The sequence below is a fragment of the Terriglobales bacterium genome (assembly GCA_035651655.1).
GTDB lineage: Bacteria > Acidobacteriota > Terriglobia > Terriglobales > Acidobacteriaceae > DASRFG01.
The window spans coordinates 1-57671 of the sequence record DASRFG010000032.1 but is presented as its reverse complement, the minus strand read 5'-3'; the positions used below and the strand labels follow the sequence as shown (position 1 = coordinate 57671).

Sequence of the window (57671 nt, the reverse complement as noted above, 5' to 3'; positions counted from 1 at the left end):
CTTGTTCTCTGTAATATCCCGAAAAATACCGTAGATTGCGATCTGACCGCCACCCACGCTCACCGGCATTCCAAGAATTGATACATCCACCAGGCTGCCGTCCTTGCGCCGGCGTTTGCTATCGAGGGAGACCTTCTGTCCCTTGGTGATGGCCCCAAAAATAAAGTTGGTTTCACGCGTGCGATCCGGTGGAACGATCAGGTCATGCAGCTTTTTGCCCCTGACTTCTTCTTGTGTATAGCCAAAAAGCCGTGTGAACTCTGGATTGATGTGGGAAACGGTATTGTCCATCTTCAGGATGGCAATAGCTTCCGGGGAACTTTCAAACAGTTGTTCCAGGTAGGCCTTCTGGATCTGCAGGTCCTGAGACTGATGCGCTTCTCCGGCGTGCGGAATGCCCGGGTAGGAAAGGCCGGCGGCCGTGGCGCCATTCTCGTCCAGAGCAGCCTTGCCGTTTTTCCGGACACTTCTAGTTTGTTTGGTGGTGTGGGTGACCTTCTCACCCATGAGTGCCCTCCGCGGGCCAGATCCCGCAGTAATGTTAGGGCCTCAGGCACTTAGTCAAAAGTTACGGTCGTAATTGAAGGATTCTGAGGTGGCGCTCAGATATCGCCGGGCAGCAGATGGAGGGCGCGCTGGATCTTCTCCCGCTGGCCATCTTTAAGGGTAAGGAACTCAAAACCGTGCCGAAACCCGCTGCGATATCTCACCACGGCGCGCAACTTCATAGGCTCGGTGCTTACCGGAAGGGTGAATTCCATGGATACCACTTCTCCCGGCACCAGATCGCCGGTTAATGTGGCGCTCATACCATCTTCGCCGATCTCATTGGAGCGCCCCCAAACCGTGGTGTTGTTGCCATCGCGAAATGCCACAACGAGGATGCGCATATCCACCGCGCAACGCGGGTAGCGGCGCTCATTCCTATGAGACTTGTCTGCCCCTGAACCTGACGCAGCTTCCTTCATACTGACTCCTGGCTGCGGCAGCCACTACTTCCGCCGGCGTCTCGATACGCTGGCTACGAAGAATCTGGCACCGCCATACTGTCGCCCGCCTTTGACCGCTCCGCGTTTGCGCAGGTGGCATGAAAATCAATTGCCGTGGAGCACGTATCCCGGTTCAAGCGGCAGCTTTCCGCCAACCTTGATCACGTTCACTCCACCCGTAATGGAGTACACATCTACCAGGCCCACCGCTCCGGGCATGGTCTCGACTTTCTTTACCACCGCCTCGTCCGAGGTCACGACCACAACCGCTGGCCGATCGGTGCGACCATGATTGGCGGTAGCAAGCAGTTGATTCACTTCTTCCGAAGTCATGCCGTAGGCCTTTTGCAGCACGATCTTCATGTCGCTGGATGCGGGGTTGCGCATGACTAAAGTCACGAACTTACCGTCTGGCCACCGCGAAGTCTGTCCCTTACAGATCTTCACCAGTTCAGCGAATGGAACGCCGCGGACACTATTTTCTTTATTGGAAATGAGCGCGATGTCCTTGGCCGCGCTTTGCGCGCAGCACAAGGCCAACACTGCCGCATAGAATGCAGGCCGAAAGCGCATGATTTCTCCGGAGGATTGGAGCGAATTATATTCTCCCCCAAGAGCACTTCAACTTCCAAAGGTCGTGCGCCTTCCGGAAACTCATCAGCTACTAACGGATGGGATTACCTCCCTAACTTGAACGTTAAGAAGGAACTTGCGAAATAGCATTGAAGGCCGGTCCGGCAGCCTTTTATTCGGGGCGGCCCCGAAAGCTGTGTTGCAGTACAGGGTTGATCCATAGGCTAGGAACAAGCCCCAAAACGAGGGACTCTTGCCGCCCCTAATCGGCTCCCAGCCCAGACACTACTTCTACGGGTACAGGCGGACGGACTTCCCGGTTTAAATGCAGCTGCACCAGCTCCGGATAGGCGTGCATGCCATGTTCCGCCACGTCCAGCCCGTGAAGCTCTTCTTCGTCGCTGACCCGCAATCCCGTAATCGCGTCCACGACTTTGAATAGAATGACCGAGGCGACCAGCCCGTAAGCCAGCGCAGTCACTGTTCCAACAACCTGCACCCAGACATGGACCGTGTATCCGTGGAATCCATGGGGAATCATCGGCGCCCACAGGCCTGCGGCCAGTCCGCCCAGCAAACCCGGAGTGGCGTGTACCGGGCCGACGCCGCATGGATCATCCAACTTCAGCTTGCGTTCAATCCAGCGCGCGGTGAATGGAATCTGCGCCCCTGCCGCCAGGCCGATAACGATTGCAAATAGCGGGTGTACCAGGTGCGCGCCCGAACAGATCGCCACCGCTCCCGCCAATCCGCCGTTCGGAGTAATGATGGGGTCAGGCTTGTGCTGTGCCCAGGTGGCTGCCATGGATCCCATAATTCCGCCGGCAATTGCCGCCAAGGTATTGATCGCCACCAGCGGCAGGTCCGCGGCAATATTTCCATACGACGGTACCGAGCCCAGATTGAAGCCAAACCAGCAGAACATCAGCAGCAGCGCACCCAGGCCCATCATGGGCACATCGTGCGCCTGGCCGCTCAATTTGCGACGGCCGAGATAATGCGCTCCCATTAATCCGACGACACCGCCAACCGCATGAACGCCCAGTGACCCGGCGTAGTCCTGCACTCCCAGCCGCGCCAGAGGACCATTCCATAGAATGTAGGCGAAAACTGGGTACACAACTCCGACATAAAGTCCGGCGAACAGCAGGTACGCGGAAAACTTCATGCGCCCGGAGAAACATCCGCTGGGAATCGCGCACGAGACCAGCGCGAACATCAGCGAAACGAAGAAGGTGATCGAATGTCCCCCATCATTGATGAACTGCCACGGCAGGCGCCATCCATTCGGCATCGCGGCCAGCGGCCAGCCGTATTGCTTGATGGCGAAGCCACCCACCAGGAACACAATGATTCCCAGGCCGAGGTGCCCCGTCATCTTCATCATGACGTTGCTCACGTCGTGCGAGCGCACCTGTCCGCCCTCCAGCAGGAAAAAGCCCGCCTGCATGAGGAATATCAAACTGCCCATGGACAGCAGCCATAACCAATAGACGTTCGTTTCCACACTACCCCCCAATTGTTGCGAAGCAGCAGCTATGTTCTTACGTGGATTTGTTGGACAACGGAAATTCAAAATTTTTATCGCGAAGATAAGGAAAACCACAGGCAAACTTTTGCACTTCGCGCACAGTTTGTAAGTCACAGTTACAGAAGGAGATCGGCCTCCGAGAGTGACGTCCGGCGTTATAATCCGGTGCAATATTGCAGGTGCACCATGAAAAATCAACCTCTCACGACCCCAGCAGATTCTCCGCAGCAGGCCTCAATCTTCGACCGCCGCACCTTTTTGAAGGCCGGAGGCGCCGCCCTCGCAGGGTCCGCATTGTCCCTGCCCGCCAGCTCTTACACACGTATCCTCGGCGCAAATGATCGGATTCGGCTCGGGCAGCTGGGGTGCGGCGATCGCAGCGGCGGTCACGTACACATGGTCCACGTTGCCTCGCGGCGCGTACCGGTCGAAACGGTTGCGGTTTGTGATCTTTGGAGTTTTGCGCGTGAGCGCCGCGCCTTGGATGTGCACAAAAGATTTGGTCGCGCTCCTGGCTCTTACAAGCATTACGAGGAGATGCTCCGGCAACCGGATATTGACGGGGTGATGATCGCCACCGGCGATTTCCAGCATGCCAAGCTTTGTGCCGACGTGGTCCAGGCTGGGAAGGATTGCTACGTTGAGAAACCCTTCGCCAACGACCTGCAGGAAGCAAAGGACGCCCGCAGCGTCATCAAGTCATCCCGACAGATTGTTCAAATGGGGACGCAGCACCGTAGCGAGCCTTATCCCATCGCGGTGCGAGACATTTTGCGCACCGGCCGCATCGGGAGAATCGTCAAAATCGAGCAGGAATGGGCGGTGAACATGGAACGTTGGCGCGGCCGCCCGGAAGTAAAACAGCTGCGCGAGCAGGATACAGACTGGAACCGGTGGCTCCTCGGTCGTCCGTGGCAGCCCTTCGATCCGCAGGTTTATTTGGAGTTTCGCCTGTACAAGAGATTTTCATCCGGCATTTTTGATCAATGGATGAGCCACGCCGTGGATCTCGTCCACCTCTGGACCGGCGCTACCTACCCCGAGAGCGTGGTCTCAAATGGCGGCGTGTTCGTGTGGAAAGACGGGCGCGAGAATGCCGACACCATTACTGCGGCATTTAACTATCCGCAAGGATTCCTGTATTCGTATTCCACTCACTTCGGCAACAGCTATCGCCCCTTCACCCGCATATTGGGCACCGAAGGCACGATCATGAACTATGGCGGTGAAGGCTCATCGCTTTTCGCGGTCACGCGCGAGGGTGGGCGTCACGAAGATGGCCCAGTCACTTACAAAGCTGCGTGGGACATGGGCCCCGCAGCCGACCACGCGGAAATGGTGAAGGTTCCAGGCGTGCCGGCCAATTCCGACGGCCCAGACGATGACGATACTCATCATCTCGAAAACTGGCTGCAGGCAATGCGCGACCGCAAGCAGCCGAATGCCACGGTTGACGATGGCTTCTCCCACTCCATTGCCTGCATGATGGCCAACCAGGCCTACTGGAGCGGCAAGCGCATCTACTGGGACGCGCAAAAAGAAGAAATGACGGAAGCGCTGCCGACAGCTGCGTAGCCGGCACACGACGTTACGGGCACATGATGAGTTACCAAAGAATCTGTCCAACCGTGAGTCGCCGACTTGCGTATCCAGAGTACAATTTCAGAATATGAACAACTCACTCCGGTGGGTGTCGCTTCTGCTTGCGCTGGTCTGTTTTGCCGCACTTGCTCTTGCACAGGCACCTGTGGACTTGGCCGACGAGCCATATCACAGCTTGCTCATCCAGAACGATTACCTGCGCGCGTTCCGTGTTGAAATCCCGCATCTCAAGAGCACGCTCCTGCACAAGCATAGCCACGATTACGTGGTCATCACTCTGGTGGACAGCAACATCAAACAAGCCAGGGCGGGGGAAGCTCCCATCACCTATCCTCGATACGCGGGTGATATCCGTTATATCCATGGCGGTATTGCACACACCATGATCAACGATGAAGCCATGACTTACCGGAATATTACTGTTGAAATCGCCAAACCCGACAATTCGCTTTACGACAGCTTCCGCACTCAGGACTCTTTTCGTGACGTTCTCAGTCCTGGCGTGGACCCCCATGCCAAATATGCTGTCACTCTCGACAAGACCGGCGTAAAGATCTGGAACGTGCAGTTGTTGCCCGGAGACTCACAGGTGAGGTCTCAACACCCTAGTCCCGGAGAACTGATTGTTGCTCTAAACGATGTGGACCTTAAGCAGGATGGTCCGAATGGAAGCGAAACTCTTCGGCTCGGTCAGGGAGAGGTTAAGTGGTTGGCAGGCGGCGCTCCTTACGCGTTTACCAATACCGGCAAAGATCCCGCCCAATTCGTAATCTTTGAAATGAAGTAGAAGTGGCAGCCCGCTTACGCCGCTCCTGCCTGCCGTACGGGTTGCGCCTCGAGCGGCAGGAATACGGAAAAACAAGTGCCGCTGCGGCCGGGACGTACGCAACTCCTCACCCGGATAAATCCTTCGTGCTTCCGCACTATGCCGCTGATGACCCACAGACCCAGTCCGGTGCCTTTCTCGCCCTTGGTGGTAAAGAACGGATCAAAGATCTTCTTCAAGTTTTCCGGTGTGATCCCGCGCCCTGAATCCGCTAACACCACGCGTACGCCCCTGCGCTCGGGACGGGCCCAATCACGCGATTCGAATATATGCACTTTGAGGCTTCCAAACTGGTCCACGGCGTCAAGCGAGTTCAAGATAAGGTTGGAGAACACCTGCCGCATTTCACCGGGGAAAGCCATGACCGTCCCCTGAGAGCGATATCGCTTTTCCAAACGAATCTGTTTGGTGTCGATGCGACGCTCGTAAATCGAAATTACATCCTCAACGACGCGCGACAACTCCACATTGGTCGGAGAAGAAGCCTCGCGGTAGAAGCCCAGCGTCTGCTTGGTGATGTGCACCACCCTCTGTAACTCCTGTTGCGCAAGTCCCAGGTAACGCCGCCCCGCGCGGTCCAGATTGGGATGATTCTCCAGCAGATAAAGCACGTTGGTGATGGACTCCAACGGGTTGTTGATTTCATGGGCGATCATGGCGGCCAGGCGTCCGGTTGCCGCCAGCTTCTCTGTTTCTCGAAGCGCCCGTTCTGATTGCTGCTTCTGCCCCACATCGCGCAAGATCAACGAGTAGAGCTTGTGGCCGTCGCTCTCCGTCTGGGAAATAGTTCCTTCGATCGGAAACTCTTCGCCGTTGGCCCGCAACCCCATCAGCTCCCCGCGGGAATACATGGAACGGCTGGAGCCACCGTTGTCCGCTAACTCCCGGATGTGTCTGCGATGCACCTCGCGGAAGCGCGCCGGGACAAAGCGCTCGAAGGAAAGTCCGAGCGCCTGGCTGGCAGGAATCTGGAACATCCTCTCCGCCGCCTGGTTGAAAACTGTGATTTTTTGCTGAGCGTCTATGGTGGTGATGGCGTCCATGGCCGAGCCGATAATTCCGGTCAGCCGAGCAGCTGTCGTTCGCAAGGTCTCCTCTGCTTGCTTCAACTCGCTCACGTCGTAGTAGGTGGTCACGGCCGCGATGATCCGGCCTTCCGAGTCGCGCACTGGCGCCGCGCTGGCTCGCAGTTTTCCTCTCTGGCCGTCGCGGCGCAGGAAATCCATTGCCTCGCCTGTGACCACTTCTCCATCACGCAAAGCGCGGACCAGCGGCCAACGTTCCCACGGCTGATCAGGAAAGAGTTCGGCGAATTGCGCGTAATCTTCGAGGCAGCAGATCGGCCCAGCATTGCCGTGCTGGGCGATTTCCTTCATTTGTTTATTGCTCAGCAGGATTCTTCCCGACGGAGCCTCGGCTATCAGCACCCCTGCCGGCATCTGGTTCAGCACCGCTTCCAATAACGCGCGTGATTGTTCGCTAAGGCGGGAGGCTTCTTGGGTTTCCCTATGCAGTCGCGCAGTGTCCGCGGCTTGCGCGCAGCGGCCGGCCAGATCCTCAGCCAACGCCAACTCAGTCTCGGTGTATTTGTGTCCAGATTCGGCAGAAATAAAGCTGAGCGCCCCCAGCGTACGGCCTTGGGCGACCAGCGGCACGCAGATGTACGATTTGAAACCCAACTCGTGCAGCATCAGCAGGTGTTGAGTGTCATGTGCCGCTTGCCTCAGGGTGTCTTCCGAGATTTCGCTCACCAACTCGGATTTTCCGGTGCGTACCACGTTGTGAGGGCCAGAAGTGGAGGAGGAGTCAGGCGGATAGCGATGCCGCATTTCACGAGCAAGGTCAAGTTTCCAGGGATCGAAGTGCGCCATCTCCAGGGTGCGCAAATCTCCCTGCTCGTCCACCAGGTCAACAACGCACCAATCGGCAATTTTAGGCACTGCCAGGCGCGCTACTTCAGCCAACGTGCTCTCATGGTCCAGGGAGGATGCCAATATCCGGCTGGCCTCAGCCAGGAAAGCTGCCCGCTGCTCCGCCCGCTCGGCCGCCAGGCGCGCCGCCTGTTCGCGTCTCAGCAACTCTGCCCGCTGCCCTTCGGCTTCCTGTCGCCGGCCAATTTGCGAGCGCAGCACTGCTGGCCAGCACATCAGCAGCTCAACCAATACGAATATTCCGAAACGGATCCAGTTCTCCCATCCGCTAATAGCCCATGACCAAGCCGGCGGCAGCATGAAATAACCCGTCGCCAGGGCGCCAAAGGCAACGGCGAGCAGGCCGGGCACCAGTCCGCCATACCATGCGCTGAGCATCACCGCCACATAGAGGAGTCCGAAACCCGGATCAACACCCAAGCGGGAAAGTTCGAGATTGAGCGCCATGGCCGCGGCGATACTCAGCAACGCAACGCCAAAGCGAGCAGGCCAGGGACGCTCAGGCGCGTCGCGGAAGATGCTCCAGAATGATCGGCGATTGTTTACGGAGGCCTGCATGTTCTCTGGTTTGATGCTGAAAGGCCGTACTGGCGTACGGCCTATTGATTCTAAAATCCAAAAGACTAACAGTTTGTGCGATTTTGGGCAAAAGTGCAGCTTATGTTGTGCCTGCGCAACTCGCGGAGAATGCGATGATTTAAGGTAGCCCGTACAACTTTGCCGCGTTGCCGATCAGTACCATGCGAGCGAGTTCCAGCGCGCGCTTCCGGGTAATCTCCCCATCATTCATCATTCCGGTCAGCGCCAAGGCCAAGGCCTCGCGACCGCTGCTGGCCACCACGTAACCGATCGAATCCCAGTCGTACTCTGGTGTACTCCCGGGAAACAGGTCTGTCCCAAATATCACCTTTTCCGGGTACCACTCCAGCCAGTCCCGGACTACCCCGCTGAGGGCCCGGGTGGAGATCATCCAATCCTGCTCGGAAAAGTCGGCGTATACGTTGGGATGGCTCAACTCGAACGCTGTTACCTTGGTAAAAGGGCCAGATCCGCCGTGGATGAGTACAAAGTTGGTCTTCCGCAGCGAGGCGTCATTGAGCACCGTGTCCAGCAATCCGGGATTGGCCCCACTCACTTCAAAGTAGCCTCCGCACCCGGCGCCGGTATGGATGTGCACCGCCAGCCCCAACCTGCCGGCCTCACCCGCAATCTCCCGAAACAACGCGTTCTGCACTTTTAGGTAATCGGCTTTGCCGGGCACGCCCCCACGCGCATGTTGTGCATAGATCCGCGCCGCTTCTTCCCGCTCGGGATCGCCAAAATTCAGGGTCCGTAAGTATGCTGCTTCAAACTTCACCGCCACCGCTCCCGCCTTCTTCTGCCGCTCGAGCGTCGGCTTGATGATGCTGGTCACGTACTCGTCCAAAGTTGCCGGCAGCAGGTCCACTCCCGATTCGCTCATATAACGCTTTAGGAGCATCTCCTCCCGCCCATAAAAGAACTTCCGATCGGGGGTGTCATTTGCCACCGACTGGTTATTCAGCGGCAGCATCAGCGCGTCGTCGAACGGCACCCACATGAATCTCGGCGGCTTCAGCCCTGGTCCCATCCCCACCCGGTTCGCCATCATATACTCGATGCCCAACTTGTCCAGCACCCAGGTGGGAAAGTTCTCACCTTGCTCGCGCCGCACCTTGGAAATCGTCTCCCGGAGTTCGGCCAGGTGCTGTGGGCTTTTATCGTTGTAGCGGTAGCCGTAAAGTGCCTTCCAAGCCTGCAAGAACCGAGGATTGTCCGGCCGCGCGATCCATGGGTCGTCCACCGGCTCCAAAAAACCGCCACAGGGCAGCGCGTCGTACTCGTCGTCCTTCTCCCCTGGCCGCACCACCTTGGGCACATGAGTGTGATTGTCCAATGCCTTGATGCTGTTGATCGCCTGCATGATCTGCGGATCGGGCGCCGTCTGCCCCAGAAGCGAGATGCTGCAGGTCCAAATCGCTGCCAATATCACCACTGACTTTGTCATGCTCTTTCCTCGCATGCTGATTCCAACGCGACAGAGTACAACATTCGCTCACCTACCTTGGGCAAATCATCGACGGTGGCGCGATGGTTAACTTGCCCCGCCTGTAATTCCAGTTACAATCTGAGCTGGTTCGAGGGTTGAGTCAGCCAGGCAGCTCTATGTTTTCGGCCCCACTCCGGCATGCATCTAGCCTGATTCTCCTTCTGCTGTTGTGCCCTGCCGCGTTTTCCCAGTCAGATCGCCTTCTGATCACGGTTACCGACGAAAATCACGTGGCCGTCCCGGGCGCCCAAGTCTCGCTTCAGCGAATCGGGACCAACGCGTTCATCAAGCGGGAGACTGATTTTGCCGGTCGCTGCGAGCTCTTTGGCCTGCCACATGGCGCTTACCAGCTTCACATCCAGAAACCCGGCTTCTACCAGCTCACCCAACCGGTTCAGGTCGGGGCCGCAGGCTACGCTCCCACTGTCATAGACGCCGCGCTCACTCATCAAAAGGAAGTCAAAGAAGTGGTGGACGTGGTGGAGTCTCCGCCCGTGATTGATCCTGACCAGATTGCCGACACTCAAACCCTGAGCGACGTTGATGTGCAAAATATTCCTTATCCCGTGAGCCGCGACTTCCGCAATGTCCTGCCTTTTATCCCGGGAGTTGTGTCAGATGGCCTCGGGCAGCCTCACGTTGCGGGGGGTGAGACTTATCAGATGCAGGATACTCTGGACAGTTTCGACGTCACGGATCCTGTAGACGGTCTGCTTCACCTGCGAGTCAGCACCGACGCCATCCGAGCACTGGAAGTTCAGAGCACACGCTATTCGGCTCAATTTGGCCGCGCTTCAGCGGGGGTGCTCAATATCACCACCGGAATTGGTGATGATCATCTCCGTTATAGCGCTACTGATGTCATCCCTTCTTATAAGTTCAGAAATGGATTGAAGTTTGACAAGTGGCAGCCTCGCGGAACCTTCTCCGGACCGCTAAAGAAAGGAAGAATCTGGTTCTACAACGCGGTTGATGGCGAATACGATGAAAACATCATTCGCCTATTACCCAGCAGCGGAAATCGCGCTCCCATATGGCGCTTCAGCAATCTGGCGAAGCTGCAAACCAATATCACCCCTTCCAACATCCTGACTGGTAGCTTCCTGTTTAACCGCGCCAAATTCAGCCGGGTCGGTTTGTCGCTTTTCACTCCCATTTCTGCAACCGTAGGTCAAGACCAGACCAGCTACGTGGGCTCGATCAAAGATCAGCATTATTTTCACAGCGGCAACTTACTCGAAACCGGCGTCGCGGTTTTCGAGCAGGAGGCGGATGAAATTCCCCAGGGCACTCTGCCTTACACTCTTTCCCCAGGCGGCGTCCAAGGCAATTTTTTTCGCACTTCTCAGAGACGCTCCCGCCGCACCCAGGGGGTCGCTAATCTTTTTTTCCACCCTGTTAACTGGCATGGCAAGCATCAGCTGAAGTTTGGTTTCGACGTCGAGCGCATCGCCTACCATCAATTTTTCCTTCGTCGCCCCATCTCTACGGTGCGCGGGGACCGCACCCTAGACCGCCAAGTCCTTTTCCCAGAGGCTGAAGTGCGATATCGCCAAAACAATTTTCAGGGGGGAAGCTATGTTCAGGATCGCTGGTCACCTGTGGACCGCCTGCTCATTGAAGGTGGTTTACGTTTCGATGAAGACCAGATCATCCGCAACGTGCTGGTCTCGCCCCGCCTCGCCGCCACGTACATGCTCGACAAGAATGGCAACACTAAGCTCTCGGCCGGCGTTGGCCTCTTCTATGACGCTACTAATCTCGCCCTACTCACCCGTCCTCTCCAGGGAACGCGCCTGGATTTGACTTACGCTTCGGATGGCGTCACTTTGGCCGCGCCACCTATCGCTACCACATTCACCGTTGACCAGCGCACGTTAGTGGCTCCGCGCTCTCTCAACTGGAGCTTGAGCATGGAGCGAAAGCTTCCGCACGGAATTTACACCACCGTTGAGTACCTTGACCGCCGCGGCACCCACGAATTTACTTATGTTCCCTTGGGCTCGCCCCTGAGCACTGATTACTTCCTGACCAACACCCGTCAGGACCATTACCGTTCCTTGCTGCTCACTGCTCGCTACACCTTTAGGAAGAGCTATCCCTTCCTTTTTTCTTACAGCCGTTCTTCCGCCCGCACAAATGCTGTCCTCAATTACACTCTCGATAATCTTGTGCTCGGCGCCCAAGGAGCGGGGCCGCTTCCCTGGGACAGTCCCAACCGATTTATCTCCTGGGGCATGATGCCGCTGCCTTCCATACCCGTAGTTCACAAACTGGAACTTGCCTATTCTGTGGAGTGGCATGACGGCTATCCGTTCTCCATCTTCAACCAGGACCGGCAGATTATAGGCCTGCAGCGTCTGCGTTTCCCGCGCTTCTTCACGCTTAACACCTATATCGAGAAGCGTTTCAATCTGCTTAAGTACAACCTTGCTTTGCGCATGGGCTGGGACAATGTCACCAACAACAGGAATCCAGGTTCGGTGGATTCGAACATAGATTCAGCCACCTACTTGCACTTCAGCAATCTGGACCGCCGTACTTTCGTTGCCCGCGTCCGCTTCCTGGGTCGCAAGAAATAGAGGGTACCCCGGCGGCACAGCCGGCACGCTTCCCGGGAAGTCTTACGCCGCTGATTCTGCGAGAGCCGCGTCTTCGGCGGCGTAATCGAATTGTGCGGGATCAATCTGTGCTGGTGGATTGGCGCGCTGCCAGGCAATCGTCCGCCGGATGGCTTCGTTCGTAGGAACCGGCTCGCGATAGCCAAGTTCCCGGCGAATGCGCTCCGAACTTGCCACCCAATGTTGGGCTGGGTTTCCGGGCTGCAGGAGATGTTTGGGGGTGCGCTCGCGGGGCAACAAGACGAACCTCCCACGCCAGCCCGTTCCGTGAGCGATTTTTCTCGCCCACTCCAGCTCGGAATGGGTCTGTTCTTCGGCGACGTTGTAAATTCTTCCAGCCGCCTGCTCCGACACGGCGGCGAGCGCTATGGCGCTGGCCACATTATCTACATACCCTCGCATTCCCCGCCAAGCGCCAAGATCTTGAGCGAAAATAATCGCCTGACGACCGTCATCCATCCGCTTGAGCAGCGGGAAGAAACGATGCAGCTTGTCACCCGGCCCGTAGACCATTGGCAGGCGGAGCACGGTTCCCGGCAGCTCCGGGTGCGCCAGCACTTCGCGTTCAACGGGAATTTTGTCGTACTCGTTATCAAGCCACGCAAAAGTGGTTTGCAAGGACTGGATCACCTCTGGCGGATAGGTTTGCAGCTTCGTCCGAAGCGGCGACTCCTCCGTGAGCGGCAGAGGCTCGAGTGGGCCAGGCTCGCTGCCGTGCAGCACACCGCAGGCTCGATATACATCCATACTGCTAGCGGCAACCACGCGCCGGGCGATGCCGCGCATGGCGTCCATCAATACTTTGGCTTGCGCTCCAGAGCTGAGGATCAAATCAATAACGATCTCGGGCCCGAAGCGTCGAATCTCTTCTTGCTGGGCCGCGACTTGATTGCGGTCTCCCAGAATCTGAGCAGCGCCGGCGGGAAGTGGCGCAGGGCTGGTTCCGCGATGAAATACGGCCACGGTATGTCCCAGCTGTTGGAACTCGCGAATCAGCGGTGGACCGATGAATCCGCTTCCGCCAATCACCAGAATTTTCATTTGAGGCTCATGGTACCAGCCGCGTTCCACCGAGGTCCCTACATTCGCCAGTACAGGTAAGGGCGCATGTGTCCGCGAAATTGGAGTTGTTCAGTCGCCGGTAGTTTCGACCGTCTGCAGGTCGGATTCGACAACCTCTGCTGGCTTCGCTTTAGCGCTGGTCACCAGGATCACCGCGGCAATAATCACCGCCGTTCCTGCCAGAATGAAGCCGTCAACGCGCTCGTGCATGACCAACCAGCCCAGGAAAACGGCTATGACCGGGTTCACGTATGCATAGGTGGAAACCTTGCTAGTCGGCGCATGTTTCAGGATGTAGATATAGGCGGTGTAACCCACCCAGGAACCGAATATCACCAGGTAAACGACGGCCTCAATGCCGTGCCGCGTCCACTGCACGCGACGGTATTCGCCCGTGGTGAACGTGATCAGCAGGTTCGATAAACCGGCGAAGGTCATCTGCCATCCGCCCCCGACAAAAGGATCACCACCGTGCTCCCATTTTTTCGATAACACCGATCCCAGTGCCCAACTGAACGAACCTCCCAGCAAGCTGACCGACGCCATCAGACCCCAGCGGCCAAGGGTGCTGCCACTTACGAGTTGGGGCCAGAGCAGTACCACCATTCCCCCGATTCCTAGCACGATGCCAGCCAGTCCGCGGCGTGAGATGTGATCTCCCTTCAAAAGCCAGGTGTCAATAATCAGGAACCAGATGGGAGTACCCGCGAGGACCAAGGCAGCCAGTCCGGAGGGCACGTACTGTTCCGCCCAAGCCAACGTCAGATTGCCGCCGGTCAGCAGCAGAATGCCAACCACAGCAAGTTTGACCAGATCGCCAGAACTGGCGCGGATTTTGCGCCCGTTGAGCGCGCAGTAGATCAACATCAGCACTCCCGCGACACTAAAACGTAAGCCACAAAGCAGGGCCGGAGGAATGTGCTGCACGCCAATGTCAATGGCGAGGTAAGTCGAGCCCCAGAATAGGTACACCAGCCCGAAGCTGAGGATTACCGTGAGCCGATGCTGGCGCTGGAGTGTCATCTGGACATGAACAATCTAGACGATAGTAAGACGACAAAGAAGGAACAGACGATGCAGTTTTCCTGCGCACAGCTCGTAGGTTCTCACTCACTAACTGCTGATGACTGGCCACTGACTATGTGTTGGTTCAGCGTGAAATGGAGACAGGTCGCTCTCCGTTAGTGAGTATTTCCTTGGGGCGGGAATCCCGTCAGACTCGCGTGCCGGAACAGCAGACCTGACGTGGTGAACAATGCCACGAAGACAACATGCCCGATGGCCATATTCCGCGCAAGGTAGGGTGGCGCGCCCGAAGGCAGCATCACGGCAATCACCGCTAGCGTCGCCGCCATCGCGAACAACGTGCGAGCCAAACCTCGCGCCTCCAGCCGCGCCAGCCAGGCCCCAACGCCCCCTACTGCGAGCACGCTGTAGTACGCCAGGTTCGCCGGATTCTCCGAGTCCGCGACATGGACCATGTTGGACCACCCTAAGCCGAACCCGGCCACCAGCGCCACAGCAACGCCCGCCTTGTACGACCACGCGTCCATCTTCCTCGCGATCACCGCATACACCATTCCCGTCCCGAAGAACAGGACATACACCACCACGAAACTTCCAGCCTCCCAGTTCCACCCCTCCACCACCCGTGATGCCACGATCGGCACCATCAACACCGCCAAAGCCCCTAGCGCCACACGCAGCATCGTCTTTCCGAGTTGCGACATATGAGTTGTGTTCTCCCTGACGATTCCCACCGACGTCTCGAAGAAGATCCACAGCGCGAGCCCGAACAGTCCCCGCCCAGAGTCCCTGTACTCCCGGCACAAGTCGTGAAATGTCTGCGCCACCCCCTCGCCGAACCGCTCACGGAAAGAGCGCGGATATAGCCGCAGCAGCATCGCATACCAGGTCCGGTAACGCCGGATCGCGACGTTAGTGGCCATGCGCCAAACGTCCTTCCGCCACCGCCACCACGCCGCGATACCGCTTCAGCTCCGCTTCCAGCGCCGCCCGCCCCGCGTCTGTGAGCTCGTAATAGATCCGTCGCTCGTCGTCCATCTCCGGATCGACCCGCTTATCGCTTTCCTGGATCAGCCCGGCCTCCATCATCCGCCCCATCGAGCCATACAGCGTCCCCGGGCCCATCTTCGCCTTGCCCTGCGAGTCCGCCTGTACCTGTTTCATGATCCCGTACCCATGCCTCTCCCCCGTCGAAAGCGCCAGCAGGATGTGCAGCACTGCGGGAGTCAGTGGAGCTTGCGCCGCGTTCTTCTTCGCCATCCGCCAACGCTATATCCGTTACGGATATATGTCAAGCCAAACTGAATGGCAGGTGGGACGCCCTCGTCCGTGAAATCCGAATGAACTCCTTGAAGTCCTCGGCGATGAACTGCGGCCGTTGTCGGAGATGATCCGGGGCCGTGGTTCCGGGTGCATTTCCTTAGCCCGCGAGCCTATTGAGAAGCTATAATTATAATGAGGTCGGATCAGTTACATGAATCGCGCCCGCCCACACGGAATGAGCTCAGTACCGGCGCCGCCTTGCCGGCTACGCTGGAAGCTCGCGTTTCCGCGCGTCGGCCAGGAGCAAGTACCCGCACAGGCGCGTCCCAATCTCTTTTCTGGCGATTAAGCCCTCTCCTCCTCTTACGGATCCCTCGGGCGTAGCTGCCCGAATTTGAGTACTACCCGCACGGATTTGATAACTGTGCCGAGCCGATTTTCGGGAGGATTCCATGTCAACCAAGACTGCAACACCCGCTGTCAGCCCTCGTATTAAAACCGAGTTGCCCGGTCCCAATGCTCGTCGAGTTTTAGAGGGTGACCAGAAATACCTTTCACCGTCATACACCCGCTCCTATCCTTTGGTCGCAAAGCGTGGCCGCGGAGTGATCGTCGAAGACGTGGACGGCAACGAGTTTCTCGATTTTTCCGCCGGGATTGCCGTAGTCTCCACCGGGCATTGTCATCCGCAGGTGGTCAGCGCTATCCAGAAGCAAGCGGCAGAGCTGATCCACATGTCAGGGACAGACTTCTATTATGAGAACATGGTCACCCTCGCCGAGCGGCTGTCGAAGATCGCCCCGATGCCCGCGCCGCACAAGGTTTACTACGGGAATTCGGGGGCGGAGGCCATTGAAGCTGCGATCAAACTCTCGCGGTATCACACGCAGCGGCAGCACATCATTGCCTTTTATGGCGCATTTCATGGCCGGACGATGGGCGCGGTGTCGTTGACCGCATCGAAGCCGCAGCAGCACCGCCGTTTCGGTCCGTTTATGCCTGGGGTGACGCACGTTCCGTATCCCAACTTATACCGGCGCCCCAAGGGGAGCGATGCTCATCAGTACGCCATTGACTGCGCCCGGTTCATCGAAGAGAAGGTCTTCAAGACCGACCTGCCGGCGGAAGAAGTGGCCGCAATCTTCGTAGAGCCGATACAGGGCGAGGGCGGGTATGTAGTGGCCCCGCCGGAATTCATGCGTGAACTGCGCCGCATCTGCGACGAAAACGGCATCCTTCTGGTCGCCGATGAGGTGCAATCCGGCATGGGACGCACCGGCAAGTGGTGGGCAATCGAGCATGCCGGCGTGCACCCTGACATTATCTGCATCGCCAAGGGAATCGCCTCCGGCATGCCGCTGGGAGTTACGCTGACACGCGCCAACATCATGGATTGGGTGCCCGGTTCCCACGCCTCCACCTTCGGCGGCAATCCAGTGTGCATCGCAGCCGCTTTGGCCAGCATGGACGTGATTGAACGTGAAGCCATGAAAAATGCTGCCGAGGTCGGGCGTCACATCATGCAGCGCCTGAGCCAATGGCCGCAGAAACACAGCATGGTGGGCGATGTACGCGGGCTCGGCCTCATGATCGGAGTTGAAATTGTGAAAGATCAGGAGAGCAAAACTCCCGCTGGCCCGGAGCGCGACCGCATCGTGGAGTTGGCCTTCGAACGCGGCGTGCTGTTCCTCGGCGCTGGGCCAAACTCGGTCCGCATTGCGCCTCCGCTGATCGTGACCAGGCAGGAAGCCGACGAAGCACTCGATGTTCTCGAGCAATGCATTGAGAGCGTCAGTGGTGACTCACGCAAGAGCGGGACTGGCAAGCCGCAAGGGGCGTAGGAGCAGGCGATGTGGAAGGGAATGGTTGTCGCTATTCACATTGCCGCCAATGGCGGCGAGGCGATGAACGCTGTGGACCAGGCGAAGGCTATTGCCGGACGAGGCCTGTCAGAGGACCGGTATCTGAAGCGTACCGGGACCTTCTGCCAGAACCTCGGCCCTTCCAACGAGCTTACCTTTATTGAAAGTGAGGCAATTGAGGCGCTGAAGCGCGACTACGGCATCGAGCTCGCTCCCGGCGAGAGCCGGCGCAATATCACGACCTCAGGTGTGCCATTAAACCATCTTGTCGGCAGAGAATTCCGTGTTGGTCAGGCCCGCGCCCGCGGGTTACGTCTTTGTGAGCCGTGCTCCTATCTTGAAAAAGCAACCGGCAAAGGTGTTATTGCAGGACTGAAGCATCGCGGTGGTTTGCGCGCGCAGATCATCGCGGACGGCGAGATCCGCGTCGGCGATGCGATTCAAGAGGCTTGACTGCGTGGCTGTGCCGCGCTTTCGGAGTCCATTGCCAACCTTTGGCTCATCGCGCTAGACTCGGCGCGCTCCCAGGAGGCAAGATGAAAGCTCTTTTCTGCCGCGCATTGATCTTGGTGTGTCTCTGTTCGCTGATCTCGCTTAGACCGGTTCTTGCTCAGTACACCGATCCAGCCGTCATTAATGATCTTGGCGGGCCGCAGGAGTTTGCCCGCCGCCGTCAGGAACTTGCGAAGCAAATGAAGCAAGGAATTCTGGTCCTGTTTGCGCGCACCCAGGAGCCCGAGTCCAGCCACTATCGTGAAGACAACGATTTTTTCTATTTCACCGGAGTCGCCGATCCCGGCGCCGTGATGGTAATGAATGCCAGTGACGCGAAGACCACCATCTTTGAGCCGGCGCAGAGCCCGCGAATCAAGCAGGTTTATGGACCTAACTTGCTCTCACTTTCGCCCGATGAGCGGCAGAAATTCGGGTATTCGGTTGTGATGCCGGTCACTGACCTGGATACCTTTCTCACCTTTATGTTGAGCCGTGGATCCGAACTCTGGCTTCGAATGGGTTTTGCCGATAAAGCCGATGGCGCGCGCCCCGAGGTCGGTCGGGACTACGCCGCCGAATACGCCCACCCCTATGGCGAATTCCTTCCCGGTGACCGTTCTGCCTTGAAGAAGCTGGCGGAACGCTACCCCTCTGCGCACCAGAACGACGCGACCCCGCTGATTGACGCCATGCGCAACATAAAAACGGCGTCGGAGATCACCGTGTTGCGTCGCAATGGGAAGCTGAGCGCGGAAGGCATCAGGCAGGCCATAGCTCATGCTCATCCGGGAATGTTTGAGTATCAGATCGAAGCTCAGGCCGATTTTGTGTTTCGCAATGGCGGCGCGCAGGGCTGGGCATATCCGGCCATTGTCAGCTCTGGCGACAAGGTGAATACGTGGCACTACTTTAGCGATCGTCAACAGATCCCATCTGGCACTCTAGTGGTTTTCGACTTCGCCGCTGACCTGGATCACGAGACCATGGACATCACTCGCACCTTCAACATCAGTGGGAAGTTCCCACCCGAGCAGGCCAAGTGGTACCAGGCGGATTTGGAAGCGCAAAAGGCCACCATCGCGCTGCTCCGGCCGGGGCACACTTACGAAGAGGCGGCGGCCGCTGGCAAGGCGGTGTATGAGAAGAACGGCATCGGCAATCAATGGAGTGAGACGTTCCCCTTCCCTGGTCACTTCGTCGGTTTGGCGACTCACGACGTGCTTCGGCCGCAGGGGCCTGTAAAGGCTGGCCAGGTTGTGACCGTTGAGCCAATTATCGAGTTTCCCGAGAAGCACTTGCATTTCCGGGTAGAAGACACGGTGCTGATCACCGAGGGCGATCCGGAGATACTTTCGTCTGGCGTACCCAAGGAAATGGCCGATGTGGAAAAGTTGGTCGGCAGCGCGAAGTGAAATATGTCTGGAAGAATGACGCGCCTCACCGTCCGGGCCCTTGACGGTCTGGCCCGGCTGCTGCGGCGCCCACCGGCAGGACCAGCCCACCAAATTACCGGTCAGCGGGGTGAGGAAGATGCCTATTTTCATCTGCGCCGGAACGGCTATGTGATGGTGGCGCGGAACTTCAGGTCACCCAGACGACGCGGTGAGATTGACCTGATTGGCTGGGAAGGCGACGTCCTCTGCTTCATTGAAGTCAAAACCCGCACCACCAGGGAAGTGAAGCCAGCCGAGTCGGCGGTGGACGAGGCCAAGCAGCGCGAAATCGGCGCCGTTGCCGACGAGTACATCCGCCGGGTGGCAGGCTCGCCCACTTGGCGTTTTGACGTAGTCAGCGTTTATTATGACCGGCCTGATTCCCCTCCGGAAATCACTTTATTTAAAAATGCATTCGCAATGTCGTAGAATCAGAGTCAACCAGAAAGGACCCCACATACTTGCCTGAATTAAGAAAAGACCCCATCGTTGGACGGTGGGTCATCATCTCCACCGATCGTGCCAAAAGGCCCACAGACTTTGCCCGTGAGCAATTCAAAATGAAGGGTGGGTTCTGCCCCTTCTGCTACGGCAACGAAGATAAAACTCCTCCCGAAATTCAGGCCTATCGGCCAAGCCAAAACGGCGGCCCGCCGTTACAGCGCGACAGCACCGGGTGGACAGTTCGGGTGGTGCCCAACAAATTTCCCGCTCTGGGAATTGAAGGCAATTTAAGTCGCCAGGCCGAGGGCATGTTCGACAGGATGAACGGCATCGGAGCGCACGAGGTCATCATCGAGACGCCAGATCACGCTGCCACGCTTGCGACGCTTCCTGCCAAGCGGGTGGAAGACGTGCTGTGGACTTTCCGCGATCGTATTCTCGACCTGAAGAAAGACCGCCGCTTCAAATACATTCTCATTTTCAAGAACCATGGAGAGCCGGCCGGTGCTTCGCTCGAACACGCCCACTCCCAGTTGATCGCTCTGCCCATTCTGCCGCGGCAGGTTGTGGAAGAACTCGAAGGCGCGAAGCAATACTACATTTACAAGGAACGCTGCGTGTTCTGCGACATCATCCGCCAGGAGATTGACACCGGTTCGCGCGTAGTGGCCGAGAATGAAGACTTCCTGACCCTGGCGCCTTACGCTCCGCGTTTTCCCTTTGAAACCTGGATTCTCCCAAAGCGCCACGAATCCGCATTTGAGAACTCTTCGTCCAGCATGTTCGAGAATCTCGCCAAGGCGCTCAGGAACCTTCTGGCCAAAGCGGACCGCGTGCTCGACAATCCGCCTTACAACCTCGTGATCCACACTTCGCCAGTGCAGGATCCCAATAACGACCACTATCACTGGCATATCGAGTTCATGCCCAAGCTGACCAAGACGGCCGGATTTGAGTGGGGAACTGGGTTTTACATCAATCCCACGCCGCCCGAAGAGGCCGCGCGATTCCTACGCGAGGCGAGCGTGGAACTTCCTGAAATGGTTGCTGCGGGAGTTTAGGTTTTGCAGAACCCTGGCTGTTACTGCTGCAATTTAAGAGGGGACCGGCCCCGCCACTGAAAGTGCATGCGGCGGGGCGGACCTGAAAACTTCAGTCCTTCAACCTCTCACGCCACAGGTCGTCTGCCGGTCACCAATTGCAGGACCAGCACGATCAGCGCTGCTACCAGGAGCAACCACACGAACGCGCCAATCTGATAGGTTCCAACCAGGCCCAGAATCCAGGCGATCAACAAGATTACAAAGATTGTCCAAAGCATTCCCACCTCCGAGAGTGCAGCGGCACTCTTAGGCTCTGGTGCGATTTTCAGGAAAGAGGTTGCAAGCGGGAAAACAAGCCAGCCAGAGAACCCGGTTGGAGCGGACAACCCAGCATGACCTGTGCGGGAGCTTTCAGGCAGACTTGCGGCGGTCCAGGTATTCCTCGTACCAGGCGTCCTGAATCGTCTGTAATTGATCCTCGTTGGTGGCTTCGGGGTCGTCCGCAAAAATTGGGAGCTGGCTCACAAAGACGCACAACTCGCGCAGCCGCACCTCCCGCGGGTTTATGTCTGGATATTTCTCGGCGAGAGCGACTGCCAGCTCGTCGGTGTCATCCCATCTGAGTTCTTCGGTCACGTTCACTTCTCAATTCTTTGAGACGTAAATACTCCGCCGCGAGGTGCCTCAACTTCCCGGCGCGGTCACAGTCCCACAGCCGCAGGCATTCGAATTTACGGAATTCAATAAAACGAATCCGCGCGGCAACTCGGTTGCGTTGTAATCCAAAATAAGCCCGAAGACGTAGATGAAGGATTTCGGGTCCACCAACAGCCGGACTCCATCGAAGTTCAGGAGACGATCGTGGTCCCTCGGTGAATCAAATGCGACCTCGGCGTTCAGGCCAGTGCAGCCACCGCCAAAGACTGCAATTCGGAGGCCGCTACCATCCCGTTCGCTGGCCTGACGGTTGCGGATTTCGGCCAAGGCTCGCTCCGTAACTTGCACCCCGCGAGCTGGGGTGGTCCTCGCTTTGTCAGTGATCGGCATAGGCACTCACTTCGTCGCTGAGACGCGGTGTGTGCTCTCCTCGAATGTTGGCGAAAGCTCGCGAAGTTGCCCCACTACCTCGCAGACTCGGTCGGCAACATACTCCACCTCGGCATCCGTGTTAAAGCGGCCTATACCGAAGCGGATCGAGCTTGCGGCCAGTTCATCGCCGATCCCCAGGGCGCGGAGCACGTAGGACGGCTCGATTTTGTCGGACGTGCAGGCCGCGCCGCTTGAAACCGCAACGTCATTAAGTGCGACGAGCAACGCCTCGCCGTCCACGCCTTCGAAAGCGACATTCAGGTTGCCGGGAAGACGTCGCTCCATGGAGCCATTAATGTAAACACCGTCCAGTCGCCCGCAGATCCTGTCCTTCAGCCGGTCGCGCAGCGTGGTCAGCCGACCCCTCTCTTGGAACACTTCCTCGGCGCAAATGGCGCACGCTTTGCCCAATCCCACAATCCCCGGAACATTTAATGTTCCCGAGCGCATTGCATGCTCATGGCCTCCGCCATCGATAAGCGCAGAAAGCCGGACCGGCTCACGGTTCCTGCGGGTGTGCCGCCGCACGTAAAGCGCGCCCACCCCTTTCGGTCCATACATCTTGTGCGCGGAAATGGAGAGCAAGTCCACCTGCTCTCTTTCGACATCTATGGGAACCTTGCCCACAGCCTGGGTCGCATCGGAATGGAAGAGCACACCCCGCTCCTCACACATGCGGCCAATTTCCTCGATTGGCTGCAGCACTCCCGTCTCGTTGTTCGCTGCCATGATGCTGACCAGGATCGTCCCGTCGGTGATCGCCCGATCAAGCCCATCAATGTCAATCAACCCATCACTGCGGACCGGCAAATACGTGACCTCGTACCCCTCTTTTTCCAGGCGCTTGCAACTGTCGAGCACCGCCTTGTGCTCAGTCACCGCAGTCACCACGTGATTTCCCTTGTGTCTGTACTGTCCGGCAATGCCCTTTATTGCCAGGTTGTCGCTCTCTGTTGCCCCGGAGGTAAAGATAATCTCGTCGGGCGCTGCCCCGATGAGGTCGGCAATTCGGCGGCGACCGTCCTCGACCGCCTCATCTGCAGTCCACCCAAATTCGTGGTTACGGCTGGCAGCATTGCCAAAGCGCTTTGTGAAAAAGGGCAGCATCTCCTCCAGCACGCGAGGATCAACTGGCGTGGTGGCATGGTTGTCCATGTAGATGGGCAACTTCACAGCCGGCTTGGATGGAGCAGCCATCACAACTTTCCCGAAGCAGCCCTACTAGTCTAGTTGGCCGGGCTGAGTCCACACAAGGCGCGCGACTTCTCGAAATGTGAACCACGCGTGAACCAGAGTAATCAACGATTTGCTGCGCAACTAAGGGATACGCTCGATTGTCCTCAGCCGCTGACGAAGTAAGCTGAGATGTGCCCAAGCTCAACTCTGGCCGCGTTTTCTTGGGAGCCGTGGTGGGTGTCCTTGCTCTCGCCGTATTGCCGCTTCTGGCGGCTGGGCCAGAGTTGGATAAGGCCGATCCTTCCTCCGTCGCAGCTGGCTCAACTCTGAAAGCCCGCAAACCCGAGCCCACTTACAAGATCCAGGTGGGAATGGATGGCGAGGTCTATCCGGTTTTTGCTAATTACGCCTCCCTGCAAAAGCCCGGCGATCGCAAATGGGGAACGGTGGCTGTGACGGTGACGAACTCCAGCGATGCAACTCTGCGTCAGCACATCTCCGCGCGGATCGAAGGCTGGAGCGACGAGGAAATCCAGATCATAGAGTTGCGCGCGGGTGAGGTTCGTACCTGTTTATTCGCCCCCGCCTTCCTCCCGCGGCTTTATCACAATCGGGAGATCGCAGCCGCTACCGCGCTGGTGAATGTGCGCGACCGGAGCGGTAATCTGCTGTTCACCGCTACCGCACCGGTTCGCTTACGCTCGGCGGATGACATGTACTGGGGCCGCAACTTCAAATTCGCCCCGTTTATCGCCTCTTGGGTCACGCCGCACGAGGCGGGGGTGGAAACACTGTTGAGTCGCGCCAAGGAATTCGCTCCCGGCCGTCGCCTGCCCGGATATGTCCCGGGGTTGAAGCCTGCTCTCCAGGCGCGTTCGACCTATGAGCAAGTGAACGCTATCTACCGCGCGCTGCAAGCGCAAGGCCTCTCTTACGTGAAGAGTTCGTTGACCTTCGGCGAACACTCGGATGCCAGCGAACGTGTGCGCATGCCCCGCGAATCGCTCAATCAGGTTTCTGCCAACTGCATTGATGGTGCAGTGATGTACGCCTCACTCTTTGAAAACCTGGGAATGGATCCGGTGGTGTTGCTCGTTCCCGGGCATGCCTATGTGGGCGTGCGGGTCGCGCCAGGTTCCTTGAATTACATCTTTATCGAAACTTCGCTGACCGGACGCGCCAGTTTTGCCGCGGCAGTGAGTGCTGCCGAGCGCGCCTTGCACAGCCGCCGCGCATCAGAGGTCATCCGCATTCCGATCAATAGCGCGCGTCAGGCCGGCATTTACCCCATGCCTTCCTACACTCAATCTGCTGAGAACGATCTGGCCTCCCGCCGATAGTCCCCAGTCCGGCGGCTGGAAGGCGGAGTGCAAAAAACTGCACATTGGACCTCCCTGCCAATGTTAAGTCTATGTTAATAAATACATTGCAGAGGCAATAATATACTTGACTAACCAAAGGTACTTTGCTAAAGTTTGGGCATGGACGAAAAGAAGCCCAAAAGCCTCAGGGATGCAATCAGATACTTCGGCAACGAGGACAATTGCATTCGCACCGTGGCAGAGATGCGCTGGCCAAATGGCATAGTCTGCCCTGCCTGTGGACACAAAGAGCATTACTACCTAGAGAATCAGCGCAGGTGGAAGTGCAAAGAGTGCTGGAAGCAGTTCTCTGCCAAAGTGGGCAGCATTTTTGAGGACAGCCCAATTCCATTGGACAAGTGGCTCATCGCTCTGTGGATGCTGGTGAACTGCAAGAACGGCATCAGCTCATACGAAGTGGCACGCGACCTAGGCATCACCCAAAAATCAGCATGGTTCGTGCTGCATCGGCTCCGCTTGGCTCTACAGGAAGGCAGCATAGATAACAAGATCGGCGGCGATGGCGGCGAAGTAGAAGCAGACGAGGCTTTCATCGGTGGCAAACCAAAGAATATGCACAAGAGCCGGAGACTGGCACTGAATCAGGCAAAGAACGAATGTCTTCGGGGAAATACTCGACTGATCGGAAAAACCGCCGTGATGGGTCTACTAGATCGGCAGCAGCGCAAGGTTCGGGCTACCGTAGTGCCAGATGTTAAGCGCGACACTTTGCAAAACGAGATTCTGAAACAGGTAGAGCGCGGCACCCAAATCTATACCGATGAATCTACTTCGTACATGGGTCTCACTGCCAAATATGCACATCAGGTTGTGAATCACATGGAGCAGTACGTTAATGGCCGCGTTCACACTAACGGTCTGGAAAACTTCTGGAGTCTCTTGAAACGCGGATTGAACGGCACCTACGTGGCAGTAGAGCCTTACCATCTTTTCCGGTACGTGGACGAGCAGGTGTTCCGTTATAATAACCGCAAGCAAGGGCAATACAGGATCACTGATCTCGATAGATTCAATTTAGCGTTATCGCAGATTGCGGGAAAGCGGTTGACCTACAAGGAAGTGACCGGCAAGGTGGGAGAAACGACGGTTTAACCCTTTTCGTCGGAAGCGTGGGAAGAAGTCGGTTTCGAGCGCCGCTTCCGCGTCCGTTTCTCGGCGTCAAGCCTAGCTCTCATTTCTGAACGCGGAACCGAAAGAACTTTTCGCAGAGCTTTTGCGAATGTGGCGTATTCACCCTGCTCGTTCTTGGCGGAAGGGACAGGGCGATTGGCCTTTTGTGTCACGACACTAGGAGTGTGTCTTGTCGTGCCTCAAAAGTCAATCCCTGATTCCCTCGCCGCCGCCACAAGACTCAAAGGTAATAACCTTCCCAAGCGCAATGGCTTATGTGCCACCCAAATTCGGAAAAGGGCAAATAGATGCTGCTGGACGGCGGCTGGCTACCGGCAGCTTGCAAGAAGATATCCTCGAAAACCCAGTCAGCGATCTTGTAATAATCAATAATTGGCGCTCATGCCACAGCTTTCCCCTGAACTCTTTTCATGTGACTCTACGTGGACGCGCAATCAAACTGGATCGCCGAGCAGTCACCGCGCAGCGCATAAAGCGTTTGTCCTCAATCGCCGCAAAACTTGCTCGGTTCCCTCGCATGGAACTATCCCAAATGCAGGACATTGGCGGTTGTCGTGCGGTAGTGAATAGCGCCGCTGTTGTTAGGCGTTTGGTGGACGTTTACAAAAAGAGTGCAGGCAAAAACCTAAACAGGGCAGAATTCGTAAGAGAATACGATTACATCGCATCTCCAAAGAAGGACGGATACCGCGGTGTTCACCTCGTTTACAAATATCGCAGTCCGGCTAAACGGCATAGGGTCTATAACGGCCTGCGAATTGAAATTCAATTACGCTCGCAACTTCAACACACTTGGGCCACCGCCGTTGAAACCGTGGGTACGTTCATTGGGCAGGCTTTGAAGTCGAGTCAAGGAGAAGAAAAGTGGTTACGTTTTTTCGCTTTGATGTCAACCTACATTGCTATAAAGGAACGCAGCCCATTGGTTGAAGATACGCCGTCTGATGCTGTCGAGTTACGCCGCCAATTGAGCGAATATGCTGAACAGCTCGATGCTATACGGCACTTGGAATTGTACGCGGCCGCGGTGGATGCACCGGAGCGCATAGGAGCCACTAGAGGTCAACATTACTTTCTTCTAGAACTAGACCCGTCGCAGCGGAAAATACGGATTACTAGCTATAAGCCTGACGAGTTGGGTCGGGCTTCAGGAGATTATTTAAGGATTGAACGCGAGATTTTAGGGGGTTCAACTTGGCGCGATGCGGTACTGGTTTCTGTCAAATCTTTCGCGGCGCTTAAACGAGCATATCCAAACTATTTCTTGGATACTCATCGCTTCATTCAGTTGGTTACCGAGGCCCTGGGGCCAAAACCATCTCCAGACCCTACTTCGTCTTGAGACCCTTGTAATAATGCCTTACCTCATTAGGTGTGAAGTCGGAATCTATTAAACCAGCCTGTGCTCTACTGAGCAGGGCCTCCGAGACTGGCGCGTTCGCTTTCGCCATTCCGTTTGCAATCGCATTCTCAATTGTATCTATTGATGTGATTTTTGAATATCGGTAAGAAATTACAGACTCCCATTTGAGAAAAGGATGATCCCCTTTTTGGAGTTTGACCAGCACCTCTGATTTTTCATGTTGCGTGGTGACGCATACCACAACCATTTCCCCATTAGTTGGCGGGCTTACGATTATCCACAAGTGGCGCTCGTAACCATCCTCGTCTTCCATGAGGAAGGTGTCACCACATTTGAACATTAGGGAGCGAGAGAGAGTATCTCTTCGGCGGTTCTCATGCTGCGGAGTTCCCGCAGAGTGGCATTGATTTCTTCTTGGTTTTGCCCAAGAGCTTCCAATATCTGGCGAATACGTATTGGAAATGAGCTGCCCTTTGGATCATGCCATTCTGGAAGCTTGTGCATGTAATTATCAATTATGTCCCAGCGATTCTTATGCCCATATTGCTTATAAACCTCTTGTATAAGCTTCTCTTCGGCACGTGAAAGCTGATCAGTTGGGGGGTTCACATCGGCGCGAAGTTCCACCTCTGAATCTCCCAAGGGCTCAGAAATATAGCTTGCCCATGTAGGCTTTGGCAGGTCTTTCTTTGTGATGAGATCGAGAATGTTCCTGACAACGGGCCCGTTTTTCATGGATGCATAGCTGTCCGTGGTGACAGGTACACCCCAACGATTTAGGGCCTCACGATCAATGAGGTAAAGAATTTTAACGAGCTTAATGTAGTGCATTCGGCCGCCCCGCAACCTCAAAACTTGGGCTGCCACTTGTGTTGCCTTACGCTCGTCAAACCGTAAGTTCATGCCCAGAAAAAGGTTAGCACGTGATTGTGGAAAAATGTGTAAAAAACTCGCGAAACCATTGATTCTAAGAATTGATGTTTCTATTGACAAACTAGATGCCCTGTCACGGCATCAACAACTTAGCACGCTTTGGTTAGCTAAGTATATTAGTGCCATTGCAGAGCTTGACAAGATATACAGGCGGTCTACAATACCCAAAATTTCCGGTGAAGTTTTCCCGCCCTGGCGCGTCGGGCAAAAATCCGGGATTTATGAATCCGCCCCAGCAACGTCCACCAGCCCCCGCGCAACCCAACATGAAGCAGCCATGTGAGCACCCTCGCGTGCAGATTGTGTCACGCGAAGAGGATGCTGAGTTCGTAGAATGCCTCGAATGCGGCGAGATCTTTGAAGCCAGCGAATTCAAAGACATGGCCATTGAAGAGCGCATTCCCGCCGAGGAAGACTAGCCGAGCTGCTTCCGAATTTTGGGGATATTACGACCCGCTGTGCGCCGGAAACCGCACGATTCGTGACCAACGTAATCAAGAAATCCCGCCGCCCTGTTGGCTGCGCTTGCCTGGTTTGTTAGTTTCGAGGGATGGATGCGAACTTGCCCATGGCCCGTGTGGCGCTTGTGGTGGACGATTCCATGTTGATTCGTCATACCGTATGCCGCTTCCTCGAGGAGCGCGGCTTCAATGTGGAAGCTGCCACCAATCCCGTCGAGGCACTGGAGTTTCTGACCCGAATGCAGCCCTGCATCATCATTACCGACATGCAGATGCCCAAAATGTCAGGCAGTGAGTTCATCTCCGAGTTAAAAACCAGGCGGGAGACATCCACCATTCCGATTGTGATTTTGGCCGGCCGGCAGAGCGGCTTCGATGAGCAGGAGAACCGGGCGGACTGCGTGATCTTCAAGGACATTGATATCGAATCCCAGTTGCAGACCGCGCTCAGGGTGGCGTTGGGCGACGCCGCTGCCAATTAAGTACTGCTTACTTCAGTCGCAACGACGCTTCCGCGGAAAGCTCACGGTTCGAGAAATCACCGGAAACAAATTTGGGATACGCCGCTGCCGCAATCATGGCAGCGTTGTCGGTGGAGAGCGGACGGGAAGGGAAATACACCGGCAACCCTTCTCGGGCGGCACGATCTTCAAACGTCTGCCGCAGTTCCTGATTGGCGGCCACACCGCCGGTGACGAAAAGCGTTGCCGCCTCGAATTCGCGGGCGGCTGTGAGGGTCTTCTGCACCAGGTCGTTTACCATGGCGCGCTGAAAGGACGCCACAAGATCGAGCGTCTGCCGATCGCATGAGGCGCGCAGCTCCTCAATCGAGGGCTTAGTTGCAGAAAGCGCCCGCTGACGTGCTTCAATGCTGCTGCGCATATCGTGAGTTTCAACGTAGCGCAGCACGCTGGTTTTGATTCCGCTGTAAGAAAAATCAATGTTCCGAGGGCCGCCTTTTTGGGGAGCATCTTTTTCACGCCGGTCCGGATGTTTGATTTGCGACAGCGGAAATTTGACGGCGCCGGCGTCCCCAAAGCGGGCCAGCTTGTCTATGACTGGCCCGCCGGGATATCCCAAGCCCAGCAGCTTAGCGACTTTGTCGAAGGCTTCGCCGGCGGCATCATCCCGGGTGTGGCCGACATTCTCATAACTCCAACCTTGATTCCGCTGGTTGGCGAGGTAAAGATGGGTGTGGCCTCCTGAAACCACCAGCGCCAGCACCGGAAACGCCAGCTCACGATTTCCTTTCTGCCTTTCCTCGAGCAGTACCGCGTGGATGTGCCCCTCCAAATGGTTGACCGCGATCAGCGGCTTTTCCAGCGCGAATGCCAACGCCTTTGCATAGCTGATCCCCACCAGCAGCGCGCCCGCGAGGCCGGGTCCCTGAGTGACGGCGAGCGCATCAACGCTCTGGTAGGTCTGGTGGGCATCTTCGAGGGCCTGGCGGACCACCGGCACGATCGCGCGCAAGTGCTCGCGCGAAGCCAGCTCGGGCACCACTCCGCCGTACGGTCCGTGCGTGGCGAACTGGGAAAACACGACGTTCGAGACCACTTGTTCACCTGAGCGCACCACCGCCGCAGCAGTCTCGTCGCAAGAGCTTTCAATGCCCAAAATGTAGGTGTCTGCCACAGCTTCTATATTATTGGAATTGCGACGTTGACGTGATCGTCGCAATAAACGATGCTCGCGCTGGGACAGGCGCCCTCGCCTGTCCCAACTGGAAATTCGGTGAGGGATTTCGCCATCCAAATCGTGCGTACTTTGCACCTGGCCGGCCACAAGGCTTACCTGGTCGGCGGATGCGTGCGTGACATCGTGCTCGGACGCCAGCCTGCCGACTACGACGTAGCCACTGGCGCCACTCCCGACCAGGTGATGCGGATCTTTCCCCAGAGCTATGCGGTGGGTGCCCAGTTCGGGGTGGTGCTGGTTCCATCTCCAGATGGCAATGAGCAGCCCGCCAGACCTTCCCAAATCGGCACTGCGAATTCGGCCGAGCATCAGACAGACAAGGCGGGTGTGGTCGAGGTCGCTACCTTCCGCAGCGACATCGGATACAGCGACGGCCGACATCCTGACCAGGTGCGCTTCTCGAGCGATCCCAAAGAAGACGTCCAGCGCCGCGATTTCACCATCAATGGCTTACTTTACGATCCCGAAGCCGATCGCATTCTTGATTACGTTGGCGGACGGGCCGACATCCGTTCCAAAATAATTCGCACTATCGGCGAGCCTGAGCTCCGTTTCCGCGAAGACAAGCTCCGCATGCTGCGCGCCGTGCGGTTCGCCGCACGTTTCGAGTATCAAATCGAGCCCGCTACTTTCGTGGCCATCCAGAAGATGGCGGCACAAATTCATCAGGTAAGCTGCGAGCGCATCCGCGAGGAGCTGACCAAGATGCTTACCGAAGGTCGCGCGCGACGCGCTTTTGAATTGCTCGATGAAAGCGGCCTTTTAAAAGAAGTGCTACCGGAAGTGTCAGCGATGAAAGGCGTGGAGCAGCCGCCGCAGTTCCATCCCGAAGGTGACGTCTGGGTACACACCCTCATGCTGCTGGAGAACTTGCCGCACCCGTGCTCAAAGACCCTGGCTTGGGGCGCCTTGCTTCACGATGTCGGCAAGCCACCGACCTTTCGTGTGGCGCCGGACCGCATACGTTTTGATAACCATGTGGAAATTGGGGTCCGGATGGCGGAAGAGATTTGCCGGCGCCTGCGGTTCTCCAAGCACGAAACCGAGCAGATTGCCGCGCTGGTGGCGAATCACATGCGCTTTGCCGATGTGCAGCGCATGAAGCAGTCAACCTTGAAGCGCTTCTTCCGGCTGCCGCATTTTGACCAGCACTTGGAGTTGCACCGGCTGGATTGCCTCTCCAGTCATGGCGATCTCACCTTGTACGAATTTGTGCGTGAGAAGCGCGGCTCGCTGGCCGAAGAGCAGATTCGACCGCAACCCCTGCTCACCGGCGACGATCTGATCGCGGCCGGCTACCCCCCCGGACCAGGATTCAAAGAGATTCTCTCCCGCGTCGAAGACGCCCAACTTGAAGGCCGGTTGCAGAGCAAGGACCAGGCTTTGACCTTTGTGCGCGAGCAGTTCCCGGTCACGGCGTGAAAAATCGGTAGTAGCTCAACCCGGAGAGTGTCGCGCGCAGCATGTGGCCGTGCACCGGCGTGTCAAAGAAGAGTTGCTCCCGCGCCGGCTCGCCCTCCTCAGCAACGGCAAACCCTCCGCCCTCGCTTGGCGTCGCCGTCATCTCGTCGCCTTGCGGAAAGATCAGCCAGAGCTTGCCCTTGCGCAGCACGACGCGAAAATTGTTCGACCATGCATGCGCCGCGCGGTAGTGACCCACGTAGCTCTCCCATTCAGGCGGGACGGTGAAGGTTCCCTGCCTGGAATAGCGCTCTCCTGCGTACCAATCTCCCCCGTAGAACGCTTCCACCACTTTGCCGTTCTCGCGCCCAAAATGCAGTGGGAACAACGCAAAGTCGGGATGCTCAACCAGGAAGCTGTCTTTGCCACTGGTCTGCAGCGGGATTCGCTTTCCCCCCTGCTCCAGCAGCAGCTGTTCACCCTCAGCGAGCAACGTAAGTTTGCGGCCATCGGCAGACGTATAAACTCCCTGGTAGTCGTTCGCGTTCGTCACCCTTGTCTTGGAGTCGTCTGCCAGGGTGGGAAGGTCACGACCCTCAAGCGCAGCGCGCATAATTTTCAGCGCGAAGTCGGAGATGGGTGTCGGCCCGAGCGGCGCATTTTCTAGGACCACCACCGCGATGCCGCTGTCCAGGTCGGCTTCGATGTGCGAACTGTAGCCGATCATCCCGCCACCGTGACCAACATATCGGTGACCATCAACATCCCGGCTGTCAATCCCGTATCCGTAGTAGTCGTCTTCGTCAGCGGAAATTTTCACGGCGCGCTGCGTCAACAGCTTGAAGCTTTCATCGGAAAGAACGCCGCGTCCATCAGGACCCGCGCCATGGTTGAGCAACATGCGAACGTAGGCCGCCATGTCAGTCGCGGTTGACACAATGGAACCGTCCCCGGAGGCGTACTCCTGCCAGGTGGCTTCGATCAGGGGTTGCGTCGGACGGTAAGGCCGGTCGTCGTACAGCGGCGCATAACCGGTCGCCAGCCGCCGGTAAGTGTCGTGAGTGAATACCGCTTCTGTGTGACTCATCCCAAGCGGTTGAAGGATGCGTTTGCGGATTGTCTCCGCGTACGGCTCTTTCGTGATCTCGCCCAGCACGTTGCCCATGATCTGGTAACCAATATTGGAATATGCAAAGTGCTGCCCCGGCGCATATCCGGTCCAGCGTTCGCGGACGCCCGCTGCCTGATACGGCGAGGAAGGAACATCGTCGCGATCGCGCGGCAGGCCCGCAGTGTGAGTCAGAAGATCGTGGCTGGTGATGGGCACATATTTACTGTGGATCGAAAACCACGGCAGATATGTAGTCACCGGCTGCCTTGGATCGAACTTGCCCTCCTGACGTAGCTGCAGCAGCGCGGTTGCGGTAAAGGATTTTGAAATGGATCCTATTTCGAAGAGCGTATCTGGCGTTATAGGCGCGCGGGTCTTGATGTCGGCAAATCCGTAGTTCGAGGTCCGCATCAGCCCGTGGCGGTCGGTGATTGCCAGAGAAATGCCGGGCACGTGCTGGGCTTTCATCTCACGATCAATGTAGGCGTCAAGCAGCTTGTAAGCCTGCTCCAGCTTCGGGTTGTGCGTTGCCGCCCCTTGTTGCGCGGGAGTGCCCATTATTGCCAGACAAAGGGATACCGCCAAACCTGCAAGAAGTCTCATTTTTCACTCCGGGAATGAAGCCTTGCAGCTTATTGGAACCAAAAAAGTTGGGCAAGTGGCTGGATTTCCGCTCTCAATCCTTCGCCGGATGGTAGAATTTCAGGATTAGACCGAAGCTTTGGGGTGGTAAGCTGCTGGGTCGTCAATTATCCTGCTGGCGAGTTTCTGCATGATTCGCCAAGAGCCAACGCGAGGCGCGTGAAAACTAGCCACGGCGAGAGCCGAGGGCGAGCCTCTTCATCCAACGAGCGAGGTGACTGATGCAACACGCTGGAGCGGGCCTGCAGAAGATCGTAACCGATACCTTACGCCGGGCGCCTACAGACGATGCGGCGGTGCTGGCTTGGCCACTCGTTTGCGGAACCGCGGTGGCCGGCAAGACCCGCGCTCTGGACTTCACCGACGGAGTGCTGAGCGTGCAGGTGCCCGATGCCAACTGGCGAACCCAACTTTTGGGTCTGGCGCCGCAGTATCTTGCCGAAGTGAACAAGTTTGTTACCAAAAATGTTAGAAAGATTGCCTTCGTAATAGCTGAGGACAGTACACCGCAACGCGCCAAGGCTGTCACGCATACTTAAGACAGCAGCACGGTCCCAGCATCACTTGTCATAAAGAAATCGGCCATGAAAGTCACTGAGCAGGATGTGCTCCACGTCGCCAGTCTGGCCAACCTGGAGCTCACAGCGGAAGAACGCACGCGAATGGTGAAAGACCTCAACTCCATTCTGGAGTATGTGGACCGGCTTGCTGGGCTTGATACCTCGAACGTGCCGCCGATGGCCCAAGTCTCAGACAAGTACGGCGTTGATCAGTCGAAGACGGGCACGGCACGCTTCGCTTACGCGTTTAGGGACGACATTCCGCAGGGTTTGCGGCCGTCGTTTAAGCCAGAAGAGGCGCTTAAGAACGCTCCCGAATGCGAAGCGACCTTCTTTAAAGTCCCAAAAGTGATTGAGAGATAGCGTTTGTTGGATTCCAAATCTCCGCTTAACATCTTCATCTGAATCGAAAACCTCTTGGACTTAAATCTACTCACCGTCGAATCGGCGCGCACTGCGGTACAGGAGCGGCAGACTACCGCCGCTGCTCTGGCCGAGTCTTTCTACGGCAAAATCGAGAAAGATGATCCCGCGATCCACGCTTATCTCACCCTCTCCAAAGATCGTGCCTTGCAGCAGGCAGCCCGCATGGACGCGCTTGCGGATAAAGGCGAGCCCTTGCCGGTACTCGGAGGCGTGCCGCTCGCGATCAAGGACGTGATCATCACCCGGGGCGTCCGCACCACCGCGGGATCGAAGATCCTGCAGAATTTTGTGCCCCTTTATGACGCCACGGCTGTGGCGCGGCTTGAGGCTGCGGGAGCGGTGGTGTTAGGCAAGACCAACTGCGATGAATTCGCCATGGGATCGTCGAATGAAAATTCGGCGTACGGGGCGGTGCACAATCCTCGCGATCTTAGCCGCGTGCCGGGCGGATCTTCTGGAGGCTCCGCGGCAGCAGTCGCCGCCGGTACTGCCGTGGCCGCGTTGGGCTCAGACACGGGTGGCTCCATCCGCCAGCCAGCGTCGTTTTGCGGGGTAGTCGGCATGATGCCGACTTATGGTCGCGTCTCGCGCTATGGATTGATTGCATTTGCCTCCTCGCTCGACCACATCGGGCCTCTGACCAAGACCGTCAAAGACGCCGCTACGGTGCTGGGGGTGATCGCTGGGCGCGATCCAATGGATTCAACCTCAGCCGAGGTGCCCGTACCCAACTATCTGGAGCAGATCGAACGCCCGGTGCGCGGGTTGAAATTGGGCGTTCCCAAGGAGTATTTCGGGGAAGGCCTCGACCCCGAGGTGCGGGCGGCAGTCGAAGCCGCGATCCAGAAGCTGGCCAAGTGCGGATGCGAAGTCGTTTCCATCTCACTGCCGCACACGGAGTACGCAATTCCCACTTATTACCTGGTGGCCACCGCCGAAGCGTCTTCGAATCTGGCGCGCTACGATGGAGTGCGTTACGGCTCCCGGGCGAAGGAGGCGCGCACTCTGGCCGAGATGTACCGCCGTACGCGTGACGAGGGTTTTGGCGCCGAGGTGAAGCGTCGCATCATGCTGGGCACCTACGCCCTGAGCGCCGGCTACTACGATGCCTACTACTTGAAAGCACAGAAGGTTCGTACGCTGCTCACTCGCGACTTCGAGCAGGCATTTGGCAGTGTGGACGCTGTTATCACGCCCACTTGCCCGACTCCTGCTTTTAAACTTGGTGAAAAGGCGGACGACCCGTTAGCCATGTATCTGGCTGACATCTATACAGTTGTGGCTGATCTAGTGGGCATTCCTGGGATCTCCGTGCCCTGCGGTGAAACCGGTTCCGGCCTTCCGATTGGAGTGCAGATCTTCGCCAAACACTTCGATGAAGCCACGATTTTTCGTTTGGCGCATGCCTATGAGCAGGCCCGGGCAGCATAAATAACCGCCACTGCGACGCCTGTTGATGACTCCCGTCCTATTTGCGTATTCCCTTTCGTTACTTGTGCGCGGCGGGCCGGAAACGCACAATGCACAGGACTGGGGGATTTATGAGTAAATCGGTGAGGACAACTTTAGCCCTTGTAGCCGGCCTGGCGCTATGCAGCGCGGTAGCCTTGGCGCAGGGCAGCAGCAACAGCTCTGACAAGAGCAAGACCAAGAGCAAAGGGAACAGCACAGAGCAACACAGCCGTCTCTCCAAGGTGGCTTTTTGGCGGCACAAGGGTGGCGATAACAATTCCAAGCCCTCGCAGCCCAAGCACGCCCAAGTGAAACCGGCTTCGGCGAAGCAGCCTCAGCCCAAGCAAGCTGCGCCGAAACATGAAAACAAGCAGCCGAAGAACGCTGTGGCCAAGAACCAGAGCAAGCCGGCGAAGCATGCGAGCAAGATGAGCAACTCGCCAAAGAAGCAGGCGCAGTCCAAATCGGCGAAAAAGCCGGCAGTGAAGAAACAAGCTGTCAAGGCCCATCACTCGGTGAAGCAGCAACCTGCGAAGCAGAAATCGAAGGCCGCGAAGAAAAGCCCGGCCCGTACGACCGCATCATTGAAATAAGTTTTGCAACGGCAGCCGAACAAAACGGACGGCGATCACACGCCGCCCGTTTTCTTTTTGGTCTTCAGGTAGCAGCGCGGGCTGCAGCACCAGAAACATCCCCGCGGCTCACGATCACTTGGATTCCGGTTCGGCGGCCTCTTCGCTGAGCAGCCCGGCAGCGTGCCCTCGAACCGTGAAGCTTAGCTTCGGCCCGCCACGAGGAGTGAAAGTCACGCGCGGTGGCTGTCGCTGCCAAAGCGGTGCGGGGCACTCAGAATCAGGCACATCAGACTGCGATGCCGCACCCAGATCCTTGCGCACAACCGGCTTCTTGATGCCTAGCTCTGCGACGACGGCGTATGCCTTTCCGCCATCTTCGGATAAGCCGCAATAAGCCGCATAATCGCGGTACCAGCTCACGACTGAATAGAAGGGATCAAAATCCGGCAATTTTAGTTGTGAAATGTGGCCGCTGCTGCGGTCCACCAGGATCCAGCCACCTCGCTGCCAGCGCCAGTCCGGAACTTTCTTCTCGTCGGCCGGAAGCAGGTCATTCAAACGGAAGCCGCGGCGCACCACGAACAAACGTTCAGTCACATCATGTACATCGCCGATGGTGAATTCTTTCACGCGGCCATCAACATAGAGAGCGCGGACCTTCAATGGAAGTACGCGGCTTTCGCTAGGGCCTACAAACCATTTGACCGGAAGTGGCTTTCCAAAGGTGATGACGTGTTGCGCTCTGGCGGTATTAAATGCAAGCAGGAGAAATCCGGCCAGCAGGATTTTAGGAAAAATAATATGCAAGTTCCGCGAGAAAATTCCCCATCGCATAGCAAAAGCGTAACCCCCACCAGAGCATGGGAGCAAGGATTGCTCCCGCAAGAGAGCCGATTCTTCTGCCAAATTAGAACGTGCTTCGTGCATCACCGGTATGATTTGGTTACAATATTCCCGATTCGTTGATATTGCAGGTTCATGATGAGGCCGAGTCCCTTTCGAGATGCAACCAAAGTACGCTCCCCTTCGTCCCAGAAGGGGATGCCCGAAATCCAATCAGGTAAGCACGCCCCTACCATTCTGGTGGTGGACGATAATCCCGACAATGCCTTGCTTATGCGGGAGTTGTTGTCGTCGAAGGGTTACGACGTGGTGGTCTCGCTGCACGTAGAGCAAGCGGAATCAAAAATCAGGCAGCATCAGCCGGATATGATCCTATTGGACGTTGTGATGCCGGGGAAGTCCGGCTACGAACTTTGCCGTGAGTTGAAGGATGATCCGATAACTCGCCTCATCCCAGTGGTCATGGTCACGGGTCTTACCGACCGCGAGGACCGGGTACGTGGCATTGAAGCCGGCGCGGACGACTTTCTCAATAAGCCGATCTTTCCCGAAGAGCTCTTTGCGCGCGTCAAATCCCTGCTTAAGCTCAAGGACTTTACCGACGAACTGGAGAATGCCGAAGCAGTACTTTGCACCCTAGGATTGAGTGTCGAAGCCCGCGATCCCTACACCGAAGGCCACTGTGAGCGCTTGGCGCAATATGCCTCTCAATTGGGGCGGCATCTTGGCCTCGAAGAAGCGTCACTGGTTGCGCTCAAACGTGGTGGTTACCTCCACGATTTGGGAAAAATTAAGGTACCCGACGAGATTCTGAAGAAAGGGAGCAATCTGAGCCCGGAAGAGTGGGAAATCATCAAAAAACATCCCATGACGGGCGAAGCTATCTGCAAGCCCCTGAAGTCTTTACGTCTGGTGCTGCCCATCATTCGGCATCACCATGAGCATTGGAATGGAAGTGGCTATCCGGACGGGCTCCGCGGCCGGGACATACCCCTTTTGGCACGCATCCTCCAGGTAGTGGACGTTTACGACGCCCTGCGCACGGAGCGCCCTTACAAACCGGCCCTGACCCATCAACAGGCCGCCCAGGCGATGCGCGAGGAGGCTCAGGCGGGTCTTTGGGACGAAGAACTAGTCAACGAGTTCTTCGGGATGATCAGTGGCGAGCAATTGCAAGCGGCCAGCTGAAACTCTGGCCATCTAGTCCGGGTGTTTTCCTCATCTACTTACAGTCAGAACTGTGCTGCCGCAACTTGTTGACGAGTAAGATGGCTTTATTAACCTGCGCAGCCCGTATCAACCGCACCATGCAATCCCTATGAATGGCCCTACTTACAGCATCGTGATGCCCGCTTACAATGAGAGTAAGCGGATCGTGCTCAGCCTGGACAAGATACTGGCCCATATTGACAACCAAGGCTGGAGCGCCGAGGTCATCGTGGTGGATGACGGCTCCTGCGACGACACGGTCCAGATTGTAAAGGGCTATGCCCAGAGGCATTCCGCGGTGCGCCTGGTACAAAATCCGGGCAATCGCGGCAAAGGTTATAGCGTTCGTAATGGAATGCTACAGGCACAAGGCGAATTGTTGCTATTCACCGACGCGGATCTTTCGTCGCCCATCGAGGAGGCCTCGAAGCTGTTCGCCGCCCTAACTGCGGGCGCCGATGTTGCAATCGGATCGCGCTGGCTGCGCAGCGAACTACAAACCGAGCGCCAGCCGTTCTATAGGCAATTATTTAGCCGTGTTTTTAATGTGCTGCTGCGCCTGGCTCTGGGTCTCAGCTTCAAGGACACGCAATGCGGCTTTAAGGCTTTCAGAGCGCGGGCCGCCCAGGCGGTATTCGCGCGCCAGAAGATCGAAGGCTGGGGATTTGATCCGGAACTGCTCTTCCTGGCCAGGAAACTATGCCTGGTTACACGCGAAATACCGGTACAGTGGGCGCACGCTGAAGGCACAAAGATGAGTTATTTCCGCGACGGGATCGGTATGGCCTGGGACGCATTACGCATTCGCTGGTATTCCGCAACCGGGCAGTACGGTCGCCCTATGGCCAGGTGCGCCACTACTCAGGCCTAAGCGGCGGCCGCCTGGGTTGTACTTTGGAGTGGCACAACCTTCACTCCCAGTCCTCTTTTGTAGGACAACGTCAAAGTGGACGAGCAAGTCCCGCAGAGCCAGAAAAATTCCACATGACGAGACGAACGCCTGCCCAGCGATGAGACCCCGCCGTCATCAGCCAATTGGGCAGGTTCACTCCCGGATTCCTCGATTTCCATTTGAAACAACCTGCCGTCTCGAAGATACAGAAATGCATTGCTGCAGAGAGGATTCGAACATTTGGAGAGCACGTGGCCTCCTCTTCCAGCGGGTTAGTCTTTAATGCAGGCTTCGCCAATTTTTAATGATGCTCCTGCCTGCACTTTGGGTTTGTGGAAAAGTGGCAAAATTGAGAGCTGCTGGGCCCTCTGGCTCCTTGACAACGCCTTTCCCAATCCCCGAGGGTGATTGAAGCTACCATGCCCGCCCATGCCGGCAAACGTCTTTTACTGCTGTGCACGACGACCGGTTACCAGACGCGCGCCTTTGTTCAATCGGCCGAGAAATTGGGTGTCTCCATTGTGTTTGGGACCGATCGCTGCCACGTGCTTGATGATCCCTGGCGGGATGGCGCCATTCCTTTGCGCTTTGAAGATGCGGAGGCCAGCGCCGCCAAGCTGATGGAATACGCCGCTAGCCACCCGATCCATGGTGTAGTCGCCCTTGGTGACCGTCCGGGGCCGACTGCCGGGTTACTGGCGGAGGCACTGCGTCTTGCGGCGCACCCTAGAACCGCCGCAGATATTTGCCGCGATAAGTATCTCTCCCGCGAGGTACTGCGTCAGGCGGGGATGAAGGTGCCCGAGTACCAGCGCTTCAGCGTGGAAGAGGATCCTAAGCAGATATTGAGTTCAAGCGCGCTGAAGGTCGGCTTCCCCTGTGTTCTCAAGCCGCTTTCGCTTTCGGGCAGCCGGGGAGTGATCCGCGCCAACACAGATCAAGAATTTACCGCTGCCTTCTTACGCATCCGTGCGCTGCTACGCAGTGGCGAGATTGGCGCGTTGCGGGAGGACTCCAGCAACTTCATTCAGGTGGAATCGTATATTGAGGGGAAGGAAGTCGCGGTTGAAGGACTCGTTGATCGCGGCAGACTGCACGTGCTCGCAATCTTCGACAAACCAGATCCACTGGACGGCCCATTTTTCGAAGAGACCATCTATGTGACGCCCTCACGCCTTCCGGCCGTTACCCAAACTGCGATCAAGAATACTGTGGAACAGGCAGTTCGGGCATTGGGATTATTTGACGGGCCGCTGCACGCGGAAATGCGAGTCAACGAAGCTGGGGTCTGGCCGCTGGAGATCGCGGCCCGCCCGATTGGCGGTTTGTGCGCGCGCACTTTACGCTTTCAAGAAAACATGTCGCTTGAGGAACTGATTCTTCGCCACGCCTTGGGCGAAAAGATCGTACCTGTGCGAGAAGCCCGGGCTGCGGGCGTGATGATGATTCCTATCCCACAGGCTGGCTTTCTCGAAGAAGTAAAAAATGTGCGAGAGGCGGCGGAAACCCCTGGCGTCGAGGCCATAGAGATCACTGCCAAAGTCCGCGAAAAGCTGGTGCCACTTCCTGAAGGTTCAAGTTATCTGGGATTCATTTTTGCCCGAGGGGAATCACCGGAGATTGTAGAAGCGGCGCTCCGTCTAGCCCATGAAAAATTGCAATTCGTGATCTCTCCCAGTCTACCGGTGGTGTGAAGGTAGGCGCGCAGTCGAGACCGTGGGCCTGAAGGCCCACGCTTCCACCCCGAGTGGGGGCCCCGGCATTTTCACTCGCCCATTCTTTACTAGGCTTTTTTCTTGGGAGGGACGTACTCCGCCGGCAAGACCGCGCCTTCGCCAAAGAAGAACTGTTCCATTTGCTGGACGATGAATTCCTGGTCTTTGCGGTTGGCGGGATTCAGGCGGTACTCGTTGAGGATCATCTTGCAGTGCTCCGTCCACAGGCCCCAGGCATCGCGGGAGACATGCTCGTAAATCCGCTGGCCCAGAGGGCTGTCGAAAGGCGGCTCGTCCAAACCTGGCAGCTCCTTCTGAAACTTGACGCAGAAGACTGTCCGGTTCACCGGACCCGATGGTATGGACGGCATTGAGCAGCTACCCATGATTGTTCCCACAGCAATTATCGCACAGGGAAAGGCATGAGCCGAGCGCGCCGGCGTTGCCATGGCGCACTTCAACCACAGAGGACACAGAGGAGCACAGAACCGCCACAAAGAGCACGAAGGAGCAGTATCGAGGGGGTAAGATTGAACAAATGGGACCACTGCGACATTTACAGCAGGAATATGACTCAAGATAATCGCAAGACAGGCACGTTCGGCCGATTCTGGTCTCTACTTCCGCTATTGCTCTTTGTGTGCACTGTGCTCTTGTTGTTCTGGGGAAATCGGCAGAGAGAATCATACATTCGCCAACTGTCGATGGTAGTCGTTCAGCATGACAATACAGCGAGTTGGGAGGCCCCCTCATGGGATTATGTGCCACCCGCCACACAGGTCGCTGTGGCGATCAACTTCCCTGCAGCTCTATTCACGTATGCTCTGACAGCTGAGATGGATAGGCCCAGACACACCGCGGTTTTTCTTATCTCAGTCGTCCTGCTGTGGATCTGTGTAGCATACTTGGCAACACGACAGCGCCCGGTCGGCCTAGCCGCTGGGGCTTTGGGCGTTGTGCTGGTATGTACTGGTTCCTTCCTTGCGGGAATTGCAATTCACAGAATTGGGATGGGACACGAGCAATTTGTTAACCTCTGTGGAGTACTGTGGGGCGTGGTCGTGTCAGGATATGCTGTGGCTCTTCTTTTGAGTAGTCGACGATTGCCAAGCTCGGAGCGCGGGTCGTCCGTTTGAAATCGGCGGTCTCCGCTTGATGGCGCAACTAGAATTCCAGTGGTGGGCCCGCCAGGATTCGAACCTGGGGCCAAGGGATTATGAGTCCCCTGCTCTACCGCTGAGCTACGGGCCCGGTGCAACGAGTGCAAATTATGCGGCACCTAAACCTCGGTGACGCTGTGAAGATCAACGTCGAATAATCCCCAGCTAGGCCGATGCTTATGGCAGCGATTTCAGCATTTAGGCAAGAGCAAGCCAGTCTTCATACGCAAGTTATCTTCAGGTAAACTGCTGTGATGACTCCAGCCACTTCCGCTCCTTCTGCTGGCCGCAAGACCGCCAAGCGCGGGCCATCGGGCGAAGAGATCGTCATGCAGCTTACCATGGGACACGTTCAATCCGCGGCCATGCACATAGCCGCCAAGCTGGGCATCCCTGATCTGCTGTCGCAAGGCCCGCGTCCGGTCGCCGAGTTGGCCGCGAAAACTTCCGTCAACGAAGACGCGCTCTATCGCGTGCTGCGCGCGCTGGCCAGCAACGGCGTGTTCACTGAAACCGCGCCGCGTATCTTCGCGCTCACCGACGCCTCGCGTGCTTTGCGCACCCAGCGCGGCTCGCTGCGCGATTTGGTTCTCTTCCTGACCAATCCGCTGCATTACAAGATCTGGCCCGAGCTGATGCATTCCGTGAAGACCGGCGAAACGCTGGCGGAGCGCGTGCTGGGCAAGCCCATCTTCGAGTATTTCGCCGCCAATCCCGATGAAGGCGCGCTGTTTCACGCCGCCATGACCAACTTCAGCGAAGTGGTCATCGCCGCAGCGCTGAAAGCCTACGATTTTTCCGGCATCCGCACTCTGGTTGACGTCGCCGGCGGCCACGGCATGGTGCTGTGCGCGATCCTGCAAAAATATCCGGCGATGAAAGGCATTCTCGCCGACCTGGGCGAGGTCATCCCCGGCGCCGAGCAGCGCATCCGCTCGCTCGGCTTGGAAAATCGCTGCCGCACCGAAGTCATCGATTTCTTCAAATCCGTCCCCGCCGGCGACGCCTACATCATGAAACACATCATCCACGACTGGAACGACGAGCAATGCGCGGTGATTCTGCGCAACTGCCACACAGGGCTGGCGGGCAAGGAGAACGGGAAGGTGTTGCTGCTGGAATCGGTGGTCAGCGCCGACAACGAGCCTCACTTCGCGAAATGGCTCGATCTAGAAATGCTCGTCTTCCCCGGCGGCCGTGAGCGTACCGAGAAAGAATTCGCCTCGCTGTTCGACAAGTCAGGATTCAAGCTGACCCGCGTGATAAAGACGGAGTCGCCGTTATGCGTGCTGGAAGCCGTTCCGCGATAAGTGGCCTGTAGGCCGCCGCCGGTTGGGCACCTCCGTTGGCGCACTAAGCGGAATCCATGAGTGGGGTTTCACGAACAATCAGAAGCCGCAGAGGCTATCGCAGAGCTGCCCGATGCAGGATTCAGCGCCTCGGCCCGGCCTTCAGTAATTTCTCAAATTGCTGATGCCGCCTAAGCAAGGCAAGGCTGAGAAGTCATTCAGAGAAACAGGACGGGCTATTCATGACTTATTACGGCTGCGAGCTTGGTTCCCGCAGGGGTGGCCTGGAGCTTGGTGTATCCGTCGCACAGACACACCTTACAGCTTGCGTAGCGCTGCATGTTGTTCAAAGTGAATACGTGGTCCTTTTTGTCATGGCCACACGCACAAGTGTTGCTCAGAATAGCCTCCCAAATGTTTCATCTGACTGGTTTGCTTCCAGGCTGAAGCATCAAGCAAATATTTCGCCCGGCAAAGGTTGCAATGTCCTGCCTACCAGCGTGTTCCGTGGTCGAGAGGACCTCTCAGCCGAGATCTCGGCATGAATCTCCATGCGTTGCAGTCTGAGCTGCAGAGCACGTTCGATCGTCCGCAGCTCGAGCATCTCCGCGGGTGAGACCAGGGTTGAGGCGCGGCCGCGAGCTCCTGCCCGGCCGGTCCGGCCCACACGGTGAATGAAATCTTCCGGCAAGGTGGGCAGATCGTAATTGATTACGTGGGCCACATCCTGAATGTCCAAACCGCGGGAAGCGACATCGGTGGCGACCAGCACTTTGAACCGCCCTTTGTCGAAGCCGTCGAGAGCGGCAACCCGCTGCGGCTGCGAACGGTCGCCGTGAATCATGGCCGTCAAGAAACCTTCGCGAATAAGGTGCTTGGCTAAACGCTCAGTCCCGCGCTTGGTTCGGGCAAATACCAGCGTGCGTCCTTTCTCCGAGCGAAGCAGGTGACGCAAGGCATCGAACTTGTCCGCCATGGGCACTTCAAAGGCGTGCAATTCGACGCTGTCCACGGGCTTCAGCGTCGATCCCAGCGCGATTCGCACCGGGTCGCACATGTAGTCGTTCACCAGGCGCGCAACCGACGCTTCAAGGGTTGCAGAGAAGCACATCGTCTGGCGTTTCTTGGGCAGCGTTGCCACAATGCGCCGTATTGCGGGCAGAAATCCCATGTCCAGCATGCGGTCGGCTTCATCGAGGACCAGAACCGATACCTGCCGCAGGTCAACCAGCTTTCGCCTATGGAAATCTTCCAGTCGGCCGGGGGTGGCAACCAGCACGCGGGCACCGGATCGAAGCTCACTTAACTGCCTCTTCTCGGGGACGCCGCCCATCACCAGTGCCGCCGGGGCGAGCGACTTGCCGCGGAATCGTTCGAACTGCTCGTGAACCTGCATAGCTAATTCGCGCGTGGGGACTAGTACCAGCACTTCAACAGCACGTGAGTTCGGTGCGGTTTGCAGCCGCTCGATAATGGGAACCAAAAAAGCCAAGGTCTTGCCGGTACCTGTGGGGGCTGTAGCCATCACATCTTTTCCGGCAAGGGCGTGCGGGAGCGTTTCCGCCTGAATTGGCGTGGGATTACAAAAATTGGATTGCGCCAAGCGCTGCTGCATTGCGGCAGAGAGTGGCATTTCAGAGAAATTCATCATTCGAATCGTAAACTTTCTAGAGTGGCGCCTGGCGACGCGCACTCAACGTGCGATTCGCGATGTACAAAAGAGAAGCCGCTCAGGTTATTTGGCGCTGGCACGAAACGGAGAGCAGGACAACTGGGGAGGGGTGGGATTCGTCTCTTAAATCAATCGGACGGCCACACCGCAAGCGAGCCGTGGCTACTAGCGTCAAAAACAGTATAGCACGTGGGTACTCGTGTGCTTCTAAAAAATAACCGGAATAGCGCTAGATATCATGTGCGATCAGAGGCTTGAGACAAACCCCAATGTCTGCTAGTTTGGTTGCAGTCACGAACGCATCCCGCCGTTGTTGACCTCGACGGCCCTTTGCGCAAGAGACGGACGACAATCCTGAACGTCCGAGCGCTAATGTCTTTGGTTCCACTGCCAGTCATAGTCGTCTCGCCGAGTTCGCAAGTGATTCCGTCAAAGCCACAGCACCGCGAGGTTGAACGCATTTGACCGCGCGGGCGGTTCACCTGGTCAACCCCAGCCATGTCTCGTTCGGCACCGCCGTTATTACCCCCCGATGGCTGTACGTGCTTGCAGCAGCTACCCCGCGTTCCTTCGGCGACCCAAACTTGGTTGATGAAACTCTGGCCCCGATTGATCTCAGCCGGATTAACAGCGGCGACGTGGTGGGTATCGGAATCCATACTGCGAACGCATTGCGAGGATATGAGATCGGAAAACTCGCCCGCGCCCGCGGCGCCTATGTAATCTTCGGAGGAATTCATGCCACGCTCTATCCCGAGGAGGCGCTCGAACTGGGCGGCGCCCACGGTGTCGTAAAAGGGGATGGAGAACTGGTGTGGCCTGCCGTAATTGCAGACTGCTGCAACGATACCCCCAAGGCCATGTATGCGGGCGGATGGCTCGAGGGTAATGAGTTTGTTGCTGCTCGTTGGGACCTGATACCCCGAGATCGTTACATGTGGGCTTCGGTGCAAACCGTGCGTGGCTGTCCCAAGCATTGTTCGTTCTGTTCGGTGTGGCGAACCGACGGCCAGCGGCCACGCCAGCGTGCCGCAGATGTGGTGTTGGAGGAAATCGTCCAGTTGCGTCGTCTTGGCTTTCGTTTTATCGCCTTGGCCGATGACAACTTTTATCCTGTCACGTTGACTGATCTGAAGCTTGCTGCCCGGCAGAACAATACAGATCGTCTCAACGAGCTGAAAGCAATCCGAGCAGAACGATTCGAGCTGATGTCGCAGCTGTCTCGGCTTCCCGAAGACATGGTCTTTTTTACTCAGATCACGATGGAAGCGGCCGAAGACCCCGAGTTTTTGGAAGCCATGAGGGCCGCCCGTATTAAAGGCGCATTGGTCGGCGTGGAATCGGTGACCCCGGAAGGGCTCAAAGATGTGTACAAGGATTTCAATGCAGCTGGAGAAAACCTGGTTGAGCACCTGAAAACGTTTCGTCGTTACGGGGTGTATGTGCTGGGTTCTTTCATCTTTGGACTTCCCAGTGATCGTGCGTCAACTTTTGACTATACCGCTGCTCTGGCCCAGCGAGCTGATATCGCCTTCGCACAATTCATTATGTTGACCCCGTTTCCTGGGACTGTGGACTTTAACCGTTGGGAAAAGATGATGGATGGCCATCCTCCAATCGCCGGTGTTCCTATCACCCGGCGTTGGCTGATTCCGCAGGCGCTTCGCCCCAAACTATTTTGGCCACATCCGGTGATGTCGGCTGAAGAAATTCGCCAGCGCACCCAGGAAGTGTGGGACAAATTTTACAGCCTCAAATACATCTGGAAGCGCTCTGATTTCATTAAGGCAAAACGGAACCGACTGGCCTTTGTGCTGATCTCAAAGATCTATCGCCAGATGTACGCAGATACTGGAATCGCCACCGACAGCGCCCGGGTGGCCTGGTCGGCGCGCTGGGCTCGTTTGCTGGCGCGACCCTGCCGTCGGCTGTTTGCCGGCCGCCCCATGCCGAACTTGAGCATACCCGCCAAAGCTCAGTAGTCCCGCTGGCCCTGAATGTGTAACTCCTAACTGGTTAAGAAGAAATTTCTCAAAAGTTAAGCCGGGCCGCAGCGGCTGCGGCGGCGATTCAGGATGTTACACGTCACAAATTCCGGAATGCAATAAAGCTTATCGCTTCGCCTGGTTCAATTGATTGTGGGAGTCTGGGCCTGCACGGATTCAAGAATCAAAAAATGTCACTCGGTCTGGCACGTATGCTTGTGACGGTCATGTTAGTTCAGCGTGTTTCAGTTCGTTTGGGCGTTGGCGTGGGCGCAGGAACAGGCGACGGGCTGGGAACTGGACTGGGACGCGGACTCGGAGACGGACTAGGTTTCGGTTTTGGATCTTTGTCGCTCATCAGCATGGCTAACCTCCAGCATTGAGGGGAGGACCGGCAGTATCCTCCGACACCTTGCGCCTGTCAACACGACCCAAGAAATTCAATATCGAAAAGGTCGACCGGGCAATGTGAACAATAAATCGGCCAGCTGCGTGCCCACCTCTGGGTATCCCAACCCCAGCCGTCCAGCGGTTAAGGCTGGGTTGTTGGCTCTGAGGAAGTTACCGTCTACAAAATCGTCTACAGTGGATTTTTTGCTAGCCCCTACAATGATTCTATGTTCTAGAAAATATTGGTCGGGGAGAGAGGATTTGAACCTCCGACCCCCTGGTCCCGAAGCGCGTGCGCTCGTCGGGACGAACGATTGTGATTTCTGTTGAAGTTTATTGCTTTGCTTTGAATCAGTTGGGGCTTGCTGATTGTAGACTGCGGTTAGTTCTGGTTCTCGAGTGCTTTCGCAGTTACAAAATCGTCTACAGGGGAGGCCGACTACAGCGAAAGCCGACTTGTTGAAAAACAACAGTCTGCGCCGCGGCTAGCAAGATCGTCTAAAATGGGCGATCTATTACACGGCTAATACATATTCAGATCCAGATTTGCGTTCGCACTATTCATGCCTCTCATCATCTGTTTCGCTAATGCCACGGTACTGTCGCTTCCAGTAAGAACCAAGAACGACCCCTATCAACGTTACAATCAGCGCGAAAATAGATAAATTCAAATAGTTGCTTGCGACGACGTTTGCATTTAACAGTCCCAGCTGCCCCGCATAGTACAACGCTGTCAAACAGAGAACCCAGCTGTAAAGTCCGAAGATCATGATTCCCGGTCTTGGATCGTGCGTGTATTCAAATCGTTTACGAACCCAATACATGGAAACGTATAGAACGAGCTGAATTCCTATTAGTGCGCCGACTGGACCCATTGCATCGGACCACTGCACTGCAAAGCCTGCATGCAGAATGATCACGCCGAACAAACCTATCCCAAGCAAACAAGGAACTCCTACTGCTAGCCATCGAAAGAGGTTTTGCTGTCTATTCATTCGCACTGTGGCCACTTGTAGTCGCTGTATATATCCTCGATTTCGTCTATCCCAGCATTTGTCATGTAGAGACCTGCTGCCACACCAGCTACAGCCGCCTGAATACCTAAGAGCCAGCCTAACGGACCTGGTCCACACCACTAAGGTCTGAGCGCCCTCAAGTTCTTGCTAGCGAGTTATATACCGTGAAAGCACAGATGCACGAAGTAAAGGCGGCATTCGCTATGATCGAGGACACTAGGCTTTGCGTTCGGTAGTACAGTAATCCCAAAGCTGCCCCGATAAGGACTCTCAAAGGCCAGTTGTAGACCGGCCAAAAGTATGCAAACACCAAAGAATTGCCAATCACAGCCGCAGGGATGGTTGCATACTCGGCAAGGGTCCTGAATACAATACCTCTAAACACCATTTCACCGCTGACTGGCAGTGCCACGACGAGTAGTACGACTCCAAGGATTGCAACAGGTGACAGTTCGTATGCAGCGACAACAAGTCGTGCGATCACGCGACTCTGTGTGTCACCGCGCAACAGCATTGGGACGGCGATTACAAAGCAGGCCAGCCCGACGAGCAGTCCGATTGCAAGGTCCTTCAGGAGGTTAGAACTGCGAGAATTTTCCGGCGGAGTGCTCGATGAAGAATGAAATATCACTCCTATTGGCTTGTAGAACAGAATTATGCCGACCATTATAAAAACAAAGACTAACAACGTTACCGGAAAACCGTAGAGGAGTGTCAGATCATAACGGGTTGAATTCGGCCAGAAGGCATGAATACCAATGGCCGCCGCAACGTACGTGACAATCGACGCGGCTGACATCGCATATATAAGTTTAGTAAGCGAGAACTGACAATTCCTAAGCGGCTTATTATCTCCAATCACAACTCTCGGTACCCCTTCGTATATTCTCACTTTGCAGCATTCGTTCTAGTCCAACTAGTTTCAATCCGCTTTCGACATAAACTACCTTGTCCCTGCATGCGCGGTTCTTTACTTTATTGCCAAGTTCACTTTAATGGATATCGGGTATACTCATCCCCCCCCGGAGCTAGATCTACAAGTGGGAATTGTTCATGGCAGAAGTCTGAAGTGTCCCCGATCGTGCCCACAAGCGGCATGAGCGCGTCTCCCAAGCTTGGAGACTCGGGCATCTCTCCGAAATTAGGATGATTACGCAGAGCTTCCGCGGCATTGTCCGCGGCGTTTTTCATAGCATGGGCCAACTGTACGCGTTGATCATTAATACATTTATCGTAGTCTTTCTTCTGCTGTTTGGGGTCTGGTCTCGGCGATCCGGGTGGCAAGGGGCACTGCACGGCCCATGGAGGACACGCCGGAATTTTAGGTTTTAAGCCAAACGGATCCGTGAAGTCAATGGGATCGTTTCCCGCATAGCCGTACAGGTTTATGCCCCCGGCAAAGCCAATTGGATCTTGAGCCAGAAATCGCCCATATGTCGGGCTGTAATATCTGGCGCGATAGAAATATAGACTGTCATTGTCATTTTCTCGCCCGGTGTACTGAAACGAGTTAGGATTTCCCGTTCCGACGAGAGTGGTATTTCCAAACGGTTGATACGTGTACTGGGTTGGAATGCCGCCGTTTGAGTTCGTCAAGGCAATCGTGTGGTGAAGCGCATCAGTCAAGAAGGATGACGGCCCAATTGTAGCTCCAGAGTCCAGTCGAGAAAATATTTCATCCGTCCCGAGACCGGTGAGCAGATTCGCAGTCGGCGTGGTTCCAGATAGCTCCTGAACGACGTTCTCGAAATCATACAGAAATGCGGTGCTCAGTCCGGTGATGGTCTTGCTCGAGATCTACGAGATCGCGTGCGGTATGGACGAGCGCGCCGGCATGTTCTACGGCAATGTTTGGAAAAAGGTCATCATCGAGCGCCCTGAACGCTGGATTGGAATTCGGTCCGACCCAACATTTCCGCAGCGAGGAATTTCTCTCGGAGGAAAAACGTACTTCCTTGACACTACCTAAAGGGCACACTACCGACACCGTCGCCACTTAAATGATTGCGGTCTAAAAATGGCATACACCTCCGGCCGATCGGCCCCCTCAGTAGCTGGTGCAGAGGAATTGCACAGCAAGTTCACGATAAGTCGGCGTGGAAAACCCGGTTGTTGAACTTTGAGGACTTCACCGTCTACAAAATCGCCTACATCGCTATAGACGAAAAACCAGAAATGCCGTTCATGTGCTTGAAAAGAATGGTCGGGGAGAGAGGATTTGAACCTCCGACCCCCTGGTCCCGAACTAAAGAAAGTCAACTAAGTTGATTCTTATCAACACTTGTCAGTGGTGCTTCAACCGTGCAAGCCTCTCTCATTCTCACAGGAAGCCGCTAGTTTTGTTGTTATGGGCACCCTCCAATGGGAACCCCAGTAAGACCTGCCCAACGTTCTCGCCCAGCCGGCCAAACGTCCGCCGCTCCGATTGCAGAACACTAGTGAAAAGGGGGATTTCTCATCACCAATCCGAAGTGCCCACTCTGCATCCGGGTGACCGCCGGTATAACTTCCGAGTGGCCGACCATCCGGGAGTAGAGGGACGGCAAGCCGTTTGCCTAACAGCGAGGCCGGGCGGCGCGCGTGCTGGTGTTTAACTTCCCCGCGCTGGCGACATCCTCTACGACAACGACTACAACACCATGCACTATTGCGATGGCGCGCGCTGGTCCAGCATGCCGTGAAGCGTCAAACGAGCCTGGCGTCAGGCCAGTGCGGCGGCGCAGAAATCAGAGCTGCATGCGCCCCCTGATCCGCATGCCCGATTAATGTCTCGCAATAACACCCCGAGCGGCACAGCGCATCGAAGCCCACGTAATCAAAATTGGGTGCGAGGATGTTGAATTCAAAGTAGCGATGCGGCGGCGTGAACTTGCCCGTCAGCCATCCGATCGCGTAGCTGGCGGCGAGCGCGCCGGCCATTGAAGTGAAGTGTCCCACGGTGGGAAGTTCAGGGACATCTCTCCAGTAAACGCTAGCGTCATCGCCGCGGAGTTCGGCCTCTTTCGCTTCGCGCCGGCGGCAATCCTTTTCTTCCTCTGACATGAGCTCCACAGTTGCGCGCCACGGATCCACAAGCTCCAGGCAATGGACACATGGCCCGCCGGGAGAATAGAACGTAATGCGCCCGATCTCTCCTGTTATGGAACCGTTCTTTGATTCAAACACGACGCCCATGTCGATAGCGGGAACCAGGTAGCGGTAGGCGAGTTCACTGATGGCGGTCCGGCTGTGGTTCGTATCCGTACAGCAGATGACGAGGTCCGCGCCGACGACATAATCCCGCGCCAGCGGCTGCACAATGTTGCCTGCGATGCAGGTCACGTTCGCCCTGGGATTGATGGCTTTTATGAGATCCCGCACCACCTCAACCTTGAGAGGCGCTTCCGCCTCGCCTTTTGCAAAGTGAGCTTGATAACTGCCGTGAAGCCTTTCCAGATTCGATTTTGCCAATTGCTGTGGATCAATAAGACCGAAGTTTTCCACGCCAGCACGCGCAAGCACATGGGCCGCTGGCGATCCCGTGCCGCTGGCGCCGATGATAACGACGCGCGCATTGCGGAGGCGTGCGGCTGCTTCCCTGCCGTAGATTTGCTCAAAGCGCTCCCGGTATTCATTGTGGGAATGCGACGCAGAGGACGGCTTGCACCGGGCCGTCTCCCGGCGAATCTCCTTGTCGCTGACCGTCACGATCTCGGTTAACTGAAATTCATGGCCATCGTTCCATCCGCGCCCGGAAAAATGGATATCGCCTTCCTTCGTCTTGGAAAAAATCAGGCTGAAATACGCTCCTTCCTTGCCAAAGGCGGAAAAGTAGTCCCCGTAATACGAGTCCATGTCATCGTCTAGCGGGCTGGGACGCACGCCATAACCTTGCGGATGGGAATGAATGACGCCGACACACAGTCCGCGTTTTTGTTTTTCCAGTGCCGCCCTTAAGGAGTACGGCTCGGTGAATCTGACAATCGCTGTCGTTGAATCGAGGTCATCGCCTTCCGGCTCGATGAGATCGGCGACCGTGATGACCATGCCGTCCGGCCTCCGATGCGTCCCGAAAAGAAAATACGTCGCCCATTCCTTGTCGGGATAGCGCGAGAAGATGAGGGATTCCAGGCGCTCGCGCAGAGCGCCCGTGATCCGCATGACGGCCGCTTGCTTTACCTTCTGACCGATAGCCATGACACCAGTTCATCCAGGTAAGTATGAAAACCATGCCACGTGGGATCCCAGCCGGGAGCCCCGCCGCCATTATGAGGGTGATAGCTGATGGGAACCCAGCTTCTTCCGTCAGCCACGAACGTTTGACGGTTGCCCCTTCACCACGCCGATGAGAGGGGAGCCCTGCGGAAGACAAGCACTGTCGAGCATGGACTGCGCATAACCGCCGGGCACGAGCACCAGCACGTCGGTGCTTGCGACGCCGAGCGTGCTGGGAAGGCCGAGGTAAATGACCGCGTCGGGAGTCTCGATGAGCTTCGTCTTCCAGCTGATTTTTTCGAGTTCCCGCGTCACGCGGGCCTTGATCTCCGCCGTCACCGGCGGCCTCCTTCGACGTTCCTTCGCGTGACCACAAAGTGCTCGCCGTTCTTAATCGGGACTTCGCCCGTGAGCGGATCTCCCACCGGCCCGTCTTCTCCCTGCCGCCGGCGCACGACGGCCGTGTCGCCCGTCAGTCCGGCCGACCGTGCGATGGCGTCAACGGACATTGGATTCGTGACGCCGTCCTCCTCGCTCGTCCTCTTCTTCCCGTTCACGAAAATTACCAGCTTCTCGTTTTTGTTCTCATTGCCCGGAGTCATTTTGGTACCCTCTCTTGCCATGCGGGAGCTGAAGGCCCGTCCCAGCTTTGGGCGCCGCTGCTGGCTGGTTTTATTTGCCCATAGTGGTCTATGCTCAGAATTCCTGGATGCGCGACAATGCGCGCGTCATTTTTTCTTTGTCACGGATACCGAAAATCTGAGCATTGATAAGGGAGGGCCGGAAAACGAAGGCCGTGGAGCGAATGAAAACCAAGCCGAAGCCTTCACCAGCTCCGCGGAAACCTGAGCCAGCCACCCCCGGCGAAATCCAGCAGGCGATCGAGGCTTTAACGCTCGAAGACACCGAACGCATTGAGCAGAGCGCACGGAACCGCATTTATCGCATAGGGCGCGCCGCCAACCGCCGTGATGCCAAAGAACTCATCGGGGAAGCTTTAATGAGAATTCTCGACAGGAAGCGGCATTGGTATAAGGACCGTATCAGCTTCACGAAGTGCGTCATTGGCACGATCTGGAGCATTGCCAGCGAATGGGCAGGCTATCGAGAGCGGAACAAGGACCTGCCGGAATACGCCTCGCTGGAATCCGAGCTGACGAGAACCGATGAGGAAGGGAAAATCGTTTCTCCCTTTGACGGGCTTGCGGCGCCGGCCCTCAATCCCGAACAGGCGCTCATTCAAGCGGAAGTGAGCGCCGAACACGAAGCGCAGAACAAGGCGCTGGTGGAAGAAATCGAAGCGGCTTTCGCCGACGACGAAAAAGCAGGAATTCTCATCATGGGATTCCAGGACGGCATGGACGGGCCCTCGATACGGGCAGAGTTCGAAATGCCCGAAAAGGAATTCCGAACAACGATGCGCCGCATCCAGCGCGGCGTGAAGAAGATTATGGAGCAACGCAATGGCAGGTAAGGAGCGCAGTCACACAGAACGGCTTGAAAAACTTCTCGATTACCTCGGAGACTATATCCGAAGTGCTCCGGGAGATGAACTGATCGAAACAGCACGGGAGGAGGGCCGCGATCCCGGAGAAGGGAATACCCGACTCAAAGGTTTTCTGCTGAACGTGTTCAAGTCGCATCAGCAAAAAACACTCGCGGAGGCGAAGGAAGGTTACAAGCGTGAACTCGCCAGTATTTCAGAAGGGCATTTTGACCTTCCGAAAACCGCTGAGGGAAGAAGAAGGTTGTTTATGGCAGCACTCGCCCAAGCAGGGCAACTGCAACCGGCGTTCACGCTGCAGCACCGCGAACTTTCGGAATTCTCCGATGAAGACATTGAGTCGAACCTCAAAAAACTTGCCCAGCTTGGTCTCCTCCCGGAGGAAAAGTGATTGAAGCGGGCACCCCGCCGGAGAAGATTCTCGGCCTGCTGGGGATCACGGAGCCGGAGGATCTCGACATCGATGCCATCGCCTTCGCGTGCGGCGCGACAATTCTGCGTCAGCCGCTGACGGGGTGCGAAGCGAACATTGTCGGATCTGGCAACAAAGCCATCATCACCGTCAACAGCAAATCCATTGCCGGACGCCAGCGTTTCTCATCCGGTCATGAGCTGGGGCACTGGATGAAGGACCGCGGGCAGAACGCTTTCGGCTGTTCCAAGAGCCAAATGAATTCCGAGTGGACGGGCAACAACGCCGAGACCCGCGCCAACCGCTTCGCGAGCGATCTCCTGCTGCCGCTCAGCATGTTCGTTCCGCTCGCGAAGGGACGCCCGATCACACTTGAAACGGTCATATACCTCGCGGGCGTGTTCAGGATGAGCCGCACCGCGACCGCGATTAGGCTTGTTCAGCACGGTTCGTTTCCCGCGATGCTTGTCTTTTATGAGCAGGGGCGAAAAAAGCGGTTCATCCCGTCCGGCAAGGACATTCCTTCTTCGCTCTTTCCTCGGCTTCGGCCCGATCCTCATTCACTGGCCGCAACCCTCCTCGCAAACAAGCTTGGGGACGACAAGAGCGGAGACGTGCGCGCGGACCGCTGGTTTGATCGCGACGGGGCTGAGAAGTACTACATTCGCGAGAGCTGTTTCAAAACGGGTTCCGATTCGATGACCGTCCTCTTATGGTGGGAGGATGAGCAACAACTCATCGATATCGAAGAAGAAGAGGAGCGCCGCGCGAGTCGGCGTTCTGATTACCATGAGGAACATTGAGGCCGGAAACTCCTGTCAGGACGCTCCTGACCCCACGAACTTGATGGCAACGAGAGCCCGGTCGCTTTCATCGGGCCATGGAAGCCGTTCCGGCTTCGATGTTCTGGAAATGAATGTCCAGACAGAGCGGGGATCCCAGCCGAAGAAATTGTCAAAAGCGAATTAGTTCCTTCCCGAATGACGGGCAACTCTGAAGTAATCCAAGGGAAGGTTTGCCGACAACACACCAAGCCACGTCCGCGACTCTACGGCAGAGAGCTGGGAGAGAAGGTCGATGTTCCTAAGCGGAAGATCACGTCAGCAGAGTTATGCTAACCTGACATCCGTCGAGGTATACGTTTCCGTCAGTTCCACGCTCAAACACCAACGTTGTCGGAACCCCTGTTTCTGGAAGTTCGTGAGCCTCCACCCAATATGCAAAATAGAAGTCCACCTCCGGCCCGAGTGCTTCCTCGCTATTAGAGAGTACGCGAGCTACTACCGCCTGCCTGCCGCGCAGAAAGGAGACATGGCCGCTCTGGAAGGGCTCCTCGCGGAGGATGTTGTCTCTTACGCAGACGGTGGTGGACTTGTGCGCGCAGCGGGAGTCCCAGTCTCTGGTCGCGAACGTGTGAAAACGTTCGTTGAGGCTGCAGGATTACTTGATGTTGCTGGCTATAATGTTCGCTGCGGAGAGCGGGGTTAAGTTGTTGTTGATGCACTGCTGGTCTTGACTTGCGCTGCTAGGAACTCCAACTTTGCCAACAGCTCACGCGGTGGGATCGGTTTGGCTAAAATCTCAAATTGGAGGTTCAGTTCTCTTGCGCGGTCGAGCAGCGATGTGGCATCGGAGGAGCCCGACATGAGGAGGATTTTGCAAGCCTTCAGCTTTTTGCAGATCGCCGCCGCTGTCTCGATGCCGTCGAAGACAGGCATCGTTATGTCAATGATTGCAACATCCACAGCAATTCCGGAAAGCATTTCGAGCGCGGCTCCGCCGCTCAAGGCAAAAATGGCGCTGTAGCCCTCTGATTCGAGCAACATTGCAAGCGTGGCCGCAACACTGGCAGAGTCGTCAACCACTAAAATATGGATATTGCGACGGGATGGACTCAGTTTGGTCTCCGGTGGGCTGGCTGTTGGGCTAACGTGAACTATTTTCAATAGACAATAAATCCTCGGAGTCGTGTAGTCTGTTCAAAAGAGCACACTCTAGAAGCGATAGACGATGTAATGGCGCTGTACGAGTTGCCATTCTCCACTGACGCCACCGGGATAGCCGAGGAAATAGCCGATATTGCGTTGACGGTGAACGCGAGGGATATCTGTTACAAAAAGGGACAGCAGTCCAGAGGAGGTTTTTTTTTGGAGGTTGGGGGTGCTGTCCCTTTCCGATGCGTTCCTACGCATCTCGTGAGATGCAGCTAAGCACAGCAGGTGGTTGCCTGTTCCCTTAAGCAGCGCGTCTTTTGACTCGGTGTTGCTGAGCGTTCTGCCGCAACTTGCGACTCTCGTTTATGAGCCTTTTGGAGTCATCCAAGATCTCGGTCAAATTGCTGCTCGCTAACCTCAGCGCTTCAGTGAGGAAAAAAGCTTTCTGCTGTTCGTTGCGGCACTTGTCGCGGACGTCGTTGAGACGGGACTCGATAGCGGTGGGATGTGGCCTCTCGTCGGCCATAAAACCCCTTCAGCTAACGTCCACGGTAGTCCGCGAATCAAACCGGAGTCAATGCCCTATTTCAGGTGCGTTCCCCCCACGCGGGAGCGGCGCATCAATTGATGACGATTGGAGGATTCTTCGGTTCGCACTTGTGGCTCAGGTATTCCGCAGCGTCTCGACAGCTCATCTGGCATTTGTGGCAGCGGATCGGCCCTTTAACCTCGCAGCGGACTCGGGCCTTTTCTTCAGTTTTTGATTCCATCCTTCGATCATACCGGGTTTGAGTCGATCAAAAACGGCTTTTTACGCTCCAGGGTTGTGCCCACTTTTGGGCCTACCAGCAATCCCAAAAGCCTGTGCGGGTTCTGTGCGCGAACGGGGTGCAAAACCAGCCTAAACCAAACAACGAATGGTTAGGAATTCGTAATGCTTTCTCTGCTTTAGCTGGTTAGAGCTGTGCGGAGTGTAGTGCGGATTTCCCCTCATAACCCAAAGGACTCGAGTCCGCAGTCCCGGGCGCACAGTTGGGTAGCCGAGGCTGGCGGCGCAGGCGGAGAGTGCTTGCCCGGCTCCGACAGCAGGGGAGCGGGCGGGATCCTCACCTACCTGGTCTTCCGTGCGCCCGAAATCCCAGGTTCTGGCTTAGAGTTCCTATACTACCGTCGGGGGAAAAAGCCGGGTTTCGGCGGCTGAGATCGTTCATCTGGTTCATAAGTCCCGAGAACCGCATCGGGAAAGGCCTTCCCCAACACCATCAAGGGCAAAATCGCCCGGTCAGT

Annotated in this window: 54 protein-coding genes and 1 tRNA gene (1 of these 55 running past the window's edge); 27 read left to right on the top strand and 28 right to left on the bottom strand. The window is 56.6% G+C overall.

Annotation, left to right across the window (positions count from 1 at the left end; all coding sequences use genetic code 11):
- From VFA76_15960 to VFA76_15945, 4 genes are all read right to left on the bottom strand, one after another.
- Positions 1–507 carry the start of a PAS domain S-box protein gene (locus tag VFA76_15960; GenBank protein ID HZR33341.1) on the bottom strand. The gene continues 2007 nt to the left of window position 1, outside the view, so 507 of the gene's 2514 nt are visible here — the first part of the coding sequence; the start codon lies at positions 505–507; the stop codon falls past the left edge of the window.
- A 95-nt stretch (positions 508–602) separates the two neighbouring features.
- Positions 603–968 (bottom strand): PilZ domain-containing protein, encoded by a 366-nt coding sequence (locus VFA76_15955; protein ID HZR33340.1) that lies wholly within the window; start codon positions 966–968, stop codon positions 603–605.
- A gap of 126 nt (positions 969–1094) precedes the next feature.
- On the bottom strand, positions 1095–1562 hold the full coding sequence (locus VFA76_15950) for a hypothetical protein (protein HZR33339.1): 468 nt from the start codon (positions 1560–1562) through the stop codon (positions 1095–1097).
- 262 nt (positions 1563–1824) lie between these two features.
- Positions 1825–3069, bottom strand: a complete 1245-nt coding sequence (locus tag VFA76_15945) for a hypothetical protein (protein HZR33338.1) — start codon at positions 3067–3069, stop codon at positions 1825–1827.
- Positions 3070–3279: 210 nt separating this feature from the next.
- On the opposite strand from VFA76_15945, the gene VFA76_15940 reads away from it, so the two are divergent.
- A complete protein-coding gene (locus VFA76_15940) occupies positions 3280–4668 on the top strand; it encodes a Gfo/Idh/MocA family oxidoreductase (protein ID HZR33337.1) in 1389 nt (462 codons plus the stop codon).
- 94 nt (positions 4669–4762) lie between these two features.
- Positions 4763–5482, top strand: coding sequence for a hypothetical protein (locus VFA76_15935; protein ID HZR33336.1), 720 nt, complete (start codon positions 4763–4765; stop codon positions 5480–5482).
- A 14-nt stretch (positions 5483–5496) separates the two neighbouring features.
- Here VFA76_15935 and VFA76_15930 read toward each other — a convergent pair whose 3' ends face one another.
- On the bottom strand, positions 5497–8010 hold the full coding sequence (locus VFA76_15930; protein ID HZR33335.1) for a PAS domain S-box protein: 2514 nt from the start codon (positions 8008–8010) through the stop codon (positions 5497–5499).
- Positions 8011–8149: 139 nt separating this feature from the next.
- The gene (locus tag VFA76_15925; protein ID HZR33334.1) at positions 8150–9478 is read right to left on the bottom strand and encodes an amidohydrolase family protein; all 1329 of its coding nucleotides are present in this window, start codon (positions 9476–9478) and stop codon (positions 8150–8152) included.
- Positions 9479–9636: 158 nt separating this feature from the next.
- Here VFA76_15925 and VFA76_15920 point away from each other — a divergent pair, with 158 nt between their 5' ends.
- Positions 9637–12102 carry a carboxypeptidase regulatory-like domain-containing protein gene (locus VFA76_15920; GenBank protein HZR33333.1) on the top strand — a complete coding sequence of 822 codons (2466 nt, stop codon included), beginning with the start codon at positions 9637–9639 and terminating at the stop codon, positions 12100–12102.
- 42 nt (positions 12103–12144) lie between these two features.
- On the opposite strand, the gene VFA76_15915 is transcribed toward VFA76_15920, so the two are convergent.
- The 4 genes from VFA76_15915 to VFA76_15900 all read right to left on the bottom strand — a co-directional run bounded on the left by VFA76_15915 (position 12145) and on the right by VFA76_15900 (position 15489).
- A complete protein-coding gene (locus tag VFA76_15915; protein ID HZR33332.1) occupies positions 12145–13182 on the bottom strand; it encodes an NAD-dependent epimerase/dehydratase family protein in 1038 nt (345 codons plus the stop codon).
- A 90-nt stretch (positions 13183–13272) separates the two neighbouring features.
- Positions 13273–14226, bottom strand: a complete 954-nt coding sequence (locus VFA76_15910) for an EamA family transporter (protein HZR33331.1) — start codon at positions 14224–14226, stop codon at positions 13273–13275.
- 158 nt (positions 14227–14384) lie between these two features.
- Positions 14385–15152: a hypothetical protein gene (locus tag VFA76_15905; protein HZR33330.1), complete on the bottom strand. Its 768-nt coding sequence runs from the start codon at positions 15150–15152 to the stop codon at positions 14385–14387.
- The gene (locus VFA76_15900) at positions 15142–15489 is read right to left on the bottom strand and encodes a PadR family transcriptional regulator (GenBank protein ID HZR33329.1); all 348 of its coding nucleotides are present in this window, start codon (positions 15487–15489) and stop codon (positions 15142–15144) included. The genes VFA76_15905 and VFA76_15900 overlap by 11 nt, the downstream gene beginning before the upstream one ends.
- Before the next feature lie 455 nt (positions 15490–15944).
- On the opposite strand from VFA76_15900, the gene VFA76_15895 reads away from it, so the two are divergent.
- The 5 genes from VFA76_15895 (at position 15945) to galT (ending at position 20787) form a co-directional block, all read left to right on the top strand.
- The gene (locus VFA76_15895; protein HZR33328.1) at positions 15945–17333 is read left to right on the top strand and encodes an acetyl ornithine aminotransferase family protein; all 1389 of its coding nucleotides are present in this window, start codon (positions 15945–15947) and stop codon (positions 17331–17333) included.
- A gap of 9 nt (positions 17334–17342) precedes the next feature.
- The gene (locus VFA76_15890) at positions 17343–17807 is read left to right on the top strand and encodes an MOSC domain-containing protein (GenBank protein ID HZR33327.1); all 465 of its coding nucleotides are present in this window, start codon (positions 17343–17345) and stop codon (positions 17805–17807) included.
- An 83-nt stretch (positions 17808–17890) separates the two neighbouring features.
- Positions 17891–19261, top strand: coding sequence for a Xaa-Pro peptidase family protein (locus VFA76_15885; protein ID HZR33326.1), 1371 nt, complete (start codon positions 17891–17893; stop codon positions 19259–19261).
- Between the two features lie 15 nt (positions 19262–19276).
- Positions 19277–19711 carry a YraN family protein gene (locus VFA76_15880; protein HZR33325.1) on the top strand — a complete coding sequence of 145 codons (435 nt, stop codon included), beginning with the start codon at positions 19277–19279 and terminating at the stop codon, positions 19709–19711.
- Positions 19696–20787 carry a galactose-1-phosphate uridylyltransferase gene (galT, locus tag VFA76_15875; GenBank protein HZR33324.1) on the top strand — a complete coding sequence of 364 codons (1092 nt, stop codon included), beginning with the start codon at positions 19696–19698 and terminating at the stop codon, positions 20785–20787. Before VFA76_15880 ends, galT begins: the two co-directional genes overlap by 16 nt.
- 107 nt (positions 20788–20894) lie before the next feature.
- Here the strand turns inward: galT and VFA76_15870 are convergent, their stop codons facing one another.
- The 4 genes from VFA76_15870 to VFA76_15855 all read right to left on the bottom strand — a co-directional run bounded on the left by VFA76_15870 (position 20895) and on the right by VFA76_15855 (position 23055).
- Complete coding sequence (locus VFA76_15870) at positions 20895–21047, bottom strand: lmo0937 family membrane protein (protein ID HZR33323.1); 153 nt, start codon at positions 21045–21047, stop codon at positions 20895–20897.
- A 133-nt stretch (positions 21048–21180) separates the two neighbouring features.
- On the bottom strand, positions 21181–21405 hold the full coding sequence (gene iscX / locus VFA76_15865) for a Fe-S cluster assembly protein IscX (protein ID HZR33322.1): 225 nt from the start codon (positions 21403–21405) through the stop codon (positions 21181–21183).
- A gap of 48 nt (positions 21406–21453) precedes the next feature.
- A complete protein-coding gene (locus tag VFA76_15860) occupies positions 21454–21816 on the bottom strand; it encodes an iron-sulfur cluster assembly accessory protein (GenBank protein HZR33321.1) in 363 nt (120 codons plus the stop codon).
- Between the two features lie 6 nt (positions 21817–21822).
- The gene (locus VFA76_15855) at positions 21823–23055 is read right to left on the bottom strand and encodes an IscS subfamily cysteine desulfurase (protein HZR33320.1); all 1233 of its coding nucleotides are present in this window, start codon (positions 23053–23055) and stop codon (positions 21823–21825) included.
- A gap of 170 nt (positions 23056–23225) precedes the next feature.
- Here VFA76_15855 and VFA76_15850 point away from each other — a divergent pair, with 170 nt between their 5' ends.
- The 3 genes from VFA76_15850 to VFA76_15840 all read left to right on the top strand — a co-directional run bounded on the left by VFA76_15850 (position 23226) and on the right by VFA76_15840 (position 26889).
- Positions 23226–24374: a hypothetical protein gene (locus tag VFA76_15850; protein HZR33319.1), complete on the top strand. Its 1149-nt coding sequence runs from the start codon at positions 23226–23228 to the stop codon at positions 24372–24374.
- Positions 24375–24515: 141 nt separating this feature from the next.
- Positions 24516–25508, top strand: coding sequence for an IS1595 family transposase (locus tag VFA76_15845; GenBank protein HZR33318.1), 993 nt, complete (start codon positions 24516–24518; stop codon positions 25506–25508).
- Positions 25509–25716: 208 nt separating this feature from the next.
- Positions 25717–26889 carry a RelA/SpoT domain-containing protein gene (locus VFA76_15840; protein HZR33317.1) on the top strand — a complete coding sequence of 391 codons (1173 nt, stop codon included), beginning with the start codon at positions 25717–25719 and terminating at the stop codon, positions 26887–26889.
- On the opposite strand, the gene VFA76_15835 is transcribed toward VFA76_15840, so the two are convergent.
- Positions 26876–27223, bottom strand: a complete 348-nt coding sequence (locus tag VFA76_15835; GenBank protein HZR33316.1) for a hypothetical protein — start codon at positions 27221–27223, stop codon at positions 26876–26878. The two genes, VFA76_15840 and VFA76_15835, sit on opposite strands and share 14 nt — an antisense overlap.
- A gap of 26 nt (positions 27224–27249) precedes the next feature.
- Positions 27250–27741 (bottom strand): Panacea domain-containing protein, encoded by a 492-nt coding sequence (locus VFA76_15830; protein HZR33315.1) that lies wholly within the window; start codon positions 27739–27741, stop codon positions 27250–27252.
- Positions 27742–28109: 368 nt separating this feature from the next.
- On the opposite strand from VFA76_15830, the gene VFA76_15825 reads away from it, so the two are divergent.
- Complete coding sequence (locus VFA76_15825) at positions 28110–28262, top strand: hypothetical protein (protein HZR33314.1); 153 nt, start codon at positions 28110–28112, stop codon at positions 28260–28262.
- A 131-nt stretch (positions 28263–28393) separates the two neighbouring features.
- Positions 28394–28786, top strand: a complete 393-nt coding sequence (locus tag VFA76_15820) for a response regulator (protein ID HZR33313.1) — start codon at positions 28394–28396, stop codon at positions 28784–28786.
- Positions 28787–28793: 7 nt separating this feature from the next.
- On the opposite strand, the gene tsaD is transcribed toward VFA76_15820, so the two are convergent.
- Complete coding sequence (gene tsaD / locus VFA76_15815; protein ID HZR33312.1) at positions 28794–29939, bottom strand: tRNA (adenosine(37)-N6)-threonylcarbamoyltransferase complex transferase subunit TsaD; 1146 nt, start codon at positions 29937–29939, stop codon at positions 28794–28796.
- Between the two features lie 51 nt (positions 29940–29990).
- Between tsaD and VFA76_15810 the strand changes: the two genes are divergently transcribed.
- Positions 29991–31424, top strand: a complete 1434-nt coding sequence (locus VFA76_15810) for a CCA tRNA nucleotidyltransferase (GenBank protein ID HZR33311.1) — start codon at positions 29991–29993, stop codon at positions 31422–31424.
- Here the strand turns inward: VFA76_15810 and VFA76_15805 are convergent.
- Complete coding sequence (locus VFA76_15805; protein HZR33310.1) at positions 31414–33117, bottom strand: serine hydrolase domain-containing protein; 1704 nt, start codon at positions 33115–33117, stop codon at positions 31414–31416. The genes VFA76_15810 and VFA76_15805 overlap by 11 nt on opposite strands.
- A 260-nt stretch (positions 33118–33377) precedes the next feature.
- On the opposite strand from VFA76_15805, the gene VFA76_15800 reads away from it, so the two are divergent.
- The 4 genes from VFA76_15800 (at position 33378) to VFA76_15785 (ending at position 36187) form a co-directional block, all read left to right on the top strand.
- Positions 33378–33695: a DUF721 domain-containing protein gene (locus VFA76_15800; GenBank protein HZR33309.1), complete on the top strand. Its 318-nt coding sequence runs from the start codon at positions 33378–33380 to the stop codon at positions 33693–33695.
- 45 nt (positions 33696–33740) lie between these two features.
- A complete protein-coding gene (gene gatC, locus VFA76_15795) occupies positions 33741–34079 on the top strand; it encodes an Asp-tRNA(Asn)/Glu-tRNA(Gln) amidotransferase subunit GatC (protein HZR33308.1) in 339 nt (112 codons plus the stop codon).
- Positions 34080–34133: 54 nt separating this feature from the next.
- Positions 34134–35573: an Asp-tRNA(Asn)/Glu-tRNA(Gln) amidotransferase subunit GatA gene (gatA, locus tag VFA76_15790; protein HZR33307.1), complete on the top strand. Its 1440-nt coding sequence runs from the start codon at positions 34134–34136 to the stop codon at positions 35571–35573.
- Between the two features lie 110 nt (positions 35574–35683).
- A complete protein-coding gene (locus VFA76_15785; GenBank protein HZR33306.1) occupies positions 35684–36187 on the top strand; it encodes a hypothetical protein in 504 nt (167 codons plus the stop codon).
- Between the two features lie 114 nt (positions 36188–36301).
- Here the strand turns inward: VFA76_15785 and VFA76_15780 are convergent, their stop codons facing one another.
- Positions 36302–37003, bottom strand: coding sequence for a hypothetical protein (locus VFA76_15780; GenBank protein HZR33305.1), 702 nt, complete (start codon positions 37001–37003; stop codon positions 36302–36304).
- A gap of 207 nt (positions 37004–37210) precedes the next feature.
- Between VFA76_15780 and VFA76_15775 the strand changes: the two genes are divergently transcribed.
- The 3 genes from VFA76_15775 (at position 37211) to VFA76_15765 (ending at position 40807) form a co-directional block, all read left to right on the top strand.
- Entirely contained in the window at positions 37211–38200 is a 990-nt protein-coding gene (locus tag VFA76_15775) for an HD domain-containing phosphohydrolase (protein ID HZR33304.1), read from the top strand.
- A gap of 130 nt (positions 38201–38330) precedes the next feature.
- The gene (locus VFA76_15770) at positions 38331–39092 is read left to right on the top strand and encodes a dolichyl-phosphate beta-glucosyltransferase (protein ID HZR33303.1); all 762 of its coding nucleotides are present in this window, start codon (positions 38331–38333) and stop codon (positions 39090–39092) included.
- Positions 39093–39532: 440 nt separating this feature from the next.
- On the top strand, positions 39533–40807 hold the full coding sequence (locus VFA76_15765; GenBank protein ID HZR33302.1) for an ATP-grasp domain-containing protein: 1275 nt from the start codon (positions 39533–39535) through the stop codon (positions 40805–40807).
- An 89-nt stretch (positions 40808–40896) separates the two neighbouring features.
- Here the strand turns inward: VFA76_15765 and VFA76_15760 are convergent, their stop codons facing one another.
- Positions 40897–41199 carry an oxidative damage protection protein gene (locus tag VFA76_15760; protein ID HZR33301.1) on the bottom strand — a complete coding sequence of 101 codons (303 nt, stop codon included), beginning with the start codon at positions 41197–41199 and terminating at the stop codon, positions 40897–40899.
- An 805-nt stretch (positions 41200–42004) separates the two neighbouring features.
- Positions 42005–42079, bottom strand: a tRNA-Ile gene (locus VFA76_15755).
- A 163-nt stretch (positions 42080–42242) separates the two neighbouring features.
- Between VFA76_15755 and VFA76_15750 the strand changes: the two genes are divergently transcribed.
- A complete protein-coding gene (locus VFA76_15750; GenBank protein HZR33300.1) occupies positions 42243–43298 on the top strand; it encodes a methyltransferase in 1056 nt (351 codons plus the stop codon).
- A 430-nt stretch (positions 43299–43728) separates the two neighbouring features.
- Here the strand turns inward: VFA76_15750 and VFA76_15745 are convergent, their stop codons facing one another.
- Complete coding sequence (locus VFA76_15745) at positions 43729–44910, bottom strand: DEAD/DEAH box helicase (protein HZR33299.1); 1182 nt, start codon at positions 44908–44910, stop codon at positions 43729–43731.
- Between the two features lie 500 nt (positions 44911–45410).
- On the opposite strand from VFA76_15745, the gene VFA76_15740 reads away from it, so the two are divergent.
- A complete protein-coding gene (locus tag VFA76_15740) occupies positions 45411–46931 on the top strand; it encodes a radical SAM protein (GenBank protein ID HZR33298.1) in 1521 nt (506 codons plus the stop codon).
- Between the two features lie 1545 nt (positions 46932–48476).
- Here VFA76_15740 and VFA76_15735 read toward each other — a convergent pair.
- Together VFA76_15735 and VFA76_15730 are read right to left on the bottom strand one after the other, a co-directional pair.
- Complete coding sequence (locus VFA76_15735) at positions 48477–49232, bottom strand: CPBP family intramembrane glutamic endopeptidase (protein ID HZR33297.1); 756 nt, start codon at positions 49230–49232, stop codon at positions 48477–48479.
- A gap of 95 nt (positions 49233–49327) precedes the next feature.
- Complete coding sequence (locus VFA76_15730; GenBank protein ID HZR33296.1) at positions 49328–49966, bottom strand: RHS repeat-associated core domain-containing protein; 639 nt, start codon at positions 49964–49966, stop codon at positions 49328–49330.
- A 154-nt stretch (positions 49967–50120) separates the two neighbouring features.
- Between VFA76_15730 and VFA76_15725 the strand changes: the two genes are divergently transcribed.
- Positions 50121–50309 (top strand): hypothetical protein, encoded by a 189-nt coding sequence (locus tag VFA76_15725; protein HZR33295.1) that lies wholly within the window; start codon positions 50121–50123, stop codon positions 50307–50309.
- Positions 50310–51025: 716 nt separating this feature from the next.
- Here VFA76_15725 and VFA76_15720 read toward each other — a convergent pair.
- The 3 genes from VFA76_15720 to VFA76_15710 form a co-directional block, all read right to left on the bottom strand.
- Positions 51026–52516: a ThiF family adenylyltransferase gene (locus tag VFA76_15720; protein ID HZR33294.1), complete on the bottom strand. Its 1491-nt coding sequence runs from the start codon at positions 52514–52516 to the stop codon at positions 51026–51028.
- A gap of 108 nt (positions 52517–52624) precedes the next feature.
- Entirely contained in the window at positions 52625–52873 is a 249-nt protein-coding gene (locus VFA76_15715; GenBank protein ID HZR33293.1) for a hypothetical protein, read from the bottom strand.
- Positions 52870–53157 (bottom strand): hypothetical protein, encoded by a 288-nt coding sequence (locus tag VFA76_15710; protein ID HZR33292.1) that lies wholly within the window; start codon positions 53155–53157, stop codon positions 52870–52872. The genes VFA76_15715 and VFA76_15710 overlap by 4 nt, the downstream gene beginning before the upstream one ends.
- 182 nt (positions 53158–53339) lie before the next feature.
- Between VFA76_15710 and VFA76_15705 the strand changes: the two genes are divergently transcribed.
- The 3 genes from VFA76_15705 to VFA76_15695 are packed head-to-tail and all read left to right on the top strand — an operon-like array spanning position 53340 to position 55253.
- Positions 53340–54008: a hypothetical protein gene (locus VFA76_15705; GenBank protein HZR33291.1), complete on the top strand. Its 669-nt coding sequence runs from the start codon at positions 53340–53342 to the stop codon at positions 54006–54008.
- Entirely contained in the window at positions 53998–54429 is a 432-nt protein-coding gene (locus VFA76_15700) for a hypothetical protein (GenBank protein HZR33290.1), read from the top strand. The genes VFA76_15705 and VFA76_15700 overlap by 11 nt, the downstream gene beginning before the upstream one ends.
- Positions 54426–55253: an ImmA/IrrE family metallo-endopeptidase gene (locus VFA76_15695; protein HZR33289.1), complete on the top strand. Its 828-nt coding sequence runs from the start codon at positions 54426–54428 to the stop codon at positions 55251–55253. The genes VFA76_15700 and VFA76_15695 overlap by 4 nt, the downstream gene beginning before the upstream one ends.
- 681 nt (positions 55254–55934) lie before the next feature.
- Here VFA76_15695 and VFA76_15690 read toward each other — a convergent pair.
- On the bottom strand, positions 55935–56315 hold the full coding sequence (locus VFA76_15690) for a response regulator (GenBank protein ID HZR33288.1): 381 nt from the start codon (positions 56313–56315) through the stop codon (positions 55935–55937).
- Between the last annotated feature and the right edge of the window lie 1356 nt (positions 56316–57671).

Coding starts and splice junctions, on each gene's coding strand:
- VFA76_15955 (HZR33340.1), bottom strand. CDS start 968: ATGAAGGAAGCTGCGTCAGGTTCAGGGGCAGACAAGTCTCATAGGAAT.
- VFA76_15950 (HZR33339.1), bottom strand. CDS start 1,562: ATGCGCTTTCGGCCTGCATTCTATGCGGCAGTGTTGGCCTTGTGCTGC.
- VFA76_15940 (HZR33337.1), top strand. CDS start 3,280: ATGAAAAATCAACCTCTCACGACCCCAGCAGATTCTCCGCAGCAGGCC.
- VFA76_15935 (HZR33336.1), top strand. CDS start 4,763: ATGAACAACTCACTCCGGTGGGTGTCGCTTCTGCTTGCGCTGGTCTGT.
- VFA76_15930 (HZR33335.1), bottom strand. CDS start 8,010: ATGCAGGCCTCCGTAAACAATCGCCGATCATTCTGGAGCATCTTCCGC.
- VFA76_15925 (HZR33334.1), bottom strand. CDS start 9,478: ATGACAAAGTCAGTGGTGATATTGGCAGCGATTTGGACCTGCAGCATC.
- VFA76_15920 (HZR33333.1), top strand. CDS start 9,637: ATGTTTTCGGCCCCACTCCGGCATGCATCTAGCCTGATTCTCCTTCTG.
- VFA76_15915 (HZR33332.1), bottom strand. CDS start 13,182: ATGAAAATTCTGGTGATTGGCGGAAGCGGATTCATCGGTCCACCGCTG.
- VFA76_15910 (HZR33331.1), bottom strand. CDS start 14,226: ATGACACTCCAGCGCCAGCATCGGCTCACGGTAATCCTCAGCTTCGGG.
- VFA76_15905 (HZR33330.1), bottom strand. CDS start 15,152: ATGGCCACTAACGTCGCGATCCGGCGTTACCGGACCTGGTATGCGATG.
- VFA76_15900 (HZR33329.1), bottom strand. CDS start 15,489: ATGGCGAAGAAGAACGCGGCGCAAGCTCCACTGACTCCCGCAGTGCTG.
- VFA76_15895 (HZR33328.1), top strand. CDS start 15,945: ATGTCAACCAAGACTGCAACACCCGCTGTCAGCCCTCGTATTAAAACC.
- VFA76_15890 (HZR33327.1), top strand. CDS start 17,343: ATGTGGAAGGGAATGGTTGTCGCTATTCACATTGCCGCCAATGGCGGC.
- VFA76_15885 (HZR33326.1), top strand. CDS start 17,891: ATGAAAGCTCTTTTCTGCCGCGCATTGATCTTGGTGTGTCTCTGTTCG.
- VFA76_15880 (HZR33325.1), top strand. CDS start 19,277: ATGACGCGCCTCACCGTCCGGGCCCTTGACGGTCTGGCCCGGCTGCTG.
- VFA76_15870 (HZR33323.1), bottom strand. CDS start 21,047: ATGCTTTGGACAATCTTTGTAATCTTGTTGATCGCCTGGATTCTGGGC.
- VFA76_15860 (HZR33321.1), bottom strand. CDS start 21,816: ATGCCGATCACTGACAAAGCGAGGACCACCCCAGCTCGCGGGGTGCAA.
- VFA76_15855 (HZR33320.1), bottom strand. CDS start 23,055: ATGGCTGCTCCATCCAAGCCGGCTGTGAAGTTGCCCATCTACATGGAC.
- VFA76_15845 (HZR33318.1), top strand. CDS start 24,516: ATGGACGAAAAGAAGCCCAAAAGCCTCAGGGATGCAATCAGATACTTC.
- VFA76_15835 (HZR33316.1), bottom strand. CDS start 27,223: ATGGAAGACGAGGATGGTTACGAGCGCCACTTGTGGATAATCGTAAGC.
- VFA76_15830 (HZR33315.1), bottom strand. CDS start 27,741: ATGCACTACATTAAGCTCGTTAAAATTCTTTACCTCATTGATCGTGAG.
- VFA76_15825 (HZR33314.1), top strand. CDS start 28,110: ATGAAGCAGCCATGTGAGCACCCTCGCGTGCAGATTGTGTCACGCGAA.
- VFA76_15820 (HZR33313.1), top strand. CDS start 28,394: ATGGATGCGAACTTGCCCATGGCCCGTGTGGCGCTTGTGGTGGACGAT.
- VFA76_15810 (HZR33311.1), top strand. CDS start 29,991: ATGCTCGCGCTGGGACAGGCGCCCTCGCCTGTCCCAACTGGAAATTCG.
- VFA76_15805 (HZR33310.1), bottom strand. CDS start 33,117: ATGAGACTTCTTGCAGGTTTGGCGGTATCCCTTTGTCTGGCAATAATG.
- VFA76_15800 (HZR33309.1), top strand. CDS start 33,378: ATGCAACACGCTGGAGCGGGCCTGCAGAAGATCGTAACCGATACCTTA.
- gatC (HZR33308.1), top strand. CDS start 33,741: ATGAAAGTCACTGAGCAGGATGTGCTCCACGTCGCCAGTCTGGCCAAC.
- VFA76_15785 (HZR33306.1), top strand. CDS start 35,684: ATGAGTAAATCGGTGAGGACAACTTTAGCCCTTGTAGCCGGCCTGGCG.
- VFA76_15780 (HZR33305.1), bottom strand. CDS start 37,003: ATGCGATGGGGAATTTTCTCGCGGAACTTGCATATTATTTTTCCTAAA.
- VFA76_15775 (HZR33304.1), top strand. CDS start 37,211: ATGCCCGAAATCCAATCAGGTAAGCACGCCCCTACCATTCTGGTGGTG.
- VFA76_15770 (HZR33303.1), top strand. CDS start 38,331: ATGAATGGCCCTACTTACAGCATCGTGATGCCCGCTTACAATGAGAGT.
- VFA76_15765 (HZR33302.1), top strand. CDS start 39,533: ATGCCCGCCCATGCCGGCAAACGTCTTTTACTGCTGTGCACGACGACC.
- VFA76_15760 (HZR33301.1), bottom strand. CDS start 41,199: ATGCCGTCCATACCATCGGGTCCGGTGAACCGGACAGTCTTCTGCGTC.
- VFA76_15750 (HZR33300.1), top strand. CDS start 42,243: ATGACTCCAGCCACTTCCGCTCCTTCTGCTGGCCGCAAGACCGCCAAG.
- VFA76_15745 (HZR33299.1), bottom strand. CDS start 44,910: ATGCCACTCTCTGCCGCAATGCAGCAGCGCTTGGCGCAATCCAATTTT.
- VFA76_15725 (HZR33295.1), top strand. CDS start 50,121: ATGGTCTTGCTCGAGATCTACGAGATCGCGTGCGGTATGGACGAGCGC.
- VFA76_15720 (HZR33294.1), bottom strand. CDS start 52,516: ATGGCTATCGGTCAGAAGGTAAAGCAAGCGGCCGTCATGCGGATCACG.
- VFA76_15710 (HZR33292.1), bottom strand. CDS start 53,157: ATGGCAAGAGAGGGTACCAAAATGACTCCGGGCAATGAGAACAAAAAC.
- VFA76_15705 (HZR33291.1), top strand. CDS start 53,340: ATGAAAACCAAGCCGAAGCCTTCACCAGCTCCGCGGAAACCTGAGCCA.
- VFA76_15700 (HZR33290.1), top strand. CDS start 53,998: ATGGCAGGTAAGGAGCGCAGTCACACAGAACGGCTTGAAAAACTTCTC.